The following is a 55913-nucleotide window of genomic DNA, read 5'->3' as shown; positions in this document are numbered from 1 at the left end:
CGCGCCACGGATGCTCGGACATCTGCTGCATGATGCCGGACCAGATCTCGGTCCGGCCGGTCAGGGTGGCGTCCTTGCCCAGGAGGGCGAAGAACGTGTCCGTCTCCGTCGCGATCAGCAGACCCGCCCCGATCACCACCACGACCGCCAGCCAGGTGGCGATGACGGCCCGCAGCGGGCCGGACTTCACGATCGCCACGAAGCCGATGGCGGCCATCGACAGGAACAGCACCACCAGGGCGGTTTTCGATGTCGACAGGAAGATGAGCAGGACAGGCAGGAGGGCCAAGCCGAACCAGAGCTTGCGTCGTTCCGGCGCCATCATGCCCGCGGCGATCATGAAGACGGTCGACTTCACCATGACGTTGCCGAGCGAGTTCTTTTCCAGCCACAGGCCGCGCCAGGCGCCGGGGAACAGTTCCTGCATCCGGCCCATGTCGGGCAGCAACATGCCCAACAGGAAGGAAATCACCGCCAGCACCGCCAGCGTCCCGGCGATGATCTCGGTCAGGCTTTTCCAGCTCCAGCGCGACGCCAGCGCCACCCCGGCCAGAGTGGTGAAGACCAGAGCCGGAATGCGCCGCGCCGTCAGGTACGGCATGATCGACCAGAAATAGGTCGCCGCCGTGAGCAGCAGCAGGGCGATCAGCAGCGGCGAGCGCAGCATCCCCTTCAACGCACGGCCGGGGCGCATGCAGACCAGCACCAAGGCCAGCAGATAGGCCGGATAGTAGAAGTTGCGCAGGAAGTCGGCCGAGCGCGCGCCATAGCCCGTCAGCGGGGCGCTCCAGAAGCCGACGTAGGTCAGGACCAGTCCGATCGAGGCGATGACCGCCACGATGTCGGCCAGAGGGGCGGCGCGCGCCAGCGGCAGCGCCGGGCGCTTCGCCGCCGAGGGCGGGATCACCTGTTCGTCTGCGCCCGCCTCCCTGAACATGGTGTCGTCAGATCAGCGCGTCCGCCGACAGACCCTGCTTCCATTCCTTGAAGCTGACGGTCAGGGGCGGGGTGAAGTCGGGGCGGGCCAGTTCGACGACCAGGGGGCCGATCTCCGAAGGATGAGGCAGGGTTTCGGGATCTTCGCCCGGAAAGGCCTGGGCGCGCAACTGGGTCCGCATCCGGCCCGGATCGACGATGCAGGCGCGAACCGGGGTGCTCTCGATCTCGTCCGCCCAGCATTTGACCAGGGCCTCGGCGCCTGCCTTGGTCGCGGCGTACATGCCCCAGAAGGCGCGCGGGTGGCTGGCGACGCTGGTGGTCAGGTGGATGGCGCGCCCCGCGTCCGAGGCGCGCAACAGAGGCTCCAGCGAGCGGATCAAGCGATAGACGCCGGTGAAGTTGATCTTCTCGACCTTGGCGAACTCGCGCGGCTCGGCGTGGGCGACCGGCGTCAGGCCCGACGGGCCCATGGTGGCGGCGGCCTGAACCCAGATGTCCAGTTTGCCGAACCGCTCGAACAGGGCGCCGCCGAGACGGTCGATGGCGCCGCCATCCACCAGGTCGAAGGGGACCAGGCTGGCGTGCTGGCCGGTGGCGGCGAAGATCTCGTCGTCCAGCTCCTCAAGCGCGCCCTGGGTGCGGGCGGCGGCGATGACGTGGGCGCCGGCCTTGGCCAGGGCTAGGGCGGCCTCGCGGCCGATGCCGCGCGAGGCGCCGACGACCAGGGCGACGCGATTGGCGAGGGGGAGGGAAGCGTTCTCGGACATGGCCCGCTGATAGCGCGGCAGGCCGTCCGGCGAAAGGCTCAGTAGCCTGGCGCGGGCTGCCACAGGCTGAAGCTGACGCCCTGGTCGTCGCTGACGACCGCGGACAGGCCGGACGGGCTTTCGGCCGGCACGGCGGCGCGGCCGCCCAGTTCGACCACCCGGGCGCAGGCCGCCTCTATGTCGTCGACGCGGAAATAGAGGTTGGGGAAGGCCTTGTGCTCGCCCTTGGTGAGGCCGAACGGCGGGGTCCCCTCCGCCACATGGGCGTAGGTCGGGCTGGACGAGGCGTCGTCGAAGCGCCAGCCGAACAGGCCCGCATAGAAGGCGCGGGCCTTGTCGACGTCAGGGGTGTCGAGCGTGAAGTAGCCGAGCTGGATCATCCAGCCTTAAGCGGTCACCAGCAGAGAAAGTTGCTTCCCGCGCGGATCGCGGCCGCCTTCCTCGATCTCACGGTCCAGCAGGCGGGTCGGATAGTCGCCGGTGAAGTAGTGGTCGGTGAACTGCGGGTTGGCGGGATCGCGCGGCCCGGCGCCCAGGGCGTCGTACAGGCCGTCGATGGACAGGAAGCCGAGGGAATCGACCTCCAGCACCGCGCGCATCTCTTCCATGCTGTGGGTGGCGGCCATCAGTTGCGACCGCTCGGGCATGTCGATGCCGTAGAAGTCGGGATAGAGGATCTGCGGGCTGGCGGAGCGCAGGTGCACCTCCTTGGCACCCGCCGCGCGCACGGCGCGGACCAGTTTCAGCGAGGTGGTGCCGCGCACGATGGAATCGTCGATCAGCACGACGCGCTTGCCTTCCAGGGCGGCGCGGTTGGGGCTGTGCTTCATCCGCACGCCCTTCTGACGGGCGCCCTGGCTGGGCTGGATGAAGGTGCGGCCCAGATAGTGGCTGCGGATGATGCCCATCTCATAGGGCAGGCCGCTTTCCTGGGCATAGCCGAGAGCGGCGGGAACGCCGGAATCGGGCACCGGCACCACGACGTCGGCCTCGACCACGTGTTCGCGGGCCAGGCGACGGCCCATCTCCTTGCGGACCTCATAGACGGCGCGGCCGTTCACGACCGAGTCGGGGCGGGCGAAATAGACGTATTCGAACAGGCAGGGACGGGCGGCGCGGGCGGCGAAGGGCTTGATCGAGGTCAGGCCGTCATCGTCGATGACCACGACCTCGCCGTGCTCAACGTCGCGCACGAAGGTGGCGCCGATCAGGTCCAGCGCGCAGGTTTCGGACGCCAGCACCCAGGCCTCGCCGACCTTGCCCAGCACCAGCGGGCGGATGCCAAGCGGGTCGCGCGCGCCGATCAGCTTCAGCCGCGTCTGAGCGATCAGGGCGTAACCGCCCTCGATGCGGCTGAGGGCGTCGATGAAGCGGTCGACAATCTTGGCCTTCCGGCTGCGGGCGATCAGGTGGAGGATGGCCTCGGAGTCCGAGGTCGACTGGAAGATCGCGCCTTCCTGCACAAGTTGCGCGTGCAAGTATTTGAAATTGGTCAGGTTGCCATTGTGGGCGATGGCGATGCCGCCCTGGTCCAGATCGGCGAACATCGGCTGGATGTTGCGCAGGAAGCTGCCGCCTGCGGTCGAGTAACGGGTGTGGCCGATGGCGGCCGTGCCGGGCAGGCGCTTGCTCAGCTCGGCGTTGCCAAAGGCTTCGCCAACCAGACCCTGATGCCGCTCGGTATAGAAGAGTTCGTCGTGGACGCTGGCGATGCCGCAGGCTTCCTGGCCGCGATGCTGCAGGGCGTGCAGGCCCAGGGCGACGATGGACGAGGCTTCGTTTTTCGGCGCCCCCCAGACCCCGCAGACGCCGCATTCCAGACGAAGCTGGTCGTCCTCCGGCTCACGCCAATGCTCACGGTGAACGACGGGTTCGGCGATATGGTGGCGCATCGTCAGGCTCCGATGACCGGGGGAAGATAACTCAATGGGCGGCGACGCGCACGTAGTCTGCGAATGCGTCGGGGGCAAGGCTTAAGGGGTGGAAAACCCTTCGCGGACGGAAGAACCGACCACGGGGGTGAGGGCGTCGGCGCCCTTTCCGAGGGTAGGCAAAACGATCTGGATGGCGCGCGCGGCGCCTTCGCTGACGGGGGCGGTCGCGGCCTCGGAGAGCCAGCGCGGCGGATTGTCCTGCATGGCGCCCATGATGATCAGGTGCACGGCGCCGATCAGTCCCAGGGCGCGAACCAGACCGACGCCTAGGCCCAGCGTCTGGTCCAGCACGCCCAGCGCATGGCCGCGCGCGCCTTGAGAAATGGCTGAACCGATAAAGCGCAGGCCGAAATAGAGGAGGACGAAGACCAGACCCACGGCCAGCACAGATCCGGCCCAGTCGGGATCGACCAGAGAACGTCCGACCGGCGCCGTCCACGGCAGGGTGATCAGCGCCAGCAGCGCCGCCAGCAGGAAGCTGAACAGAGACGTGATCTCGCGCATGCCGCCGCGGAACCATCCGGCGGCGCCCGAGGCCAGCAGGGCCAGGATCACGAAGACGTCGTAGCCGGTCACGCGCGCTGTGGGCCTCAAGGAGGATGGGGAACGCGCCTTAGTAGCGGTTCTGGGAGATTCGCTCGACCGCATCAGTCAGGCGGGTGACGACGGTCAGGGCGACATCGCCCTTCTTCACCTTGCCGTTGGCTTGTGGCGGGGCGAGGGCGCGCTCGAAGCCCAGCTTCTGGGCTTCGCGCAGGCGGGCCTCGGCGCGGCCGACGGCGCGAACCTCGCCGGACAGGCCGATCTCGCCGAAGACGACGCAGCCCTGCGGCAGGGGCATGTCGAGGGCGGAGGAGATCAGGGCGGCGGCGGCGGCCAGATCGGCGGCGGGTTCGTTGATCCGCATCCCCCCCGCGACGTTCAGATAGACGTCCTTGTCGCCGAACCCGAGGCCGCAGCGCGCCTCCAGCACCGCCAGCAGCATGGCCAGGCGGCCGGAGTCCCAGCCGACGACGGCGCGTCTTGGCGTGCCGTATGCAGAAGGGGCGACAAGGGCCTGTATTTCCACCAGAACAGGGCGCGACCCCTCGATGCCGGCGAAGACGGCGGCGCCGGGCGCCCGGTCCTTGCCTTCGCCCAGAAACAGGGCCGAGGGATTGGGCACTTCGCGCAGGCCGGCGTCGCCCATCTCGAACACGCCGATCTCGTCGGTGGCGCCGAAACGGTTCTTGCCCGCGCGCAGGATGCGGAACGGATAGCCGCGCTCGCCCTCGAAGCTGAGCACGGCGTCGACCATGTGCTCGACCACGCGCGGCCCGGCGATCTGGCCGTCCTTGGTGACGTGGCCGACCAGGACGATGGCCGGGCCGCCGTTCTTGGCCAGCCGCACCAGTTCGGCGGCGCAGGCGCGCACCTGGGTGATGGAGCCCGGCCCGGCGTCGTGCGCGTCGCTCCACAGCGTCTGGATGGAATCGATGATGACGATGTCGAACGGATCGCGCTTCAGCGTCGTCAGGATGTCGCGCAGCGCCGTGGCGGAGGCCAGCGACACCTCGGCGTCGGCCACGCCCATGCGCTTGGCGCGGGCGCGGATCTGCTCGATCGCTTCTTCGCCCGAGATATAGGCGACCTTGGCGCCGTTGCGGGCGGCCTTGGCCGTGACTTCCAGCAGCAGGGTCGACTTGCCGACGCCCGGGTCGCCGCCCAGCAGGATGGCCGAGCCGGGCACCACGCCGCCGCCGCAGACGCGGTCGAACTCGGTCACGCCGGTGACGATGCGCGGCGGCTCAGGCGTGTCGGATTGCAGCGTCTCGAACTGCACCCCGCGCCCGCGCGCGGTCGAGGCGGGCTTCATGGCGCCCGGCGGGGCGGCCTTGTTTTCCTCGACCAGCGCATTCCACTCGCCGCAGGCCGAGCATTGCCCCGCCCATTTGGAATGAACCGCCCCGCAGGATTTGCAGACGAAGAGAAGAGAGTCGCGCGCCATGTGTCAGACCTAGCAGATCAGACGGCCGAGGGCAGGCGGGTTGGACCACGCTGCGTCCCAATTTGTCATAGGGCGACGGCGGGGTTGCGCTGGCGTCCACAGGGCCGTCATTCTGCCATGATACGGCCGTGATCCGACTCAACGCCTGGAAGGCACATCGAATGACCCTGGAAAATCCCCCCGCCGTCGATCCGTCGCTTGTCGCGCGGGTCAAATACATCCTGACCCGGCCCAAGTTCGAATGGCCGGTGATCGACGCTGAGAGCGCCACCATCAAGGGGCTGTTCACGAACTACGCCGTCATCCTGGCGGCTATTCCGGCGGTGGCGACCGTCGTGGGCCAGATCGCCTTCGGTCATCGCGGTCTGGTCGGGCCGGCGCTGGCGGGCGCGCTCAGCTATGTGCTGAGCCTGATCAGCGTCTACATCCTGGGCATGATCATCGACGCCCTGGCGCCGACCTTCGGCGGGACCAAGAACCCGGTGAAGGCGATGCAGGTCGCTGTCTATTCCATGACGCCCATGTGGGTGGCGGGCGTGCTGAACATCATCCCGACGCTGGGCTGGCTGGCGCTCCTGATCGGCCTTTACGGCTTCTACCTGATGTATCTGGGCCTGCCGGTGCTGATGAAAACGACGGTCGAGAAAGCGCTGGGCTACACCATCGTCGTGGTCGTGGCGGCCATCATCCTGTGGGCGATCGTCTGGTCGCTGGTCGCGGCGGTGATCGCCAGCTTCGCCATCGTCGGCCTGGGCGCCGCCGCTTTCGCGCTGAGCTGAGTCAGAGAGAGGGCTGGGGCGGTGCGCCTCAGCCCTTGTAGACGCGCGGCACGCGCGGCGTGATCGAGGTCAGCAACTCATAGCTGATGGTCCCGGCCGTCGCGGCCGCGTCGTCGATCAGGCGGTTGGCGCCGTAGATCTCGACCGGATCGCCCGCCGTGACGTCCAGGCCGGTCACGTCGACGGCCAGCACGTCCATCGACACCCGGCCGATGATCGGCCGCATCTCGCCTGCGATGAAGACCTGTCCCTTGGGGCTGTAGGACCGCAGTACGCCGTCGGCGTAGCCGGCGCCGCAGGTCGCCACGCGCGTGGGCCTTTCCGCCTTGTAACCCTGCGAATAGCCGACCGTTTCGCCTGCCGGCACGTCGCGCACCTGCACCGCCTGGGCGATCAGGCTGGCGACGGGGGCGATCTTCTCGTGCGGGCGGCCTTCCGGCCCGCCGCCGTACAGGCAGATGCCCGGCCGCACCACGTCGAAGGCGAAGTCTGGGCCCAGGAAGCAGCCGCCCGAGTTGGCGAAGGAGCGCGTCACGCCGGGATAGCGCTGGACCGCCGCGGCGAAGGCGTCGCGCTGGTCGCGGTTCAGCGGGTTCGACGGCTCGTCGGCGCAGGCCAGGTGGGTCATCACCAGCTCCAGCCCCTGGAACGGTTCGGGCGCGTCCTCGACGCGGAAGCCCAGCCGGTTCATGCCGGTGTCCAGTTGCAGGGCGCAGGCGCCGCCGCCCGCCGCCTGCCAGGTCTGAAGCTGGGTCGGGTGGTTGATGACGGGCCGCAGGTTCGAGGCCTTGAGCAGGGCGGCCCCATCGCCGTGGCAGCCGTCCAGAATGTAGATGACCGGCTCGGGCCCGATGGCCTCGCGCAGACGCACGCCCTCGGCCGCGCGAGCGACGAAGAAGGTGCGCGCGCCCTCGGCCATTAGTCGACGCGCCACGGCGGCGGCGCCCAAGCCGTAGCCGTCGGCCTTCACGACCGGATTGACGGGACGGCCGGTCACGGTTTCGAGCGTGCGATAGTTGCGGGCGAGCGCGTCCAGATCGACGTTGAGGACGGCGGGAGCAAGGGCGGGGGAGGTCATGAAAAGGGTTATAGGCCGCTGCTCAGGCGGCGCTACCGGGTTTTGCTTCAAGGCTTTCACATCGTCATCCTCGGGCTTGACCCGAGGATCGGGCTGTCCGCCTGCGCGACATTGGAAAAGGCCGAGCGCGCCCTGCGCTCGATCCTCGGGTCAAGCCCGAGGATGACGGAGATTGGGGGGGCGAGATGGCGCGCGTAGGGGCGAGGGGCGACGCCTCGCCCTACTCCGGAATATCCGCATAGGCGCCGCCGTAGCGGCCGTCGTGGGCCAGGTTGCCGAAGCGGGTCGTGTTGGAATCGAACGCCAACTTGACGATGCCGATGGGGCCGTGGCGCTGCTTGCCGATGACCACCTCGGCCTGGTGCTGCAGGCGGTCCATGTCTTCCTGCCACTTCAGGTGTTCTTCGGTGCCCTCGCGCGGCTCGGCGCGGCCCAGGTAGTAGCTTTCGCGGTACACGAACATGACGCAGTCGGCGTCCTGCTCGATCGAGCCCGATTCCCGCAGGTCGGACAGTTGCGGGCGCTTGTCCTCGCGCTGTTCGACCTGACGCGATAGCTGCGACAGGGCGATGATGGGGACGTTCAACTCCTTGGCCAGCGCCTTCAGGCCGCCGGTGATCTCGGAAACTTCCTGCACCCGGTTCTTCTGGCCGCCGCTGTCGCCAGTGGTGACGAGCTGGAGGTAGTCGACCACGATCAGGTCCAGACCGTTTTCCATCCGCTTCAGCCGGCGCGCGCGCGCCGCCAGCTTGGAGATGGACAGGCCGCCGGTGGCGTCGATGTAGAGCGGGCTTTCGCCGATCTCGATGGCGGCGTCGCGAATCTTGCCGAAGTCCGAGGCGTCGATCTCGCCCTTACGCAGCTTGTCCGAGGACACGCCCGACGCATCGGCCAGGATACGCATGGCCAGCTGTTCGGCGCTCATTTCCAGCGAGTAGAAGGCGACGACGCCGCCGTCGACGGTCTTGCGCCCGCCGTCCGGCGTCGGCTCCCAGCGATAGTTGCGCGCCACGTTGAAGGCGATGTTGGTCGCCAGCGCCGTCTTGCCCATCGACGGACGGCCCGCGAGGATCAGAAGGTCGGAGGGGTGCAGGCCGCCCAGCTTCTGGTCCAGGTCGTCCAGACGGGTGGCCAGGCCCGCCAGCTTGCCCTCGCGCTGATAGGCCTCGCCCGCCATTTCGACGGCGCCCGACAGCGCCTGCGAGAAGGACACGAAGCCCGACGACGGCTTGCCCGTCTCGGCCAGGGAATAGAGAGTCTGTTCGGCCTGTTCGATCTGTTCGTCGGCGGGCGTCTCGGGGTTGGGCGCCTCCTTGATGATCTCGCCGCCGATGCGGATCAACTCGCGGCGCAAGGCCAGATCATAGACGACGCGAGCGTAGTCGGGGGCGTTGGCCGCGGGCGGGGCGCGGTCCACCAGGTCGGCGAGATAGCGCAGGCCGCCGAACTCCTGGAAAGCCGGGTCCTGCTTGAACCGCTCCATCAGGATGGTCGGCTCGGCCAGCAGGCCCTGCCGGATGTGGTCCTCGATCGCGTCGAACAGGCGCTGGTGGAAGGGCTCGTAGAAATGGCTGCCGCGCAGTCGGTCCGACACGCGCTCGAACACGGCGTTGTCGAACATCAGCGAGCCCAACAGGGCCTGCTCCGCCTCCAGGTTGTGGGGCATGGACGACACCTGCACGGGGTCGTGGGCGGAATCATAGGGCAGGGGAGCGAACGCGTTCATCGACATCATCAATAGCCATAGGCGCGCCCTGCGTCAGACACGGGCGCGGTCGTGGTCGTGGACAGTCGCCTGCGCCTGTGGACGGGCGCGGAAAACCGCTGTCGGATCAGTGAGGGGTCGTCAGTTGCGGCAGGGGTAGCGCTCGACCATCCAGTCGCGCACGGCCTGGGTCACGGTGACGCGACGCCGCGTCTCGGGCATGGTCTCGAAGCGGGCGACAAGCGTCTCAGGCGTGATGCCGGTGCCGGAGGCGGGGATGCAGTGGGCCGGGCGGCGCCCCGCCGAGACGGCCGAGGCCTGCTCGGCCTTCACCGTGCTGACGGCGCCGGTGACTTCGCGGATCAGCCGACGGGTGTCCGGCCGCATCATGGCCACGGCGCGGTTGCGCGGGATGTTCTGGCCGATGGTCAGAAACTGCTGGACCGTCATGTCGGACGACTGGGCCTGGGCCGTGGGAGCGGCGGCGAACAGCGCCGCCGAAGCCAGGGGCGCGGCGATGAGGGCGGGAACGAAACGCGACATGAGGCGATAAATGCGCTCGCCGACGCCGCTGTGCAAGTGCGGGCGCCTGTCAGGCCGGGCAGGGATAACGTTCGCCCATCCATTCGCGGACGGCCTGGTTGACGCTGATGTTGCGCCGCGGGGCGGGGATGGCGTTGAAGCGGGCCAGGATCTGCTCTGCCGACAGGCTGATCTTGCCTTCGGGGATGCAGGTCGCGGGGCGACGGCCGGCGGCCCTGGCGGCGGCCTGATCGTCGCGCACGGCCTTGAAGGCCCCGCCTATCTCATTCATCAGCCGCCGCGTGTCCGACCGCAGCAGGGCGGTCGGATTGCGCGGGATGCGGTTGGCCGAGGTCAGGAACTCCTGAACCGACATGGCGGCGGCGGCTCCCGGCAGGGCGGACAGAGCCAGGGCGGCGACGACGGCGAATGCAGCGGCTTTCATGGCTTTCCTCTCGAGGGACGGTGAAGCCTAACGTGCCGCTTGCGGCGGAACCATGCCCGTCGAACGCCGTCGTGCATTAAGTTTTTGTCAGGCGCGGCGGCCGCGATGCCCGCCGCGCCCGACGAGACGGGCAGGCTCAAAGGCTGGAGGGGAAGCCTTCGGGCGCGCGCTGTGCAGCGATCACCACTTCACCGCCAGTCGCCCGTAAACGAAGCGGCCGTTGAAGCCGTACGGCGAGAAGTTGGAGAAGGGGAAGGCGCCGGTGGTATTGTTCTCCCGCAGGCTCTGGCGCGGATACTGGTCCAGGATGTTGTCGGCGCCGATCGAGACGGTGACGCGATCATTGAAGCGGTAGCGGGCCTCGACATCGGCCACCAGGGCGTCGCCCAGTTGCAGGTCGGTGGCTTCGGTCGCACCGGCGGCCAGAACGTCGCCATAGCCGGTCAGGCGGAAGGTGCCGCCCAGACGTTGCGCCTCCCAGTCGGTCTGGAAGACGACCTTCCACGGCGGCGTGCCTTCTTCGAAGCGCGTGACCGCCTGACGCCCGAACAGGGAGGTCGGCGTCGGCAGGACGCCCGTCTGCGTCATCGGCGTCTTGGTCACCTTGAAGTCGTTGACGTTGCCCGCCAGCGTGAAGTCCAGGCGGTGGCCGACCGAGGTTTCGGCGCGATAACGGGCCACGACATCCAGGCCGGTCGTCTTGGTGTCGACCCCGTTGATGAAGAAGCGCGCCGCCGTGGCGCCATAGGGGGCCAACAGGTCGAAGATGGTCTTGGCGTTGCTGCCCGGCGCAGCGGTGTTGCTGCCGGTCAGGGTCTCGGACAGGATGATCCGGTCGTCGATGTCGATGCGGTAGGCGTCGGCCGTCAGCTCGAACGGGCCGTTGCGCACGACGAAGCCCAGCGAATAGTTGACCGAGGTTTCGGCCTCCAGCGCCGTGCCGCCCAGCGCCAGACCCACGTCGCTGACAGACGGATAGGTGCCGGTCTCATAGGGGACGTTGTTGATGTAGAGGACGGCGGTCTGGGTGTAATACTGCTGTTGCAGGCTGGGCGCGCGGAAGCCTGTCGACAGGGCACCCCGGATGGCGAAGTGCGGGTTGAAGTCGTAGCGGCCGGCGATCTTGCCCGAGACATTGTCGCCGAAGTCCGAATAGTTCTCGTAACGCAGGGCGCCGGACAGGGTCAGGTTTTCGACGACCTCGCCTTCCAGATCCAGATAGACGCCGACGTTGCTGCGGTCCTCGTCGATTTCATTGCTGGGTGTGAAGCCGGTGAAGCCGCGCGAGCCCCAGCTCAGGGCCGTGCCGCCTGCGCTCAGGACGGGGCCGCGGGCGTAGGAGGCTTCTTCGCCCGCGCCGATCTTGTAGGTTTCGCGGCGCGCTTCCAGACCGACAGCGACGTTCAGCGGACCGGCCCAGCCCAGGTCGAACTGGCGCGCGGCGTCGGCGCCGAACACCAGCTGGCCGTATTCCAGCGAACCGGCGTCGAACGAGGTCTGGCCGTTGATCCCATAGGTGGGGTTCATGGTGTTTTCGGCGCCGAACTCGATCTTGTTCGAGCCGTAGCCCAGGTTGACGTCGATGTCCCACCCGCCCGCTTCGCCGCGCAGGCCGCCTGCGGCGGTCCAGTCGGTGGTCTCGGTCAGGATGTAGGGCAGGTAGCCGTTCGGATATTTGCGCCCGGAGCCATAGTCCGGGTTCTGGGCGTTGTCGGTGGGGGTGCGGTAGAAGGCGGCCGCCGAGGCGTCGCGCTGTTGATAGCCGGCCCAGCCGTAGGCCTCCCAGCCATTGCACAGCGGCAGTCCTGCATTCAGGTAGGCCGAGAGATCCTCGACCGCCGCGTCGCCCTGGCCGCCGGTGACCCGACCCAGCGTGGGGTTGATGTCGGAGCGGTTCGTGCTGTCGCGGTCGCGGTATTCCACCGAGGCGGTCAGGAAGCCGTCCTGACCCAGGCCGAAGCCCTGCCAGGCCGAGACGGTGACGGTGTCGCCGTCGCGGATGTCCCCTTCGCGGCCATAGAAGCCGGTGAAGTCGGTGACATAGGAGCCGTAGGTCACGCTGGCGCCGCCGCCTTCGCGGGCCTCGCGCAGACGCAGGTTGATGACCCCGGCGATGGCGTCCGAGCCGTATTGGGCCGCAGCGCCGTCGCGCAGGACCTCGATCCGCTCGACAGCCGTGGACGGAATGGCGTTGAGATCGACGGCGGACGAGCCGCGCCCGACCGAGCCGTTCAGGTTGACCAGGGCGGTCTGGTGACGACGCAGGCCGTTGACCAGGACCAAGGTCTGGTCGGGACCCTGACCGCGCAGGGTGGCCGGGCGGATGGAGTCCGTCCCGTCGGTCGCCGACGGGCGGGGGAAGTTCAGGGCCGGAACCGTAGCCGCCAACTGGGCCGCCAGTTCGGTGGTGCCGCGCTGTTCCAGCGCCTCGGCGGTGACGACATCGACGGGAGCGACCGTGTCCAGGCGGGAGCGGTTGGCGACGCGGGTGCCGGTGACCACGATGTCGTCCACCGAGGTGGCGCTGCCGGGCGCGTTCTGGGCCTGGGCGGCGCCCGCGCCGGCGATCAGAAGGACAGCGCCGGACGCGGCGGCCAAAAGGGCGGGGCGGCGGAACGAGACGATGGGCATGGGAGAGATCAGCTTTTCTGGTTGGACGCGGGGAATGCGCCGCATACTGAAAGCGCGACGGTCCAAGCCTGCGTCGGTAAAACTAACGAGAAGTTTCCGGGGGGCGAAATCAGTCACATCGGCGACAGGGAGCGGCCTGCGAACGCGGCTCCCGGGTCGGGCGGGGCTGGACTGAAGGCATGGCGGCTCCGGCGCGTCGAATGTGGCGAGGCGCGGCGATACTGCGGCGCGAAGACGGCGTCGGGTATCGAGATTACTTCACGGCTTAGTTAGAAAAGCTAAAGGTAGGCGGCGGCCTCGTCCTGTCGGCAGGGCAGGGCCCGGGCAAAGAAAAAGGGGCGCTTCCTTGCGGAAGCGCCCCTGGATCATCTCGCCGAAGCGACAGGATCAGGCTTCGTCGCCGAAACCTTCCTGTTGGCCGGCGCCGCCTTCCAGCAACTCCTGAGCGGCCTGATCAGCAGCTTGACGCTCGTCGTCGAACTGGCTGCGGATCACGTCCTCGCCCTTGGCCTGACGCTCGGCTTCGTCGGCCGAACGGGCGATGTTGATCTTGACGGTGGCCGAGACCTCGGGGTGCAGGCGGACCAGCACCTCGTGGACGCCCAGCGTCTTGATCGCCGTGTTCAGCACGACCTGCGAACGCTCGACCTTGCCGCCTTCGGCGCGAACGGCCTCAGCGACGTCGCGGCCGGCAACCGAGCCGTACAGCTGGCCGGTTTCGCCAGCCTGACGGATCATGACGTAGCTCTGACCGTCGATCTTGTCGGCGATCTTCTGAGCGTCGGCCTTGTTCTTCTCGTTGCGCTGCTCGATGGCGACGCGCTCGATTTCGAAGGCCTTCAGGTTGGCTTCGGTGGCGCGACGAGCCTTGTCGCGCGGCAGAAGGTAGTTACGGGCGAAGCCGTCCTTGACGGTGACGACGTCGCCGATGGCGCCGAGGTTCTCGACGCGTTCCAGCAGAACGACCTTCATCTTACTTCACCACGTACGGCAGGAGGGCCAGGTAGCGGGCGCGCTTGATGGCCTTGGCCAGTTCGCGTTGCTTCTTGGCGGAAACGGCGGTGATGCGCGAGGGCACGATCTTGCCGCGTTCGGAGACGTAACGCTGCAGCAGCTTCACGTCCTTGTAGTCGATCTTCGGCGCGTTGGCGCCCGAGAACGGGCACACCTTGCGGCGACGATAGAAGGGGCGACGGGCCGGGCCGGAGCCGGCCGGAGCGCCCGGGATGGGGGCAGTCGTATCGGTCATGATCCGGTTCCTTATTCCGAAGCCGCGGCGTCTTCGCCGCGCGGGGCGCTGCGGTCACGCTCGCGCTCGCGGCGAGCCAGCAGGGGCGACAGCTCCAGGTCGAGTTCCTCGACGCGGATGGTCAGCCAGCGCAGCACGTCTTCGTTGATCGACAGCTGGCGCTCGACTTCGGCCATGGCGGCCGGCGGGCAGTCGACGGCCATCAGCGAATAGTGGGCCTTGCGGTTCTTCTTGACCCGGTAGGTCAGGTTGCGCAGACCCCAGTACTCGATCTTGGCGACGGAGCCGCCGCCTTCTTCGATCAGAGCCTTGATGGTGTCGTTCAGCGCTTCGGCCTGTTGCGCCGAGATATCCTGGCGCGTCATGACCGTGTGCTCGTAAAGAGCCATGCGGTATTCTCCCTTGGCGGACATCGGCGCGAGCGAACCGGGGAGTTCGTCCACGATGGCTCCTGATGCGGCGGACGGGAGTTTCCCGGCCCTTTGACGTTCCGCAGCAGGACCGAAGCCCTGGAAAGGGCGCGCCTATACGGGAAAACCTGTGAAAGGGCAAGGCGCGGGCGCGGCGAGCGGCGCGTCCGTCCGCCCTTCTTCTTGCCGTAGGGGAGGGATTCGCCTACCCCTCGCGGCTTGATTCAACGGATGACGGACGATCCCGGATGAGCCTCGCGCTTCTCTTTCCCGGTCAGGGCAGCCAGTCGGTGGGCATGGGCGTCGCCCTGTCGGAGGCCTTCGCCAGCGCGCGCGAGGTCTTCGCCGAGGTGGATGACGCCCTGAACCAGAAGCTGTTCGAGCTGATGCGCGAAGGGCCGGACGATCAGCTGACCCTGACCGAGAACGCCCAGCCGGCCCTGATGGCCGTGTCGGTCGCCACGGCGCGGGTGCTGAAGGTCGAGTTCGGCGTCGACGTGGCGCGCGCCGCCTTCGTCGCGGGTCACTCGCTGGGCGAATATTCGGCCCTGGCGGCGGCGGGCGCGATCAGCCTGTCGGACACCGCCCGCCTGCTGAAGCTGCGCGGCCAGGCCATGCAGCGCGCCGTGCCCGTCGGCAAGGGGGCGATGGCCTCGCTGATCGGCCCCAAGACCGACCTGGCGTTGGCTGAAGAAGCCGCCAAGGCCGGTTCGGCGGCGGGAGTCTGCGTCGTCGCCAACGACAACAACAAGGGCAATGTCGTCATTTCAGGCGACAAGGCCGCTGTCGATTTAGCCATCGAGAAAGCCAAGGAGCTGGGCGCGCGCGCCATTCCGCTGAACGTCTCGGCGCCCTTCCACTGCCCGCTGATGCAGCCCGCCGCCGACGAGATGGCCGCCGCTCTGGCCGACGCGAAGATCGTGGCGCCCGTCGTGCCGGTGGTCGCCAACGTCACCGCTCGCCCGGAAACCGACGCCGAGGTCATCCGCCGCCTGCTGGTCGAGCAGGTCACGGGCCGCGTACGCTGGCGCGAGAGCATGGAGTGGATGGCGACTGAAGGCGGCGTGACCCGCTTCGTCGAGGTCGGCTCGGGCAAGGTGCTGACCGGCATGGCTAAGCGCATCGCTCCCGACGCCGAGGCCTTGGCGCTGAACACGGCCGAAGAGCTGGAAGCCTTCGCGAAAACCCTCTGAAGCCGCTCATCCCCGCGGAGGCGGGGGCCCAGTTCTTTGGGAACGAGATGCGGCGCTTGAAGCTAAAGCCTAGGTCCCCGCCTCCGCGGGGATGAGCGGAGATTTCAATGTTCAATCTTTCGGGAAAGACCGCCCTCGTGACCGGCGCGACCGGCGGCATCGGCGGGGCCATCGCCCGCGCCCTGCACGCGCAAGGCGCGACCGTCGTCCTGTCCGGCACGCGCGAAGCCGTGCTGGCTGATCTGGCCAAGGAACTGGGCGAGCGGGCGCATTTCGCAGCCGCCAACCTGTCGGACGCGGAATCGGTCGACGGTCTGGTCGCGCGCGCCGAGGAAGCCGCCGGCGCGCCGCTGGACATCCTGGTCGCCAACGCGGGCATCACCAAGGACGGCCTGCTGATGCGGATGAAGGACGAGGACTTCCAGTCCGTCATCCAGATCAACCTCGAGAGCTATTTCCGCCTGACCCGCGCGGCGGTGAAGGGGATGATGAAGCGCCGTTCGGGCCGCATCATCGGCGTCACCTCGGTGGTCGGCGTCACCGGCAACCCCGGCCAGACCAACTACTGCGCCTCCAAGGCCGGGATGATCGGCTTCTCCAAGTCGCTGGCCCAGGAAGTCGGCTCGCGCGGGATCACGGTCAACTGCATCGCGCCGGGCTTCATCGCTTCGCCGATGACCGACGTGCTGAACGACCAGCAGCGCGAAGCCATCCTGACCAAGATTCCGGCCGGGCGCCTGGGCGAAGGCGACGAAATCGCCTCGGCCGCCGTCTATCTGGCGTCGGATGAAGCGGGCTATGTGACGGGCCAGACGCTGCACGTTAACGGCGGCATGGCGATGATTTGATCGCAGCGTGAAGTGTCATCACGACGCGCAACAGACTATTTCCACTTCCGCACCCTGTGCTAAAGGGCACGGACGTCTTTCGGGGGTGAGTCTCATTGAGGCTTGATCCCGGCAGGCAGCCGTGACACGGCGAAACCAACCAAGACCCGCCATCACGGCGATTTCAAACAGGCAAGAGAGACACTCATGTCCGACACCCTCGAACGCGTCCGCAAGATCGTGATCGACCACCTGGACGCCGATCCGGACAAGGTCACCGAGAAGGCTTCCTTCATCGACGACCTGGGCGCTGACTCGCTCGACAACGTCGAACTGGTCATGGCCTTCGAAGAAGAATTCGACGTCGAAATCCCGGATGACGCCGCTGAGCACATCCAGACCGTCGGCGACGCGGTGAAGTTCATCGACGAGAAGCTGGCCGCCTGATCCGGCTGCGATTCGTCGCACTTACCAGCTGATGGCCGCCGTGACGGACCCCTAGCGGGACCGTCCGGCGGCCATTAGTGTTTCTGGTTACGATTCTGACCAAGAAGGAGCGCGAACCATGCGCCGCGTCGTCATCACGGGCCTCGGCCTGGTTACGCCTCTGGGCACGGGCGTCGAGCACGTCTGGAAGGGCATTCTTGAAGGCCGCTCGGGCATCCGTCCGATCACCGCCTTCGACACCGAGGGCTACGGCTGCACCATCGCGGGCGAGGTGCCCAGCGTCGACGGGCGCGGCGGCGGCGAGGCGGGCCAGCCCGGCGTCTTTGATCCTGATCAGGTGATGTCCGCCAAGGACCGCAAGCGCGTCGACGACTTCATCCTGTACGCCATCGCCGCCGCCGACGAGGCGTTGGCCGATGCGAACTGGAAGCCGGAAACGGAAGACGACAAGGAAGCGACCGGCGTCATGGTCGGTTCGGGCATCGGCGGCCTGGGTCCCATCGCCGACACGGCCATCATCCTGAAGGAACAGGGCGTCCGCCGCGTCAGCCCCTTCTTCATCCCCTCGGCCCTGATCAACCTGGCCTCGGGCCAGATTTCGATCCGCCACGGCCTGAAGGGACCGAACCACTCGGTCGTCACCGCCTGCGCCACCGGCGCCCACGCCATCGGCGACGCGGCCCGGATGATCGCCCTGGGCGACGCGGACGTCATGGTGGCGGGCGGCGCTGAGAGCTCGGTCGTGCCGATCGGCATCGCCGGCTTCCTGGCCTGCAAGGCCCTGTGCACCGCCTATAACGACACGCCCGAGAAGGCCTCGCGCCCCTATGACCGCGGCCATGCGGGCTTCGTCATGGGCGAGGGGGCTGGCGTCATGGTTCTGGAAGAATACGAACACGCCAAGGCGCGCGGCGCCAATATCTACGCCGAGGTCGTCGGCTACGGCATGAGCGGCGACGCCTATCACATCACCGCCCCGTCGGAAGACGGCGACGGCGGCTTGCGGGCCATGAAGGCGGCGCTGAAGCGGGCCGGGATGCAGCCGTCCGACCTGGACTACGTCAACGCCCACGGCACCTCGACCATGGCCGACTGGATCGAGCTGAAGGCCGTCGAGCGGCTGGTCGGCGACCACGCCAAGGACCTGGCTGTGTCGTCCACCAAGTCGATGACGGGGCACCTGCTGGGCGCCGCCGGGGCCATCGAGAGCATCTTCTCGGTCCTGGCCATCCGCGATCAGATGGCGCCGCCGACCATCAACCTGGACGATCCGGAGATGGAGACGCCGATCGACCTGGTCCCGCACAAGGGCAAGGCCATGAAGATCGATGTCGCCATGTCCAACAGCTTCGGCTTCGGCGGCACCAACGCCTCTGTGATCTTCAAGAAGGTCGACTGACTTGGCCAAGGCTCCGTCCCGCCGCACCCCCAAGGTTCGCATTCCCAAGTCGCGCGTTCCGAAAAAGGGAAGCGGGGGCGGAGGCGGTCGTTCCGGCCCCAAGACAGGATTGGGCGTCGGCCTGATCACCGCCGCCGGGACGCTGGGCCTGTTCCTGGTCGCGGCGCTGGTGGCGCTGTGGGCCATCTACTGGGGGCCGGGGCCGAGAGCGGCGCAAGGGGAGGCGACCATCGTCACCCTGCCATCCGGGGCGGGCGTTCCGGCCATTGCGGCCAATCTGAAATCGGCGGGGGTGATCCGCTCGACCGACCTGTTTCGTGCGGCGATCAGCCTGACCGGCGCCGACCGCAAGATCCGCGCGGGCGAATATGAGGTGCCGTCGGGCGCCTCTCTGGCGACGGTGGTGGGCCTGCTGGTCGACGGCAAGTCGGTGCGCCACTACGTGACCCTGCCCGAAGGCTGGTCTAGCGCCCAGGCGGTCGACATCCTGATGAAGCAGCCGGTCCTGACCGGCGAGGTCGAGGTTCCGCCCGAGGGCAGCCTGTGGCCCGAGACCTATGAAGTCACGCGCGGCGAAACCCGCGCCGCCGTCGTCGCCCGCATGCAGCGCGCCGCCAAGACCAAGCTGGAGACCCTGTGGGCCGCCCGCTCGCCCGCCACGGTGGTGACGACGCCCGAAGAGGCGGTCATTCTGGCCTCCATCGTCGAGAAGGAGACGGGCATCGCCTCCGAACGGCCCCAGGTGGCGGCCGTCTTCACCAACCGGCTGCGGCTGGGGATGCGGCTGGAGAGCGACCCGACCATCGTTTACGGCGTGACCAAGGGGCGGCCGCTGGGGCGCGGCATCCTGCTGTCGGAGCTGCGCAAGCCGACGCCGTGGAACACCTATCTGATCGACGGCCTGCCGCCGACGCCGATCGCCAATCCGGGCGAAGAGGCGCTGAAGGCCGTGCTGAACCCGCCGCGTTCGGAATACATCTTCTTCGTCGCTGACGGCACGGGCGGACACGTCTTCGCCCGCACCTATCAGGAGCACCTGCTGAACGTGGCCCGCTGGCGCGAGATCGAGCGCCGCAAGGCCGGCCTGGCGCCGGGCCAAGGCGCGCCGGAAACCTCGCCCGCGCCGATGACGGATGAGGCCGTCCCGGCCATCGCCATCCCGCCCGGCGCCAAGGTCATTCGCGTGCCGACGGAGGCCGGGCGATGAGCGGAAGTCATATCTGCGGCATGACCGGCTTCGGCCGGGCCGACGGCGGGCTGGACGGCTGGACCTGGACGGTCGAGGCGCGTTCGGTCAACGGGCGGACGTTGGAGACGCGCTTTCGCGGGCCCGGCGGCTTCGACAATCTGGAGCGGCTGGCCAAGGCGGCGGCGCAGGCGCGCCTGAACCGGGGCCAGGTGACGCTGGGCCTGCAGGCCAAGCGCGCCGAGGGGTTCGAGCCCGCGCCGCGCGTCAATGAGGCGGTGCTGGCGACCTATCTGCGGCTGGCCAACCAGTTGGCGCAGGAGGGGGCCACTGCGCCCTCCGCTGACGGCCTGCTGGCCCTGCGCGGCGTCATCGAGGTCGCCGAAGAGGATGAGGACGCGGAAGGCCGCGCCGCCTTGGAAAGCGCCATGGCCGCCACGGTCGAGCAGGCGCTGGATGCGCTGAAAGCGTCGCGCCAGCGCGAGGGCGAGCAACTAACGCCGGTGATCCACGACTTCGTCGGAACCATCGAGGCCCTGGTCGCGCGCGCCGAGCTTGAGGCGTCGGCCCAGGTCGAGGCCATCCGCGACCGCTTCACCCGCCGGATCAGCGAACTGGCGCCCGATGCGCCCGGTCTGGACGAGCGGGTCTTCCTTGAGGCGGCCGCATTGGCGACCAAGGCCGACGTGCGCGAGGAGCTGGACCGGCTGACGGCCCACGTCGCCTCGGCCCGCGCACTGTTGCAGCAACCCCCCGCCGGTCGAAAACTCGACTTCCTGATGCAGGAATTCATGCGTGAGGCGAACACCCTCTGTTCGAAATCCGCTACGACCGCGCTCACCGGAATCGGCCTGGAGTTGAAGGCCGTCATCGAACAGCTTCGAGAACAAGTTCAGAATGTCGAATAACCGCACTCCCCGCCGTGGCGTCCTGTTGATCGTGGCCAGCCCGTCGGGGGCCGGAAAGACCTCGCTGTGCCGCCGCCTGATGGCTGACCACAAGGGGCTGGAACTGTCGGTCTCCATGACGACCCGCGACATCCGTCCGGGCGAGGTGGACGGGCGCGACTACAACTTCGTCTCCGCCGAGGAATTCCAGCGTCTGATCGACGCCGACGCCTTCCTGGAATGGGCCGATGTGCACGGCAACCGCTACGGCAGCCCCAGCGCCCCGGTCGAGCGCGCGCTGGCCGAGGGCCGCGACGTCCTGTTCGACATCGACTGGCAGGGCGCCCGCGACGTGGCCGCCAAATGCCCCGGCGACGCCGTGCGGGTCTTCATCCTGCCGCCCAGCCTTGAGGAACTGCGCCGCCGCCTGGTGACGCGTTCTCAGGACGCCGAGGACGTGATCGAGCGCCGCGTCGCCAACGCCAAGGGCGAGATCGAGCACTGCGACGAGTTCGACTATGTGCTGGTCAATGAGGACTTCGACCGATCCTACGCCGAGCTGGCCCACATCTACCACGCCGAGCGCAGCTGCCGGCGCCGCAACCTGTGGGTCGACGGCTATAAGGCGGCCCTGTTGAAGGAAGTGGTCTGACGCCCATGAACGAGGCCGAACACCGCCGCTGGCTGGCCCAGGCCGTCGATCTGGCGCTGGAGAACGTCCGGGCGGGCGGGCGGCCGTTCGGCGCGGTGCTGGTCAAGGACGGGGCGCTGGTCGCCAGCGGCGTCAACCGGATGCTGGCGACGAACGATCCCAGCTCACACGCCGAAATGGAGGCCCTGCGTCAGGCGGGACCGGCGCTGGGCGGCGTGGACCTGTCGGGCGCGGTCCTCTACGCCAGCGGCCACCCTTGCCCGATGTGCCTGGCGGCGGCAGTGATGACGCGGGTCAGCGCCGTCTACTACGCCTTCAGCAATGCGGACGCCGAGCCCTACGGCTTCTCCAGCGCGGCGACCTATCAGACGCTGGGGGTGAGGCTGGACCCGCCGCCGCTGCCGCTGACGCAACTGAACGTGCCGGGGCGGACGGCGGCGGAGCTTTACGGCGCCTAGCGGAAGGTCACGCGCACGCCCGGCTTGACCTTTGAGGCCAGTTGCTCGGCGTCCCAGTTGGTCAGGCGCACGCAGCCGCTGGAGAAGGTCTTGCCGACCTTGGACGGGTCTGGCGTGCCGTGGATGCCATAGGTGTCGCGCGACAGGTCGATCCACACCGATCCCACCGGATTGTTCGGCCCCGGCGGCACGATGACCTTGCGGTCGCCCCGGTCATAGCTGACCCGGTCGGGGTCGTAGGTGTAGTTCGGCTCGGGCGCGACGCCGACGACCGTCACTTCGCCCGAGGGCGCCGGGCGCGCCGAACTGCCGACGGTGGCGGGATAGAAGGCCAGCAGCTTGTCCGCCGCGTCATAGACCCGCACCGAGCGCTCGGCCTTGTCCACGACGATATGGGCCACCTCGGCCGCCAGATCGGTCTGGGCGACAGCGGCCACGACGATGGTCTGACCCGCTTTGGCGAAGTCGACGCCGGGGTTGAGCGCCTGCAGCAGGCCCTCGGTCATGTGGAACTTCTCGGCCAGCATCTCCAGCGGCGTCGCGTAGCCGACGGTCTTCAGCTTAGCCATGTCGGCCAGATTCGCCGGAACCTGTCCGATGAAGGAACCGCTGAGATCAGCGGCGGTGATGGTGTAGTCGGTCAGGACGCGGCCGTCGTCGCCTGCCGTCAGGCGGCGAAAGACCTCGGCGTCCAGCACCCCGTCCTGCGGCAGGCCGGCGGCTTTCTCGAAGGCGGCGATGGCCTGGCGGGTGTTGTCGCCGCCCAGACCGTCTATCACGCCTGGCGAGAAGTTGGCGCGGTCCAGCAGGATCTGCGCGCGCGCCGTCGCCGCGTCGGGACGGGCGGGCTGGCCCTCGACGGGAGCGGGGGCGGCCTCGAACACGGCGCTCTCGACGGCGTCGCGGGTCAGGGCGGCGGGCGCCGGGGGTTGGGCCGACGCCGGCGGCTGCTGCGGCTTGGGCGTTTCAGCCGGGGAGCCGCAGGCCGCCAGGGCGGCCGCGATGAAGGGCAGGGCAGAGGCGGCGAGGCGCAATTTCGACATGAAAGCTCCGAAGGGTCCGGGGCTTGTCGAACGTCCTTACGCTGTGTGCTGTTCCTGCGCCTCTTCGGTGCGGGCGGCGAAGAAGGGCTTCAGGCGGCTGAGCGCGTCCTCGATCTCGGGCGTGGAGACGGCGAAGCTGAAGCGGATGAAGCGGTGGCCGTTGACCGGGTCGAAGTCGACGCCCGGCGCCGTGGCCACGCCGGTTTCGCGAACCAGCTTCTCGCAGAAGGCCATGCTGTCGTTGGTCAGGTGGCCGATGTCCGCATAGATGTAGAAGGCGCCGTCGGGCGGCGCGATCGAGCGCAGGCCCATGGCGGGCAGGGCTTCGAGCATCAGCTCGCGGTTGGCGCGATAGACGTCGATATTGGCTTCCAGCTCGTCTTCGCAGTCCATGGCGGCGAGCCCTGCGAACTGGCTGAGCGTCGGCGGCGTCAGGAACATGTTGCCCATGCGCGCGCGGGCCTGCTGGACCTCTTCTTCCGGCAGGATCAGCCATCCCAGGCGCCAGCCCGCCATGCTCCAGTATTTGGAGAAGCTGTTCACGATCATGGCCTTGTCGTCGAACTGCAGCATGCAGGGCGTGTCGTGGCCGTAGGTGATGCCGTGATAGATCTCGTCCGAGATGATGCTGATGTTGCGCTCGCGGCAGACCTCGACGATGGCCTTCAGCTCGTCCTCGGCGATGACGGTGCCGGTCGGGTTGGCGGGGCTGGCGATGATGACGCCCTGGGGCGCCGGGTCCAGGTCGCGCAGGGCCTTGGCCGTCAGCTGGAAGCGCACGTCGGCGCCGCAGTCGATCTCCTGCGGGATGATGTGCAGGGCCTTCATCGTATTGCGATAAGCGACATAGCCGGGGCGGGCGATGGCGACGCGGTCGCCGGGGGCGAAGCGCATGTTCAGCGCCACCACCAGGGCGGGCGAGGCGCCGGCCGTCATGATGACGCGCTCGGGATCGATCTCGACGCCGTAGCGATCCTTGTACAGCTTGGCCACGCGGGCGCGCAGCAGGGGGCTTTCCCAATAGCCGCCCGCTTCGGCGTCGATCACGCGGTGCGCTTCGGCCAGGGCGGGCGCAGGCGCCCCGGTCGAGGGCTGGCCGAACTCCATGTGGATGACCGACTGGCCCTGCGCCTTCATCTCATGGGCGATGCGGCTGATGGCGATGGCGCGGAAGGGTTGGATTTCTACTGTCATGTCAAAGCGTCGGCCAATCTGAGGAAGCCCGCCACGTCGATGGTCTCGGCGCGGGCGTCGGGTTCGATTCCAGCGGCTTCGCACAGGGCGGCGCCGCCGAGTTGTTTCAGGCTGGAGCGCAGCATCTTGCGACGCTGGCCAAAGGCGGCCGCCGTGACCCGTTCCAGCCGCTTCAGGCGGTCGGGGGCGGGGCGCTCGGCCAAGGGTATCAGATGCACCACGGCCGAGGCCACCTTGGGCGGCGGGGTGAAGGCGGCGGCGGGCAGGTGCATGACGATGCGCGCCTCGGCCACGGCCTGGGTGATGACGGCCAGACGGCCATAGGCGTCCTCGCCGGGCTGGGCCACCACGCGCTCGGCGACTTCCTTCTGGAACATCAGGGTGAGGGCGCACGGCGTCCACGGCCCCGTCAGCCATTTGATCAGCAGCGGGGTGCCGACGTTGTAAGGCAGGTTGGAGACCAGATGCGCCGGCCCCTCGACCAGTTCGGCTTCCTTCACCTTCAGCGCGTCGGCCTCGACGATGGTCAGGCGGCCCGAGCCGTCGTCCAGTTCGGACAGCAGGGGGATGAAGCGAGGGTCCTTCTCGACCAGCACCACCTTGCCCGCGTCGCTTTCCAGCAGGGCGCGGGTCAGGCCGCCAGGGCCGGGGCCGACCTCGATGACGGCGCGGCCGTCGAACGGTCCGGCGTAGCGGACGATCTTGCGCGTGACGTTGAGGTCCAGCAGGAAGTGCTGGCCGAAGCTCTTCTTGGCCGACAGGCCGTGGGCGTCGAGCGTTTCACGCAGGGAGGGCAAGGTCATTCGCCCTTCTCCCCTCGGGGGAGAAGGTGGCTCGCGGAGCGAGACGGATGAGGGGGCTGGGTCCGCATCTGGTCGGCCCGAAGGCGGATCGCGCCCAACAGGACGTTAGGGTCGGACAGGAAGGCCTCGTTGCCCGATCTCAGCACCATGAATCCCGCCTGCTCCAGTCTGGCGTCACGTTCCACATCCTGCGCCTCATGAAGCTTATGGACGCCGCCGTCCAGTTCTACGACGAGTCGAATTTCCGTGCAGGCGAAGTCGCAGATCGCGCCGGCGACGGGCGTCTGGCGGCGAAACTTGAGATTATCGAAGCGACGGTCGCGGACAAGACGCCAAAAAAATTTCCTCGGCATGGGTGAGGGTTCGGCGTTGCCGACGGGCGCGCTTCGTCCGGTCTGGCGTTTGCCACATGGTTGACCGCCCCCTCATCCGAGCGCCTTCGGCGCCCACCTTCTCCCCCCAGGGGAGAAGGCTATCGGCTGGCGCGGGCGGACGCCATCTCCGAAGCCAGGCGGACGGCGGCGATGAAGCTGTCGGCGCGAGCCACGCCCTTGCCGGCGATGTCGAAGCCGGTGCCGTGGTCGGGCGAGGTGCGGACGATGGGCAGGCCCAGGGTGGCGTTCACTCCGCCCCAGAAGTCCAGCGTCTTAACCGGGATCAGCGCCTGATCGTGATAGAGGCAGACCACGGCGTCGTAGCGCGCCCGCGCCTCTTCGTGAAACAGGGTGTCGGCGGGCAGGGGATCGGTGATGTTCAGACCCTCGGCGCGCAGGGCCTCGGCGGCGGGGCGCAGCACAGTCGCCTCCTGCAGGCCTATGGCGCCGCCTTCGCCCGCGTGGGGGTTGAGGGCGGCCATGGCCAGACGCGGGGCGGCGATGCCGAAATCGCGCTTCATCGATTCGTGGACGACGCGGGCGACCCGGGCGACGCGCTCGCCGGTCACCAGCTCGGGCAGCTGGTCGATCGGCACATGGATGGTGACGAGGCAGGCGCGCAGGTCTTTCGCCGTCAGCATCATCACCGGGCCGCGCGTGCCGCTGAACGGAACGTCGGCGGTCAGTTCGGCGATGAACTCGGTGTGGCCCGGAAAGCGGAAGCCGGAGGCGTACATGGGCGCCTTGGCGATGGGCGCCGTCACCAGGCCGGAGCCTTCTCCCGACAGCACCAGATCGACGCCGCGCTCGATCCAGTCCGCCACGGCGACGGCGTTGGCGGGTTCGGGCTGGCCGGGCGTCACGGGCGCGGGCGCCGGATGGTGCAGGACAGGGACGGCGCGGCCGAAGACGGACGCGGCGTCCGACGGGCTGAGCACCGCCTCGACCGGCTGGCCCTGGGCCTTCAGCACCTGCGCGTCGCCGACCACGACGAAGGGCGTGATCGGGGCCACAGGGCCGGGCGGCGACGACAGCGCCGACCAGGCGCGGGCGATGATCTCCGGCCCGACCCCGGCGGGGTCGCCCATCGTGACGATGAGCGGCCGGAGCATCGTCATTGCTTGATTTCGATCAGGGCGTCTTCACGCAGGTCGCGCAGATAGCGGCGGCCCAGCATGGCGTAGTTCTGATTCTGCAGACGCGCTTCGACCTGTTGCGGCGAGGGGGCTTCGGGGCCGCCCAGGCGGCGGTCGCAGACAGCCAGCAGGTGGACGCCCAGAGGCGTACGCACCGCCGTGCTGACCGAGCCGATCTCGGCCGAGCGGGCGACCTGCTGGAACTGCGGCGCCAAATCGTCGACGTCGCTTTCGCCCAGGTCGGCGCCGAGCAGGCCCGTCTCAGAGCGAGCGCGGGTCAGGATATTGTCGCACGTCAGTTGGCCGCGCAGGGCCTCGAGACGCTGGGTCGCGGCGGCGACCTGAGCCTCGTCGGCGGTCTCGGGCAGTTCGATCATGACCTGCTTCATCTTGACCATGCTGGTCGAGGCGCCCGAGCGCTTGTCGCGCATGTACAGGATGTAGACGCCGCCATCGACGGGGATCGGGTTGGACAGCTGACCGACTTCCAGGGTCTCCATGACCGTTTCCAGGGCGGGCTGGGCGGCGCCCTTGACGATCCACCCGGCGTCGCCGCCGCGCGCGGCTGAAGGAGCGGCCGAGAACTGGCGCGCCACGGCCATGAAGGGGGCGCCCTGGATCATCTGCTGCACCAACTGGCGCGCGCCGTTCATGGCTTCCTGCATCCCGCCGACGCGGGCCGCTTCGAGGTAAATCTCCCCGACCAGATACTGGGGCTTGGTGGCTGATTCCGTCAGCTGGCGCACGGCCTGGTCGACCTGGCTCTTGCTGACGCGGGCGCGGTCGCGGAAACGGCCGCCGACCAGTTCGCGCCAGCCCACCTCGGTCCGGATCTGTTCGCGGAAGGCGGGAAGGGCGATGCCGCCCTGTTGCAGGAAGGCGAGGAAGGATTCGGGGCTGGCGCCGGCCTGGCGGGCCATGTCGGCGATTTCGCGATCAACCTCGTCGTCGGTGATCTTCAACTGGTCGAACTTGGCGATTTCCTGCGCCTGGAGATGCTGTTCGATCAGGTCGTTGAGCGCCTGCTGCTGGATGGCGGCGATGTTTTCTTCGGTCGGCTGCAACTGGGACATGGCCATGACGACCAGCATCCTCTGGCGCAGGTCGAAGCCCGTGATGATGCGGTCGTTGACCGTAGCGATGATGCCGTCGGCCATGCGGAACTGAGGCGCCGGCGTCGCGCGCTGAGGCGCTTCTTCCGCCGCCGGATTCAGGGCGCCGGCTGCGGGCGGGGCGGCGGGCTGAGCCTGAGCCTGAGCCGCCGGCGCCGTCTGGGCCCATGAAGGCTCCACGGCCGCCACGACCATGAGGGCGGCCAGGGCGGCTCCCGTAGAGTAACGCTTCAAACGCATCGTCAGTCCTGATTCCCTAAAGCGGTCCCAATCCGGCCCAATCCGGTAAGCGACGCTGTCCGCGCCGCCGCGCCAGGGCGCACGTCCCCGTGAGCCGCAATCCACGCCATGCCTACCGCATATTGCCGCGATCATAGCCTGAACCTCCAAAAGTGGCGAGGTTAAGACGGATATAGACGCCCTCGGCCGGGCCGGTGGGGCGCACGCGGGTGTTGTCGCGACGCCAGCCCAGCTCGATGCGGAAACAGTCGTCGTCAAACAACAGGCCGACCTCCGAGCGGGTGATGATGTCGCGCTCCAGATCGGCGATGCCGGTCACCGCCACGCCCCAGTTGCCATAGACGAACTGGTTGGCCGACAGCTGGACGAATTCGTAGTTGCGGTTCTCGGGTCCGTCCAGCGGATTGGAGCGGTCGACGATGTAGCTGACGCTGGCCAGGTTGCGGCGACCCCAGCGGCCGTCGACCGTCGCTTCGGCGCGGCGAATCTCGCCATTGCCGTCGACGGTGGCGTGGAACCAGCCGCGCATCCGGTCCGACGGATTGAACGTCCCTTGAACCACCCAGTCCGAGGTCCGGCTGGCTAGACCCGACGGGTCATAGAGGCGGGCCGGATCGTCCGGGATCGGTGTCAGATATTCGTCCTGGTCGTCGGCGCGCATGCTGCGGCCGATGAACAGGCTGGCCGAGCGCACCTCGTCCCAGCGCAAGGTGGCGCGGGCGCCCGCCGTGAAGCGCAGGCCGCCCTCCAGCAGGTCGTAGCCGGGGAACCGGTCCATGCGGAACAGGGACAGGTGGTCCAGCTCCGTGATCTGGCTGTCTTCGTTCGGGATGCGCGGGTCCAGGTCGGCCTTGTTGGAAATCGACAGCTGGGCCATCGGCTCAAGGATCAGGTCGGACGAGGCGCTGAGGCGGCGATACAGCGGATAGCTGACATCGACCCCGGCGCTGGTCCGCGCGCGGAAATGGGTCTTGTCCTCGACGCCGAGGGCGGGCGGCAGATCATCGACCGAATAGACGTCGGCGCGCAGGTCCACGAAAGGCTCCCACCGCACGCCGATGGGCGAGGTCAGCACCCGGCGCCACTCGGCCTGGCCGGTAACGCGGCGGCTGTCGACGCCGGGCAGGCCGTCGGTCGGCCCGTCGGGAATCAGTTCGGGCGCCAGGGTCGGGAAGCCGACATAAGCGTCGCGCGTCAGCGCCACGGCCGAGCCGCGCAGGCGCAGGCGACCGCCCAGCACGGGGCCTTCAGGCTCCCACCGCGCCTCGATCAGCGGCGCGACCAGCGGCAGGGTGTTGTCGTCTTCAAAGACGTTCAGGGCCGGGGTGATCGGGTTGAACTCGGCCACCCGCAGGCTCTGTAAGGTGAAGGCCGCGACCGACAGATAGGACCGCTCGGTCTGGCGCTCGGCGTAGATCTGGCTGATCAGGCGGCGGCTGTCGCCGTAGTAGAGGCCGTTGTCCTGATAGGCGTCGCGGATGTCGTAGCGGTCGAACAGGGTCTTGTCCGAAACCCGCTCGGCGGTGAAGCCCCAGCGCCACGGGCCGTCGGGATCGAATTTGCCGTGAGCCAGCAGATAGCTGCGCGTCGTCGTGTCGCCGAAACGGACGTTGCTTTCCGCCTGGCCGTCGCCGTCCAGGTCGAAGTCGCCGAAGCTGCGGCCGTAGGTGGCGCCGCCGCGCGCGACGATCATCCCGTCGGTGAATCGCTTGCGCCACTGCAGGTTCAGCAGCGGGGCGACCTTGGTGTTGAACTGGGGGCTGACCAGCACGTCTTCAGAGGGCGAGATGACGTGCAGATAGGGAATCTCCAGCGAGACCCCGCGTCCCGCCTGATAGTCGCCCCACGGCACCAGGAAACCCGACGCGCGATCCACGGTCGGATCAGGATGCGAGAAGACCGGCAGATAGAAGATGGGCACCCCGCCCAGCCGGAACACCACGTCGCGATACAGGATTGCGCGCAGCTCTTCGTTCTGCACCGCCTTGGACGCCTGGATGGAGACGCTGGGCGTCTTGGCCGCGCCGTCCACGGTGCAGATCGGGCAGGGGGTGAAGATGACGTTGTTCAGCTCGCTAACCGTCTCGGAGCGGCGCACGGCGGTGGCGGCCATCAGGCTGGAGCCGTTGGATAGGCGCGTGGCCAGGTCGACGGCGACGCCCGCCTTGAGGTCGGAATCCAGTTCGATCCGTTGGGCGTGGACGACCGAACCGTCCGGCGCCGTCAGTTCGGCGTCGCCCGAGGCCGTGGCCACGCGGTTCTGGAGGTCATAGGTGAGGTCCTGAGCGCGCAGGCTGTGGTCCTGAAAGCGGGCCATGACCCGATCCTCGGCCGAGCCCTGGGCCGAGATGACGTCGCCCTGACGCTGAGCGGAATCGGCGTCCACGAAGACGGCGTCGGGCGTCAGGCCGTCGGCGCCGGGGGCGGCCTCGGTCGTGGTCTGGGGCGCGGTCTGCGCCGGGGCCTGAACGGGGACGGGCGCCGTCTGGGCCTGTGCGGCCGAGGCGAACGCCAGCGATGAGAGGGGCGCGCCTATGACCAACGCCGCGCCGGTCAACAGCCGAAGGCGCAGGGCTCCCATACGGGGGAGGCGGCGATGGGTCATGCGGAGTCCACTCATTACCGGCCGGGCGGAAACCGCCCGATTAGCCGTCTTCGGTATAGAACAGCAAGGTAAAGGCGGCGAGAGCCGTCAATATGGGCGGCAGCCAGGCGGCGATGACCGGCGGCACGACCTCAGCCGAACCCATGGCCGAGGAGAACTGATTCAGGAAGAAGAAGGCGAAGCCCAGCACCACGGCCGCCACCGTCATCCGCGCCAGATCGCCCAGACGCATCAGCCGCAGCGAGAAGGCCGCCGCCAGGATCGACATGGCGCCGAAGACCAGCGGCGTGGCCAGCAGCTGCTGCAACCGCAAGCGATAGGCGGTGGAGGCGAAGCCGGCGTCTTCAATGCGGCGAATCTGGTTGGGCAGGGACCAGAAGGGCGTGGACTGGGGCCGGGCGAAGCGCTGGAAGGCTTCCTTGTCGGCCAGGTTGGACGGCAGATCCAGGGTGGCGTAGCGGACCGCGCGCTGGCCCGTCTGCGCGCCCGAGGCGTCGGTCAGGCGCCAGCGCCCGGCGTTCAGGGTGGCCGTGGCCGCATCGACCCGCTCGGTGAAGACGCGATGGCCGCCGGAGGTGGTGGTGTAGATGAAGAAGGTCGCGTCCAGCAGGCGGCCGGTGGCCGGGTCTTGCCGGCCGCCGCGAATGATCATCTGGCGGTTCTCGTCGCCTTCGCGCAGCCAGACAGATTCGCGCGAGTCGCCGCCGGGCGTCGAGCCGGAGATGCGGCCGCGCTCGCGCTGCCAGACCCCGTCGCCTGCGGCGGCCATAGGGCCCAGAACGGTGACGGTCAGGGCGCCCAGCAGCACGGCGGCGCCCGCCGCGGGCAGGACGAAGCGCCAGGCCGACACGCCCGCCGCCCGCATGGCGATCAGCTCGCTGCGCCGGTTCAGGCTGACAAAGGCGCCCAGGGTCCCGAACAGGAAGACGAAGGGCAGGAGCTGGAGGATGACCGAGGGCGACTTGACCAGCACCAGGCCGAAAATCCGCGCGCTGGACAGCTCGCCTGAAGAGTTCAGCCCGCGCGAGACCTCGACGAAGTCGATCAGCATGACCAGGGCGGCGATGACGGCGAAGGCTACGCCCAGCGACTTCATCTGCTGGATCAGGACATAGCGTTCGATGCGGCCGAGACGGAATTTCATGCGAGCTTCGCCTTCACCCGGGCCAGCGGCGATCCGGCGCGGCGACGGCGCGGCTTGAGCGCGCGGAACAGGACGCGCAGGGCCAGGGCCGTGGCGGCCAGCGGCACGACATATTGCAGGATGTTCAGGGTGCCGTTCCAGGCGCTGGCCGCGACCAGGCCGTAGCCGATGACGCGCAGCAGCAGGAAGGCGCCCGCCGCCTTGGCGATGCGCCCGGTGTAGCCTGTCCGGCTGAAGGCGCCGCCCAGAATGGCCGCCAAGGCAAAGGCCATCGCCGCCAGGGCGTAGAAGGGCGAAGCGAGGCGCGAATGGCCCTCGGCCGCCAGCTCGCCGCGCGTTCCAGCGCTCTCAAGCAGGGCGGGCGTAGGGTCGAACAGGTCGGTCAGCCACAGGTCCGAGGGCTTGAAGCGGATGCGCTCGGTGGTCTTGGCGTAGGGCGACAGGTCGAACACCTGCTGGTCGAACGACAGCTGGTTCAACACCTCGCGCGAGGAATAGCGCTGCATCGACCCGTTCTGCATGGTCAGCACCGGCAGGCCGTCGACGCGACCGAATCGGGCGGTTTCGGCGTCCCAGGTGGTGACCGTCTTGCCGTTGTCCAGGTAGACGAAGAGGTTCTTCATCAGCCCGTTCTGCTCGATCTGCTGGACGTAGACGGTCAGGCCGTCGGGCCCCTGGACGAACTGCCCTTCCTCGACCAGCAGGGCGGCCAGGTCGGTGCGGATGGCGAAGGCCTGACGACGCCCTTCGCGCTGGGCCCACGGCTGGACAAAGACGTTCACCAGAAGGGCGATGACGGTGACGATCAGGGCGATCTGCAGGGCCGGCCGGATCAGGGCCCAGCGGCTGACCCCGGCGGCGTAGGCGGCGGTCAGCTCCTGCTCGCGCTGCAACCGCGTCAGGGCGATCAGGGCGCCGACGAACAGGCCGATGGGCAGGATGACGGCGATCAACTGCGGCAGGGCCAGCAGGGTCAGCTTGACCATGACCCAGACGCTCTGTCCGCGCTCGACTATGACTTCCAGCTGATCCAGGCTCTGGCTCAGCAGGCCGATGCCGGCCAGCGCCGCGACCGCCGCCACGACGGGCAGGCCGATCTGGCGGAAAAGATACCTCTGGATCAGGGTCATAAGGCCGGAAAGGTCGTATAATCGGCTGCGAACGTGTTGCAGCCCGGGGCGATGCGAGCCATGTAATACACATCCGGCCGCCCCGACGAAACCGTCGCCGCGACCATGGCAAATTCAAGCGTGATCGGGACAGGTTCTTCCGGTCTGGAGTCAGTTTCATGAAAATCGAATTCGTCGCTTCGCCCGGCGCCGCAGAAATTCTCGCCGTGCTGGTGCATGAAGGACGAGCCCTCGCCGGCGCCGGTTCGGCGCTGGATCAGGCGGCCTCGGGCGCCCTGACCAAGGCGATGAAGAACAGCCGTTTCAACGGCGCCGCCAACAGCAGCCTGAACGTCGCGGCTCCCGCTGGGATCGATGCGAACGCCGTGCTGCTGGTCGGCGCGGGCGCCGCGGACAAGCAGGCCGATCTGGCGGTCGAAACGGCCGCCGCCGCCGCCTATCAGGCGACCAAGATGTCGGGCGCCGAAGTCCTGACCATCGAGGCGTCGCACCTGTCGCCGGAGCTCGCCGCCCGCGCCGGTTTCGCCGTTCGCCTGGCCGCCTATCGCTTCGCCAAATATCTGACCAAGCAGAAGGCCGACAAGATTCCGTCGGTGACGACGGTGCGCGTCGTGACCTCGGACGTGAAGGCCGCCGAGGCCGCCTTCGGCCCGCTGTCGGCCGTGGCCGACGCCGTGCTGTTCGCGCGCGATCTGGTGTCGGAGCCCGCCAACATCCTGCACCCGGTCGAGTTCGCGCGCCGCGTGAAGGAGCTGGAGGCCCTGGGCGCCAAGGTCGAGATCCTGGGCGAGGCCGAGATGGAGAAGCTGGGCATGGGCTCGCTGCTCGGCGTCGGCATGGGCTCCGTGCGTGAAAGCCAGCTGGCCGTCATCCAGTGGAACGGCGGCAAGGAGGGCGAGGCCCCCATCGCCTTCGTCGGCAAGGGCGTCTGCTTCGACACCGGCGGCATCAGCCTGAAGCCCGCCGAGGGCATGGAAGAGATGAAGTGGGACATGGGCGGCGCCGCCGCCGTGGCCGGCTTGATGCACGCCCTGGCGGGCCGCAAGGCCAAGGTGAACGCCGTCGGCGTCCTGGGCCTGGTCGAGAACATGCCGGACGGAAATGCCCAGCGTCCTGGCGACGTCGTCACCTCCATGTCGGGCCAGACCATCGAAGTGCTGAACACCGACGCCGAGGGCCGCCTCGTTCTGGCCGACGCCCTCTGGTACACGCAGGACCGCTTCAAGCCGAAGTTCATGATCGACCTGGCCACTCTGACGGGCGCCATCATCATCTCGCTGGGCCTGGAATATGCGGGCGTCTTCACCAACAGCGACGAACTGGCGGCCAACATCGCCGACGCTGGTCCGAAGGTGGGCGAGAAGTCGTGGCGCATGCCGATCCCGGCCGAATACGACCGCCACATCGACAGCCCGATCGCCGATGTGAAGAACATGGGCAACGGCCGCGCCGGCGGCTCTATCACCGCCGCCCTGTTCCTGCAACGCTTCACCAACGGCGTGCCGTGGGCGCACATCGACATCGCCTCGACCGCCTGGGTGAAGGACTCCAAGAACCCGACCGTGCCGGACGGCGCGGTCGGCTATGGCGTGCGTCTGCTCGACCGCATGGTCGCCGATCACTACGAAGGCTAAGTTCTGTTCAGGAGGGTAGGGCCGGGTGTCTGACGCCAAGCCGGAAATCTGGTTCTACCACCTGGAGCGGTCCACGCTGGAACAGGTGCTGCCGACCCTGCTGGAGCGCACGCTTCAGCGGGGCTGGCGCGCCCTGATCCGGGGGGCGACCTCGCATCGGCTCGACGATATCGACGAGCTGTTGTGGACCTATCGCGACGACAGCTTCCTGCCTCACGGACGGGCCGATGGCGACCACGCCGCGCGCCAGCCTGTGCTTCTGTCCGAATCGGGCGAAAATCTGAATGGCGCTCAGGCCCTGTTCATCGTCGATGATTCAGAGCTTGGGGCCACGCAGGAGTTCGCACGTTGCTTCATCATCTTCGACGGTCGGGACGAGCAGGCGCTGAACCATGCGCGCGGGCGCTGGCGGACGCTGAAGGCGGACGGCGCCGACCTGGCCTATTGGAAACAGTCGGACGAAGGGCGCTGGGAAAAGGCGGCCTGATCCTGACGCTTGGCGCGCTGGCTGTCGCGGCCTGCGCTGCGCCGCCCCCAAACGCCACGACTACGACGCGGACGGCGGCCCATTCGAACTATCCGCCGGTCACGCCGGCCGCGCCCGCATCGCCGACCGAGCGCCCCTATCTCTCCGAGCCGGGCATCCGCAACGCTTCGGGCGTCGCCATGTGCAAGGCGGATGAGTTTCAGTGGCTGATTGGGAAACCTCGGACTGAAATCCCCGTTCCGGTGGATGTGGTGAACCGTCGGGTCGCCTGCACGACCTGCCCGATCACCGAGGACTATTCGCCCTATCGGCTCAACATCTTCTACAACCAGCGCACAGGCCTGATCGAACAGGTCCGCTGCGGATGATCATGAGGGACGACGTTATGAAGTCATTTCTGACGCTGAGCGCCGCCGCAGGCTTCCTGGTCCTGGCGGCCTGTGCGCCGACGCAAGGGGGCGGGACGACGACCGCGCCCGGCGGCGAGGCGACGCCCGTGGCCTGCAAGGCCAGCGACTATCAGGAGTATGTCGGCCGCAATCGCTCGACCATTCCGGCTGCACCGGAAGGCCGCATCTTCCGCGTACTGTGCAGCAGCTGCGCGGCGACGATGGACTATCGCGACAACCGCGTGACCTTCACCTACGACGACAAGACGGACATCGTGACGCGCGTCAGCTGCGGCTGATCGGGATCAGGGGGGCGGGACTTATCGTTCCAGGCCGTAGAGGGCGTCGGCGACGTCCTCGACCTTCTGGCGCACCACGGTTTCGGCGTCGCGCAGGCCCCGGTTGTAGAACAGGCGGCCGATGTCCCGGCCAATGAATTCGACCAGCATTTCGGCGGGCAGGCGGCCGACCTCGACCTCCATCTCGTCACGGAGGTAGGCCTGCAGGCGGGCGGCCGCCTCCTGCATCTCGTCTTTGGACAGCAGGGGCGGCGGCGCCTTGCTCATCACGACACCTCGGCCAGGGCTTCCTCGGCGGCGATCCAGTCGGCCTCGGCCTGATCCAGATCGGCCTGGGCCTTGGCGCGGGCGCGGGTCAGGCCTTCCAGCTTCTTGGGGTCACTGACGGCGGCGTTGGCCAAATCGTCGTCCAGACGCGCCAGATCGGCGGTCAGCTGGGCCATTCGGTCCTCGGCCTTCTTCACCGCATGGCGAAGGGTCGAAGGCGAGGGGCCCTTCTTCTTGTCGGCCTTGGGCGCGGCGGAGGGCGCGGGGGCCTCGGCCACGGCTTCCTCGTGCTTGACCTGGCTCGGCTTCATGCCGGCCTGCTTGGCGCGGTCCAGGACGAACTTCTGATAGTCGTCCATGTCGCCGTCGAACGGCTTCACCGTGCCGTCGGCGGCCAGCCACAGGCGGTCCGCGACCAGTTCCATCAGCGAGCGGTCGTGGGTGATCAGGATGACCGCGCCGGTATATTCGTTCAGCGCGTCCAGCAGGGCCCGGCGGCTGTCGATGTCCAGGTGGTTGGTCGGTTCGTCCAGGATCAGGATGTGCGGCGCATCCATCGCCACCAGGTTCAGCAGCAGGCGCGCACGCTCGCCGCCCGACAGGGAGCCGACGGTGGTCTCCTGCTTCTCGAAGGGCAGGCCGAACTGGGCCAGACGGCTGCGGCGGCTGCTTTCCGAGGCGTCCGGCATGGCGCGGCGGATGATCTCCAGCGGCGTGTCGGTCGGGTCCATCGCCTCGATCTGGTGCTGGTGGAACCAGCCCACGCGCATCTTGCCGTCGCGGTGGAACTCGCCCGTCTCGATGGTCAGGGCCTTGGCGATCAGTTTGGCGAAGGTCGACTTGCCCGCGCCGTTGACCCCCAGCAGACCGATGCGGTCGTCCAGGTCCATCCGCAGGTTCAGGTTCTTCAGGATCGGCTTGCCCGGCTCATAACCGACGTTGGCCTTTTCCAGCCGGATCAGCGGCGGGGGCAGGGGGCGTTCGGGCGAGGGCAGGGTGAAGGGGGCGACGCGCTCTTCGGGCGGCAGTTCGATGCGCTGCATCTTCTCCAGCCGCTTGACGCGCGACTGGGCCTGCGTCGCCTTCGACGCCTTGGCCTTGAAGCGGTCGATGAACTTCTGCAGGTGGGCGCGCTCGGCGTCCTGCTTGGACTTGTTGGCCTCCATCAGGCGCAGTTTCTCGGCCCGCGTCTTTTCGAAGGTGTCGTAGTTGCCGGTGTAGAGGTCCAGCTTGCGGTTCGACAGCTGCAGGATGTGGGTGCAGACGCCGTTCAGCAGCTCGCGGTCGTGGCTGATGATCAGGGCCGTGTGGGGATAGCGCTTCAGCCGCTGCTCGAGCCACAGGGCGCCTTCCAGGTCGAGGTAGTTGGTCGGTTCGTCCAGCAGCAGCATGTCCGGCTCGGCGAACAGGGCGGCGGCCAAGGCGACGCGCATCCGCCAGCCGCCAGAGAACTCGGCCATCGGGCGAAGCATGTCGTCCTGGCTGAAGCCCAGGCCGACTAGGATTTCCGAGGCGCGCGAGGGGGCGCTGTCGGCGTCGATCTCGATCAGGCGGCCCCAGATCTCGCCCATTTCTTCGGGTTCGGCGGTCTCCAGCCGGGTCAGCAGGTCGTGGCGCTCGACGTCGGCTTCCAGGATGGTGTCCAGAACGCTGACGGGCGTGGCGGGGTGTTCCTGATCGACCGAGCCGATGCGGGCGGTCTTGGGCAGGGAGATTTCGTCGCCGTTGGCGGCCAGCTCGCCCAGGATCAGCTTGAACAGGGTGGACTTGCCGATGCCGTTGCGGCCGACCAGGCCGACCTTGGAGCCCGGCGGCAAACTGACGGAGGCGTCGTCCAGGAACTCGCGGCCCCAAGCGTTGTAGGTCAGGTTTTTGATCTGCAGCATGGGATCCGGAACGAAAAAGGCTTACAAGCGGGGATATTGGAAAGATGTGCGGCGCTCGCTATAAGCCGCCGACCCTCAAACACCCAAACAAGAAGTCACTCCCATGACCGAACGCACGTTCTCGATCATCAAGCCCGACGCCACGCGCCGCAACCTGACGGGCGCCATCAACGCCGTCATCGAAGGCGCCGGCCTGCGCATCGTCGGCCAGCGCCGCATCAAGCTGACCGAAGCCCAAGCCAAGAAATTTTATGAAGTGCACGCCGAGCGTCCGTTCTACGGCGAACTGGTGTCGCAGATGATCGCCGAGCCGGTCGTCGTGCAGGTGCTGGAAGGCGACAACGCCGTCGCCAAATACCGCGAAGTCATGGGCGCCACCAACCCGAACGACGCCGCTGAAGGCACCATCCGCAAGCTGTTCGCCCTGTCGATCGGCGAGAACTCGGTCCACGGTTCGGACTCGCTGGAGAACGCCAAGATCGAGATCGAGCAGTTCTTCACGGACGCCGACATCGTCGGCTAATCTTGAAGGGCCGCGGTCGTCGGCCCTTCGGGACCTCCCGACCCGACGCGGCCTGTTTCTGAGCCGCAGTCAAAAGGCTTCGCCTTTTCGACCCGACGCGGCTTGATCGTTTGCGGTCAAGCTGTGTGACAATTCGGCCCGCTCCCGGAACCGGGGGCGGGCCGTTTCGTTTTCACGGTCTCGTTACGCTCGCTCGCAACAACAAGGATGACCGCCATGAAGACGATGCTGAAGCTTGCCCCTGTGCTGGGCCTGACGGCTCTGCTGGCCGCCTGCGGCACCACCACGGAACAACGCGCCGCCACGGGCGCCCTGGGCGGCGCGGTCGCTGGTCAGGCGATCGGCGGCAACACCGGCGCGACGGTCGCCGGGGGCGTCATCGGCGCCGTCGCCGGCGCGGCCACCACGCCGAAGAAGCCCAACGAGTAACCGCTTTCCTTCCCACAAGGTGGGGAGGGGGACCACGAAGTGGTGGAGGGGCGAACTGGGGCGGGCGATTAATCCCAGCTCAGCGGAAACAAGCGGCCCCTCCGTCTCGCCGCCTTCGGCGCCGATCCACCTCCCCATGGAATGGGGAGGAGAAAAAAGGGGCGTCGGCTTTGCGGCCGACGCCCTTTCCTTTGTCCGTCGCCGGGCGCGCCGCCTACCAGATCCGGGCGCGCTTTTCGGGGGCGATGTATTGCGCCTGATCCGGGGTGACGCCGAAGGCGGCGTACCAGGCGTCGATGTTGCGCGGAGGAGTGGCGGCCCGCGCCATGCCGGGCGAGTGCGGGTCGGTGGTCAGCTGCTCTTTCAGAGCCTCTTCACGCGACTTCTCGCGCCACACCTGGGCCCAGCCCAGGAAGACGCGCTGTTCGCCCGTCAGTCCGTCGATCACCGGCGCCGGTTGACCGTTCAGGCTGCGCTTATAGGCGTCCAGCGCCATCAGCAGACCGCCGAGGTCGGCGATGTTCTCGCCCATGGTCAGGTCGCCGTTGATGGGCGTGCCCGGTACCGGCTCCTGGGCGGCGTAGATGGCGCCCAGGGTCTTGGCGCGCTCCTCGAAGCGGGCGGCGTCCTCGGGCGTCCACCAGTCGCGCAGCACGCCGTTGGCGTCGGTCTTGCGGCCCTGATCGTCGAAGCCGTGGGTGATCTCGTGGCCGATCACGGCGCCGATGCCGCCGTAGTTGACCGCCGGATCGGCGTTCGGGTCGAAGAAGGGCGCCTGCAGGATGGCGGCCGGGAAGACGATCTCGTTACGCGGCGGGTTGTAATAGGCGTTCACCGTCTGGGGCGTCATGCCCCACTCCAGCGGATCGACCGGCTGGCCGATCTTGCCGCGGTTCCAGGCCCAGTCGAAGGCGGCAGCGCGCTCGACGTTGCCGTAGAGGTCGTCGGCCTTCAGCTCCAGCCCGTCATAGTCGCGCCACTTCTCGGGATAGCCGATCTTCACGCCGAACTTGGACATCTTCAGCAGGGCCTGCTCGCGCGTGGCCTCGCTCATCCAGTCCAGCGCCTTCAGGCGCTCGGTCATGGCGTCCCTGAGGTTGGCGACCAGCGTCTCCATCTGCGTCTTGGACGACGCGGGGAAGTGCAGGCGGACGTATTCCTGGCCCAGAACCTCGCCCAACTGGCCGTCGACCAGGACCACGCCGCGGTTCCAGCGCGGACGGTTTTCGGGTTGGCCGCGCAGGGTCTTGCCGCGGAACTCGAAGCGCGAATCCACGAAGGCGTCGGACAGATAGGGGCTGGCCTGATCGACGGTCTGGAAGGCCTGCCAGGCCTTCAGCGTCTCGATCGGCGCATCGGCGAACACCTGGGCGATGCCGGGGATGGCTGTGTTTTCCATCAGCACCAGGGTCGGCACGCTCTCGACCTTGGACGCCTGCAGGAAGGCGGCCCAGTCGAAGCCCGGCGCGAAGGTCGCCAGTTGCGCGGCCGGGGTCGGGTTGTAGATCTTGTCGATCTGACGACGCTCGACCGTGGTCCAGTGCTTCTCGGCGACCTTGGTCTCGAAGGCCAGGATGTCGGCGGCGGCCTGCGCCGGGTTGTCCCAGCCTGCGGCCGTCAGAGCGCGCGTGACATAGGCGACGTAGGCTTCACGCTGGGGGGCGAAGTCCGGCTTCAGGTAGTAGTCGCGGTCCGGCAGGCCCAGGCCGCCCTGACCCAGATAGGCCGAGTTGACGTTCGGGTCCTGCAGGTCCTCGAACACCGCCAGGCCGAACAGGGAGCCGCCGAAGCCTTCGTGGCTGGCGCCCATCAGGCGGGCCATGTCGCTGTGGTTCGCCACGGCGCGGATGGCGGCCAGATCAGCGGCCAGCGGCTGGGCGCCCAGCTGGTTCACACGGGCCTCGTCCATGAAGCTGGCGTACAGGGCGCCGACCTTCTGCGCGTTGGCGTTGGCCGGGTTGGCGGCGCTGGCCTCGATGATGGCGCGCAGCTGGGCCTGCGAGTTCTCATACAGGACGTCGAACGGGCCGAAGCGGGCCTTGTCGGACGGAATTTCCGTGTTCTTCAGGTAGACGCCGTTGGCGTAGGCGTTGAAGTCGTCGCCCGGCTTCACCGTCAGGTCGCGACCGTCCAGGTCGAAGCCCCAGGGCTTGATCTCGGGCGCGGTGGAGGCCGCCGTCGAGGCGTGGGCGTGTTGAGCGAGGGTCGGTTGAGCGGTGAAGGCGAGGGCGAGCGCCGTGGCGGCGGCGCCCATCAGGCGGGTTTTCATCATCGGGTCTTTCCCAGTGGTGCAGACGTGCGCGATAGCGCCGTCAGGAAGGCGCGTTCGTGCTTGCGGGCAACCTGCGCCTGCGTGCGACCGGCTGTCGCATTAAAAATCGTTAAGGTTTCGGAGCGTCCAGAAAATCCATCAGAATTCGGGGATAAAGCTGATGTTCCGCCGCCTTAACCCGCTCCGACAGAATTTCAGCCGTGTCGCCGGGCAGGATGGGCACGCGCGCCTGGCCCAGGGCGGGGCCTTCGTCCACGCCCTCGGTGACGATGTGAACGGTGCATCCCGCCTCATGGTCCCCCGCTTCTATGGCGCGGGCGTGGGTGTTCAGGCCGGGATAGAGCGGCAGCAGCGACGGGTGGATGTTGAGCATCCGGCCCGCCCACCCGCGCACCAGCCACGGCGTCAGCAGGCGCATATAACCGGCCAGGGCCACGACCTGAACGCCATGTTCGCGCAGCAGGGCGTCCACGGCGCGTTCGTGCGCCTCTCTATCCTTGCCGAAGGTGGCGTGTTCGACGGCGACCGCCTGAACGCCCAGCGCCCGCGCCTTGTCGAGGCCGGCGGCGCTCGCGATGTTGGAGACCACCAGCACGACTTCATACGGCGCATCCGGCGCCTGTCCCGCCTCGATCAGGCTGACCATGTTCGAGCCGGTCCCGGAGATCAGGACGGCGACACGGGTTTTGGCGACGGACATGGGCGGCTCACGCGTGGAAGATGGCGTGACTGCCATGCGGCCCCGAAGGCGACTTAGCAAGAGGGGCGGCAGGGTCGAGGGGAAGGGCGCAGCGCCGCCGAACCATTGTTGCTGAACCGACGTAAACTCCGTTGCTTCTTCGGAAACAGCGGCGTTAGCGTCCATGCGCCGGGGGAGTCCGGCATCCAAGGGGGGAGTATCCTATATGCGTCGTCTGTTGACCGCCGCCTGCGCAGCGGCCCTGTTGGCCGCGCCGGCCGTTTCCATGGCTCAGGAAGCCGCGTCCAGCGGCGGCTCGGGGCCTGTCCGCTCGGCCTCTGATCGCCTGCGCAACGTCACCGCCGAACAGATCGAAAAGAACTGGGCGCGCGCCACGGCCGATGAATCGGAAGTGACCACCAGCCACTCGATCAACGCCCACGGCCGCACCCTGCGCTACAAGGCGACGGCGGGGACGCTGACGGTCCGCAACGACGCGGGCATGCCGACGGCCAGCCTCTTCTATGTGGCCTATACGCTGGACGGACAGCCGGTCGGTCGTCGTCCGATCACCTATATGTTCAACGGCGGGCCGGGTTCGCCGACGGTGTGGCTGCACATGGGCGCCTTCGGCCCGATGCGGGTCCAGACCGATGAGCCAGTGGTCGAGCGCCCGGCGCCGTTCAACCTGGCGCCCAACGACATGACCCTGCTGGACAAGACCGACCTGGTCTTCATCGACATGGTCGGCGCCGGTTATTCGCGTCCGCTGGGCGAGACGCCGGGTTCGGCCTTCTGGGGCGTGGATCAGGATGCGGACACCTTCGCCCGCGCCATCATGCGTTACACGACCAAGTTCGACCGCTGGTCCAGCCCGAAATACGTTCTGGGCGAAAGCTACGGCACCCTGCGCGCCGGCGCCCTGGTGCACCAGTTGGAAGATCGCGGCATGTCGCTGAACGGCGTGGTGCTGCTGTCGTCGATCATGAACTACGGCGTGCGCCAGCCGGGCTATCCGCAGAACTTCGTCACCCTGCTGCCGACCTATGCGGCGACGGCCTGGTATCACAACAAGATCCCGAACAAGCCCAGCCTGGAAGAACACGTCCAGCGCGCCCGCGAATTCGCCATCGGCCCCTATGCGGCGGCCCTGTCGAAGGGACACCTGATCTCGGACGCCGAGCGCGCTCAGATCGGCCAGCAGATGAGCGCCCTGATCGGCATTTCGCCGACGGTGCTGGATCAGGCCAACCTGCGCCTTGAGCTCAGCCCCTTCCGCAAGGAACTGCTGCGCGACCGTCGCCAGACGATCGGCCGTCTGGACACGCGTTACCTGGGCATGGACGCCAGTGCTGTGGGCGGCTCGCCCGAGGAAGACCCGTCCAGCAGCGCCATCACCGGGGCCTATTTCAGCATCTTCCGCGACTACATCGCCACGACGCTGAACTATCGCACCGATGTGGATTACCGCCAGTCGGCGCGTGGCCTGCCGGGCTTCAACTGGGACTGGAGCCACCGCCCGCCGGTCGGCGGTCCGCAGACCACGCCGAACACGGCCGTCGACCTGGCCACCGCCATCCGCCGCAATCCGCACATGAAGGTGCTGGCGCTGAACGGCTATTACGACGCCGCCACGCCCTTCTTCAGCACGGAGTACGACCTGGCCCAGATGATGCTGGAGCCGCACCTGCGCCGGAACCTGGAGTTCACCTACTATGAAGGCGGCCACATGATGTACACGGCCCGCCCGGCGCTCGAGCAACTCTACACCGACATGGCGAAATTCTACGACGAGACGGTCAACGGCGGTCTGCGCTGATCCTCGCGACAGTCTGAAATGAAGAAGGCCCCGGTCAGCGCGACCGGGGCCTTTTTCGATGGGGTTTGGGTTTTCGCCGTCATCCCCGGCTCCACGCCGTCATCCTCGGGCTTGACCCGAGGATCGGGTTGTCCGTCTGCGCGGGGTTGGCAGGGAAGGGCGCGCCCCCGCCCTCGATCCTCGGGTCAAGCCCGAGGATGACGGAGGATGAAAGACCGGCGACCGCGTGTGGATCAGGCCGCCTGAAGCTGCCCGCAGACGAAGGCCGTCTCGCCCGCGTTCAGCAGGGCGGCCAGCACCGGCTCGACGTTCTCGGGCGCGACGATCAGGATGAAGCCGACGCCGCAGTTGAAGGTGCGGCGCATCTCGTGGTCCGAAATACCGCCCGTCTCGGCCAGCCATTGGAAGACGTCGGGCATGGGCCAGGCGTCCCAGTCGAAGCTGGCCTCAAGGCCATCGGCGATGCAGCGCGGCGGGTTTTCGATCAGGCCGCCGCCCGTGATGTGGGCCGCGCCCTTGATGAGGTCGGCCTTCATCAGCGGCAGGACCGGCTTCACATAGATGCGGGTCGGCTCCATCAGCGCCTGGGCTAGGGACAGGTCCTTGGCGAAGGGAGCGTCGTCGCCCCAGGCCAGACCGGACTTCTCGACCACCTTGCGGATCAGGGAATAGCCGTTCGAGTGCGGCCCCGAGGAGGCCAGGCCGATGATGACGTCGCCGGCCTTCTGCTGGTCCAGATAGGGCAGGACCTTGCCGCGCTCGACCGCGCCGACCGAGAAACCGGCCAGATCATAGTCGCCGCCCGAATACATGCCCGGCATTTCGGCCGTCTCGCCGCCGACCAAGGCGCTGCCCGACTGGCGGCAGCCCTCGGCGATGCCGGCCACGACGCGGCGCGCGGCGTCCACGTCCAGCCTGCCCGTGGCGTAGTAGTCCAGGAACATCAGCGGCTCGGCGCCCTGCGCCAGCAGGTCGTTGACGCACATGGCGACCAGATCGACGCCCACGCCGTCGTGACGGCCGGTCTCGATGGCGATCTTCAGCTTGGTGCCCACGCCGTCCGTCGTCGTGACGATCAGCGGATCTTCGAAACCGGCGGCCTTCAGGTCGAACAAGGCGCCGAAACCGCCCAGAGAGGCCTCCGCGCCGGGACGACGGGTGGACTTGGCCAGCGGCTTGATGGCGTCAACCAGCTGCTCGCCGGCGTCGATGTCCACACCTGCGTCGGCGTAGGTCAGACCGCTTCTTTGGGCCTCAGGGGTGTCGCTCATCGGTCACGGCTCGAAATCGGGGGCGAAAATATGTCGCGGCGCTCTTGCCACGACGGCGTCGCGCGGGGCTATAGCATCGGAATGACGCTAATCACCACCAATGACGCGCTGATCGCCTTCTGCGATCGTCTGGCCAAGGCCCCGTACATCACCGTCGATACGGAATTCATGCGGGAAACCACCTACTGGCCCAAGCTGTGCCTGATTCAGGCGGCGGTCTCGCCGTCCGACGCCGCCATCATCGACCCGATGGCCGAGGGGCTGGATCTTGAGCCCTTCCTCGACATCCTGCGCGACGAATCGATTCTGAAGGTCTTCCACGCCGCCCGGCAGGACGTGGAGATCTTCAACAAGCTGGGCGCCATGCCCCGTCCGCTGTTCGACACCCAGGTCGCCGCCATGGCCGCCGGGTTCGGCGATCAGGTCAGCTATGAACAGCTGGTCCGCCAGATGCTGCGCCAGGAACTGGACAAGGGCAGCCGCTTCACCGACTGGGCGCGCCGCCCGCTGTCGGACGCGCAACTGACCTATGCGCTGGGCGACGTGACGCACCTGTCGGCGCTGTATCCCAAACTGCGCGACCGGTTGCAGAAGGAAGGCCGTCTGGACTGGGTCATGTCGGAAATGGGCGCGGTCACCGACCCGGCGCTGTACGACACCTCGCCCGAGAACGCCTGGAAGCGTCTGAAGCCGAAGAAGTTCAACGCCAAATACCTGGCCGGTTTCGTCGCCACGGCCGTGTGGCGCGAGCGCGCGGCGCAGGAGCGCGATCAGCCGCGCGGCCGCATCCTGAAGGACGAGGCCATCGACGAGATCGCCGTCCAGACGCCGACCGACCCGGACGCCTTCAATCGTCTGCGTTCGGTGCCCAAGGGCTTCGGCGGCTCGCGTCTGGGGCTGGAGCTGGCGGCGGAACTGAAGCGCGTCCTGGCCGACCCGGAAGCTCATGCGCCCAAGCTGGAGCGCCCGGCCAACAGCCAGCCCGCGCCGCCCTCGGTGGTGGAGCTGCTGAAGGTGCTGCTGAAGGCCAAGAGCGACAACGCCGGCGTGGCCGCCAAGCTGATCGCCACGGTGTCGGACCTCGAAAAGATCGCCCTGAACGACAATGCGGACATCGAGGCCATGAAGGGCTGGCGCCGCGAACTGTTCGGCGAAGACGCTCTGAAGCTGAAAAAGGGCGAGATCGCCCTGGTGCTGAACGGCGCCCGCGTCGAAGTGGTCGAGATCGAGGGGTAGCCCTTTCTCACTCCCCTTCAAGGGGAGGGTGGTCGCGAAGCGACCGGGTGGGGAGGGCTGGGTGATCGGCCCTCAGCGCTTGAATAGCCTTGCCGCCCCCACCCGGCTTCGCCTTTCAGGCTCAGCCACCCTCCCCTTCAAGGGGAGGGAGATGCGTTGCGCTAGATTTTCAGCGTCAGATCCATCGCTTCCGCCAGCGCCTTGGCGCGCCGTTTCGTCTGTTCGCCCAGCAGCATGTCGGCGTAGCCGTTGGCGGCGGTGACGCGCAGGGCGCCTTTCTCGACCGTGGCCGCGGCGTTGGCCAGCAACTGCGGCGAGCGGCCCGACAGGTCGCAGGCCAGCCGCATGGCCAATCCCAGGGCTCGCGCGCGCTTCTGGCCCTTTTCCGACAGCAGGCGCTCGACCGTTTCGGGCGCAGGCGTGCGCGCCTCGCCGCCGTAGCGGGCGTTCATCGCCACGGCCATGAAGGCGCGTTCGGCGTGGGTCTGGCCGGGAATGGGCGACCATAGAACCTGATCGAACACCAGGCTGACGCGGTGGTCGGGGTGCAGGCGCGCGCCCAGGTCCGCCAGACGGCATACCGAGGAGGTCAGCAGGGCGTCGCGCTCCTCTCCGAACACTTCGGGCAGGGCGGAGACCACGGACTGCAGCCAGCCGTCCAGGGCGCGGGGCAGGGCCGGGTCCACGCCCTGACGGCCGCCCCATGCCGAACACCCGGCCAGCAGGGGATCGACCACGCGCATGGCAGGGTCCATGCCGTGATACAGCAGTCCCTCGCGAACGCCCCAGGCCGAGAAGCTGACCGAGGTCAGCCCCAGGCGGTCGATCAGCCCCTCCAGCACCAAGGCGGCGTAGGGCAGGGTCTCGGCGCGGCGCTTGGACAGGCCGGGCAGCTTCTCCAGCGAGGCGCGAGACTGGCGCGCGACCAGCCGGGCCATGTCGCGGGCGTCGGCTGCGCTCATGGCGTACTGGTGGACGATGCGGATCGGATGCTCGACCATCGCCATATGCATCTGGGCCAGGCTGCGCCAGGCGCCGCCGACGGCGTAGAGCGTCGGCGTGGCGTAATGGTCCTCGATCGGCTCCAGCCGCTTGGCGATGCGGCCGCGCAGGCGGTCGGCGTCGAAGCCCCTGTCGTCCAGCAGGGCGAAGGGCCCCAGCGGCAGGGTCACGCCCTTGCCGCGCGGACCGTCGCCGATCCGCGTCAGCTCCAGACTGGCGCCGCCCATGTCGGCGGCCACGCCGCGCGCGCCGGGGTCGCCTGCCAGCACGCCCAGCGCGGAATATTTCGCTTCTTCCTCGCCGCTGAGGACGCGGATGCGCAAGCCCGTCTCGGCGGCTACGCGCTCGCAGAATCCGGGGCCGTCTTCGGCCTGACGCACGGCAGCGGTGGCGGCGACCAGCACCTGATCGGGCTGGACCCCTTCGATCACGGCGGCGAAGCGGCGCAGCGCCGTCATGGCCATGACGACGCCCGGTTCGGACAGGCGCCGCGTGGCGGCCAGGTCACGACCCAGACCCGCCAGCACCTTTTCGTTGAACATGGTCCAGACGGCCCGCCCTTCCAGTCGGTACAGCACCAGACGCACCGAGTTGGAGCCGATGTCGATGACGGCGATTTGCTTCGATTCGTATTCGCGCTCGGGACTCATCAGCGGCGCTTCCGCGGCTTGAGACCCGGATAGGACAGGGCGCCGGGCAGGGTCTTCACCTTGCGGCCGCGCCCCGACAGGCTGGGGTTGGTCATGAAGTATTTGTGCGCCGAGAAGGGCCGTTCGGACCCGCTGGGGATCACCCGTCGATAGGAGCCGTCAGGCTCCAGCACCCAGCTCTGGGCGTCGTCTTTCAGGTTGGCGACCATGATCTGGTCGAGCACCTGGTCGTGAACGGTGGCGTTCAGGATCGGCGTCATCACCTCGACGCGGCGTTCCAGGTTGCGCGGCATCCAATCGGCCGAGGAGATGTAGACCCGCGCCCGGTTGCTGGGCAGGTCGTGGCCGTTGGCGAAAGCGACGATGCGGCTGTGCTCCAGGAAGCGGCCGACGATCGACTTGACCCGGATGTTCTCCGACAGGCCCGGCACCCCGGGGCGCAGGCAACAGATGCCGCGGATGACCAGTTCGATGCGCACGCCCCATTGGCTGGCGCGATAAAGGGCGTCGATGATCTCGGGATCGACCAGGGCGTTCATCTTGGCCCAGATGGCGGCGGGCTTGCCCTTGGCGGCGGCCGACATCTCCTTGCCGATCATCTCGATCAGGCTGGTCTTCATGTTCAGCGGGGAGACGACCAGAGCCTCCAACTCGTCCGGCGCGGCATAGCCGGTGATGTAGTTGAACACCCGCGTGGCGTCGCGGCCCAAGGCCGGATCGCAGGTGAACAGGCTGAGGTCGGTGTAAATCTTGGCCGTGACCGGGTGATAGTTGCCGGTGCCGAAGTGGCAGTAGGTGCGCAAGGATTCGCCCTCGCGCCTCACGACGACGCTCATCTTGGCGTGGGTCTTGTACTCGACGAAGCCGAAGACGACGTGGACGCCCGCCCGCTCCATCTGGCGCGCCCAGCGCAGGTTGGCTTCTTCGTCAAAGCGGGCCTTCAGCTCCACCAGAGCGGTGACGTTCTTGCCGTTCTCGGCCGCCTCGATCAGGGCGGCGACGATGGGGCTGTCCTTGGAGGTGCGATACAGGGTCTGCTTGATGGCGATGACGTGCGGATCGCGCGCCGCCTGACGCAGGAACTGCACCACCACGTCGAAGCTCTCGAACGGGTGGTGGATCAGCATGTCCTTTTCGCGCACGGCCGCGAAGATGTCGCCGCCGTTGTCGCGCACACGCTCGGGATAGCGCGGCTCATAGCCCTTGAACTTCAGGTCGGGGTGGCCGCCTGGGATCAGTTCGGACAACTGGGCCAGGCCCAGCATGCCGTCGACCAGCACCACGTCCTGCGGCTGGGCGTGCAACTGGGCGATGATGAAGTCGCGCAGGTCGTCGGGCATGTCCGCCTGAATCTTGATGCGGACGACCGAGCCCATGCGGCGCTGCTTCAGCGCCTCCTCGAACTCCATGACCAGGTCTTCGGCTTCTTCCTCGATCTCGATGTCGGAATCGCGGATCAGGCGGAACAGGCCCTTTTCCAGGATCTCGCAGCCCGGGAACATGTGGTCGATGAACAGCAACAGCAGGTTCTCCAGCGAGACGTAGCGCGTCCGTCCCGGCGTCGAACGCCCGTCCGTCGCCAGCGCCCAGAAGCGCCGCACCTGCGTCGGCACCGGCACCAGGGCGTAGAGGACGCGGTTGTCGCTGTTGCGGCGCAGCTTCAGCGCCAGGGAGAAGCCCAGGTTCGGCAGGAAGGGGAAGGGGTGCGCCGGGTCGATCGCCATGGGCGTCAAGACGGCGAAGAGCTGGTTCAGGAACTCCGGCTCAAGCCGCTCGCGCTCGGTCTTTGTGATGCGGGCGCGCTCGACGATCTCGATGCCGGCGGCGGCCATCTCCTTGCGCAGGACGCGCCACTGGCGCTGCTGTTCGGCCATCAGGCCGCCCGCCGCCGCATTGACCTGTTCCAACTGCTCGGCCGGCGTCAGGCCGTCGGGCGAGACGACGCGGATGCGCTCACGGACCTGTCCCTTCAGACCGGCGACGCGGGTCATGAAGAACTCGTCCAGGTTGTTGGCCGAGATGGACAGGAAGCGCACGCGCTCCAGCAGGGGATGGCCTTCGTTGGCGGCCTCTTCCAGCACCCGGCCGTTGAAGGCCAGCCACGACAGCTCGCGGTTGATGAACCGCTCGGGCGAGGCCATCAGCGCCTCGGACAGCTTGAGTTGCGGCGCGCGCGAGGAGGGGACTTCCTCACCGGTGGTGTCGACGGCGATGGGCGCGATATCGGTCATGATTCCGTTGTCGCGCGCGCCTGTGACGGCTGCAACCGCGATTGTGTCGCGGCGGGCGGGACTTTGGAACGCTACCTGCAATTCCGCTCATCCCGGCGGACGCCGGGACCCAGTGCTGTGGCTACAAACTCACGCGTGTATTGGTGAGCAGGTTTTTTAGTGGGGCGTCTGAGGCTCTCACTGGATCCCGGCGTCCGCCGGGATGAGCGGTGGTGTAGGGGCGCTTATTCCCCGTCCAGCACCTGGCGAGCCAAAACGCGCGTCACGGGACGGTGCAGGGCGTCCAGGCGGTCGACCACGGCCTCGGCGGCGTCGGCCGAGCGGTCGATGCGGCGGACCAGATACTCGATCAGTTCATCGGCTGGGGTGATGTTCCGGCTGGCGAAGGCGCGGCGCAGCATGGCGGCGAAGACGACGTCGTCGGGCGCCTCGATCCCCACGGTGCGGATGGCGTTCAGGCGCGAGCGCAGGTCGGGCAGGTCCGTCGCCCAGACGCCTGGCGGATCGCGCGACACCAGCAGCAGGGCGCCGCCGCCCGACTGGGTCAGGTTGATAAGGTGGAACAGGCTCTCGTCGTCGGCGTCCTGGGCGTCGTCCAGCAGGACGGGGCGGCCTTCCAGCTCCAGCGGGTCGACCAGGGCCGCCTCGGCGCCGTGCAGGGCGATGGCGCCGGTGCGCTCGACCCAGGCGGCGGCCAGGTGGCTCTTGCCGCAGCCCGCCGGCCCGAACAGGGCCAGCATGGCGCCGGGCGCTTCGGGCCAGACGGCCAGCGTCGCCACGCCCCCAGCGTTGGCTTCCGAGATCGCCAGGTCGGAGGCGCGCTGGGGCGTCTCCTGCTGCAGCGGCAGGCGCAGTTGACGGATCTCGGCGGCTGGGGCGTTCATGACGATGAACCCTAGCCGGGCGGGGATGCGGGCGTCTCTGTTGATAGGGCGGGATCTCGGGGACAACCGGCCTCGCCCTGTGGATGGCGTATCAGGGGCGTTTGAGGCGTCAGCCTTGACTTTCGGGGGCGATGATGGGCCTTTCCCCGCTCCTAATTCACGCTGTTCGACAGCCGTTTTCAGACGAAATCCGATCATGCACGCCTATCGCACCCACACCTGCGGCGCCCTCCGTTCGACGGATGCCGGCGCGAATGTTCGTCTGTCGGGCTGGATCCACCGCAAGCGCGACCACGGCGGCCTGCTGTTCATCGACCTGCGCGACCACTACGGCCTGACCCAGCTGGTCCTGCACCCCGAAACGCCGGGCTTTGACGTGGTCGAGCGCCTGCGCGCCGAGAGCGTCATCAAGATCGACGGCGAAGTGGTCCTGCGCGAAGGCTCGACTGTCAACGCCAACCTGCCGACCGGCGAGGTCGAGGTGCGCGTCCTGTCTCTGGAAGTCCTGTCGGAAGCGGCCGAACTGCCGATGCCGGTCTTCGGAGAGCAGGAGTATCCGGAAGAGATCCGCCTGAGCAACCGTTTCCTGGACCTGCGTCGCGAGCGTCTGCACAAGAACATCGTCCTGCGTTCGCGCGTCATCCAGTCGATCCGCACCCGCATGGTGGCCCAGGGCTTCCTTGAATATCAGACGCCGATCCTGACGGCCTCGTCGCCCGAAGGCGCGCGCGACTTCCTGGTGCCGAGCCGGATGCACCCGGGCAAGTTCTACGCCCTGCCGCAGGCCCCGCAGCAGTTCAAGCAACTGCTGATGGTGTCGGGCTTCGACCGCTACTTCCAGATCGCGCCCTGCTTCCGCGACGAGGATCTGCGCGCTGACCGTTCGCTGGAGTTCTACCAGCTGGACGTGGAAATGAGCTTCGTCACCCAGGAAGACGTCTTCCAGGCGATCGAGCCGCTGATGCACGGCCTGTTCACCGAGTTCGGCGAGGGCAAGCCGGTCTCTCCGATCGACGACGTGAAGACCTTCACCAACGACTTCGGTCAGACGATGGAGCACAAGGGCTTCGAGCGCCTGACGTTCGCCCAGTCGATGAAGTGGTACGGCAGCGACAAGCCGGACCTGCGCAACCCGATCAAGATGCAGGACGTGTCGGACCATTTCCGCGATGGCGGTTTCGGCCTGTTCGCCAAGATCCTGGGCGCGGACGTCAAGAACGCCGTCTGGGCCATCCCGGCGCCCACGGGCGGTTCGCGCGCCTTCTGCGACCGCATGAACTCCTGGGCGCAGGGCGAGGGCCAGCCGGGCCTGGGCTACATCTTCTGGTCGGACGATCAGCAGTCGTGGGGCGGCCCGATCGCCAAGAACCTGGGTCAGGAGCCGACGCAGGCCCTGATGACCTCGCTGGGCCTGGGCCAGGGCGACGCCGCCTTCTTCACCGCCGGCGACCCGGCCGTCTTTGCCAAGTTCGCCGGTCTGGCGCGCACCCGCGTCGGCACCGAGCTGAAGCTGGTCGATGAGGATCAGTTCAAATTCTGCTGGATCGTCGACTTCCCGATGTTCGAATGGTCGGAAGAAGAGAAGAAGGTCGACTTCAGCCACAACCCCTTCTCGATGCCGCAGGGCGGCATGGAGGCGCTGGAGACTCAGGATCCGCTGACCATCCGCGCCTATCAGTACGACATCGTCTGTAACGGCTATGAGCTGTGCTCGGGCGCGATCCGGAACCACAAGGCCGAGATCATGCTGAAGGCCTTCGAGATCGCCGGCTACGACGCCTCGGTGGTCGAGGAGCAGTTCGGCGGCATGCTGAACGCCTTCCGCTACGGCGCGCCGCCGCACGGCGGCCTAGCGCCGGGCATCGACCGCATCGTCATGCTGCTGGCGGGCGAACAGGCGATCCGCGAGGTCATCGCCTTCCCGCTGAACCAGCAGGGTCAGGACCTGATGATGAACGCTCCGGCCGAAGTCGAGGAGCGTCAGCTGAAGGAGCTGTCGATCCGCACCCAGCTGCCGATCAAGGTCTGATCCAGGCGAGCGCCGAATTGGAAAAGGGAGGGGGCGACCCCTCCCTTTTTTTGCATCCCGGCTTCAGTTGCCGGAAACGATCACCAGGTTGCGCTGGCGCGGCGGAATAGGGGGCGATGGCGGAGCCGGAGGGGCCGCTGGCGTGCGGATGACGCGCACGCCGCCGATGCGGCAGTTGCGGGCCGTCATGTCGCCGGGCAAGCGGGTGGCGGCGTCGCCGCAGGCTTCGGACACCTGATCGGCGCTGAGCCCGCGCGCCCGGGTCAGGTCCAGACCGCGAATGTCCGTGCGGCGCATGGAGGCGCCGCGAAAATCGGCGCGGGTGAAGTCGCCGCCGGACAGGCGGGCGCTGTCCAGATCGGCACCCCGGAAGGAGGCCCCGCTGAAGTTGCCGCCGGTCAGGTTCGAGGCCTTGATGTCGGCGTTTCCGAAGTCGGCGCCGCTGGCGTTGACGTTGGCCAGGGTGGCGCCGAAAATCTCGGCGTCGTTGAGGCGGGCGCGGGTCAGGTTGGCGCTGTTCATGTTCACGCCCTGAAGCTCGGCCCCGCTCAGATTGGCGCCGCTCAGGTCGACGCGGATCAGCACGGCGCCCGTCGCTTCGGCGCCCATCAACTGGACGCCGGTCATCTTTGCGTTGGTGAAATTCGAGCCGACCATTTCAATGCCGCGCATGTCGGCCCGGCTGAAGTCCGCCCCTGTGAAGTTGGAGCCGACGAGTTCGGCGCCGCGCAGATTGGCGCCCACCAGGGTGGCCTGGGCGAAGTTGGCGCCGGTCAGGGTGGCGCCCGACAGGTCGCGGCCCGACAGTTCGCAACGCGTGCAGCTTCCGCCCAGCGACACCATGCGGGCCACGTCGCGATCCTGGGCCCAGGTCATCTCCACGGCGCCGGCCAAGGCGGGGGCGGCCGCCATCAGTCCCGTGAGGACTGAGGCGGCGAGGGCCAGACGGCGCAGGGGAGAAATCGAGCGTTTCATCACCCTTATTGAATGCGCCTTAGTCCGTAAAAACCCTACTTAAATCGCGGTAACGAAGGCGACGCCCAACAGGCGGGAATGCGTAGGCCAGAAGGCAGAACCGTGTTCTGGTCGCCGCAGGCCTGATTGAGCTGCGACTGGGTCAGGCCGCGCGCGCGCGCCATTTCGGCGCCCGACAGATTGGTCCCGTTCAGCTTGGCCCCGGTGAAGGAGGCGCCTTCCAGGAAGGTCCCCACGAAGCTGGCGTTGGTCAGGTCGGCGCCGTTGAAGTTCGAGCTGGACAGGACGGCGCCATAGGCCTCGACATCGCGCAGGTCAGAGCGGCTGAAGTTGGTGCGGTTCATCACCGACAGGCTGATGTCGGCCTGACGGATGCGGGCGCCGGACAGGTTCAGGCCGGTGCGCTCCATGCCGGAAAAGTCGCCCTGAAACAGGTTGCAGCCGGGGCAGGAGGCGCCGCGACGCACCTGGGCGATCTGCGAGGCGTTCTGCGCGGCGGCGGGCAGGGCCGTTAGCGTCAGGCCGACGGCGGCGAGAAGGGCGATTGCGGGACGGATCATGCGAATGGCTCCAGGCTTTGCGCCTGTTGCAGCAAGAAGCGGGCCGCCGTTTCGGGACAGTGCGTCCCGTTTCAACCCTGAACCTTGGGCGCCGCGCCGCAGGAACCGCACGCGGGCGTCCCGCTCCGATCCGTCAGCATCAGGTCGCCGCACTCAGGGCAGGGGCCGGCCTGAACCTGCGGCGTGGCGCGCGGCGACGGCTCCTTGCGGCCGAACGGGGCGACGATCAGGTTGTCGGGCGCTGCGCCCCGCGCGAAACCCTTGGAGATGAAGCGGGCGGCGGGCACGGGCTGGGGCGTCTCAGCCGGAACGCCGTCCATGCCGTCCAGATTGGCAGCCTCGGGCGTTACTTGCGCCAGTTCGCGCCGGTCCAGATAGGAGACGCCCAGTTCGCGGAACACATAGTCGAGGATGGAGGTCGCCGAGCGTATGGAGTCGTTGCCTGTGACCCGCCCCGACGGCTCGAACCGGGTGAAGACGAAGGCGTCGACGAACTCGTCCAGCGGCACGCCGTATTGCAGGCCGATCGAGATGGCGATGGCGAAGTTGTTCATCATCGAGCGGAAGGCGGCGCCTTCCTTGTGCATGTCGATGAAGATCTCGCCCAGTTCGCCGTCTTCGTATTCGCCGGTGTGGATATAGACCTTGTGGCCGCCCACCGAGGCCTTCTGGATATAACCCTTGCGGCGATCGGGCAGGCGGCGGCGGGTGCGGTCGCGCTCGATCACCTTTTCGACCACGCGCTCGACGGTGCGGGGCGCGGCCTCGGGGGCGGGAGCCGCTTCGGCGCGGCGTGGAGCCTCGACCTCGGCCAGGCGCAGGCGGAAATCGGCAGGGGCCTGGGCGCGGCGCAGGGCGGCGGCGCGACGACCGTCCAGCGCCGCATCGGCCAGGGCGCGGGCCAGATCCAGACGATTAGCGCGCCAGTCCAGCGTGATGGGCGCCAGATCGGGCGCGTCGCTGAACGGCTCGACGGCGCGGCGCAGGCCGGCTTCCAGCGCCTTGCCGGGTTGCGAAAGCAGCTGCCGCAGAGCCTCGGGCGCTTCGGCCCAGTCGGACAGGTCGGGGCGGCCGAAGACATAGTCCGCCGCAGCCCTGATCGCCGCCTCGTCAAAGCCCAGGCGCGGCAGCAGGGCTTCGCCCGGCGCCAAAGTCAGGCCCAGCACGTCGCCGATGAACCCCTCGTCCAGCACAGGCGGAGCGAAGGCGGCGGCGAAATCCTCGACCGAGGACAGGGCGCGCTCGATCCCTTCAAGCTCCAGGTCGGTGAAGCCCAGTTCGCGCAGGCGGGCGTGGTTGACGCCGGGCGCCTCGGCCAGGGTGCGGCGGCCGAACAGGTGGTGCTCCGCGGCCTCGACATCAGCGCCGGCGCGGGTCAGGGCGAGGGCCAGCGCCGGGCGGAGGCGACGTTCGACCTCGCCGTCCGCCGTCTGCCAGACATCCGTCGCCGCGAAGCGCGAAACGCCGAGACGCAAGGTCAGTTCGGCGTCGTCGGCGAACAGGCTGATGGCCGCATGGCGGCGGCCGTGAGCGCGCAGGGCGTCGGCCGGCTCGCCGCGTTCGGCCAGGGCGGCGAGGGCGTCGTCCTTCACCGCCTCCCACTCGGCGCAGGGGCCGAGGCGCGCGGCCAGTTCGGCGGAGGCGGCGTTGGCGCAGCGCGCGACCTGAGCGGCCAGGGCGGCGGCGGGCCGGGCGGGCGCGGCGGCGTCCTGCGCCACGACCCAGTCGGCTAGACCGCCCAGACCAAGGGCGATGGGGCGCGCGGCGGCGCGGCGCTCCTGGGCGTCCAGCGTCAGGTCCAGCGCGGTGACCAGCAGTTCGGTCAGGGCGGCCAGCGCCGAGTCGAACGCTTGCGGGAAGGCGGCGGCCAGCGCGGGCAGGTTGATCGCCGCGCGTGCGGCCAGAGGCGTATCGGCGGCAGCGTCGGCGTCAGCGGGCGTGAAGACGGCGGCGACGGGGCCTTCCAGGGCCGCCTCGGCCACGGCGAGCGCCAGAGGTCCGCCGGCGGCGGCCGTGTCTGGCTGGACCAGCACGATCAGGGGCGCCGGCGGGGCGTCAGCCAGCGGCGCGGCGGTCGCTGAAAGACCCTCGCCCTTGATGGCGCGAAGGATGTCC

General features: G+C 68.1%; 52 protein-coding genes (2 of these 52 cut by a window edge). 18 read left to right on the top strand and 34 right to left on the bottom strand.

Annotation, left to right across the window (positions count from 1 at the left end):
* From ACLBV5_RS03175 to radA, 6 genes are all read right to left on the bottom strand, one after another.
* A protein-coding gene (locus ACLBV5_RS03175; RefSeq protein WP_447604782.1) for an O-antigen ligase family protein crosses the window boundary here: on the bottom strand, positions 1-937 show its 5' portion. Its footprint begins 374 nt before the window's first position; only the first 937 of its 1311 coding nucleotides appear in the window; the start codon lies at positions 935-937; the stop codon falls past the left edge of the window.
* Between the two features lie 7 nt (positions 938-944).
* The gene (locus tag ACLBV5_RS03170; protein WP_253120204.1) at positions 945-1706 is read right to left on the bottom strand and encodes an SDR family NAD(P)-dependent oxidoreductase; all 762 of its coding nucleotides are present in this window, start codon (positions 1704-1706) and stop codon (positions 945-947) included.
* 38 nt (positions 1707-1744) lie between these two features.
* On the bottom strand, positions 1745-2086 hold the full coding sequence (locus ACLBV5_RS03165) for a VOC family protein (protein WP_025976695.1): 342 nt from the start codon (positions 2084-2086) through the stop codon (positions 1745-1747).
* A 6-nt stretch (positions 2087-2092) separates the two neighbouring features.
* Complete coding sequence (gene purF, locus ACLBV5_RS03160) at positions 2093-3598, bottom strand: amidophosphoribosyltransferase (RefSeq protein WP_025976696.1); 1506 nt, start codon at positions 3596-3598, stop codon at positions 2093-2095.
* A gap of 81 nt (positions 3599-3679) precedes the next feature.
* Entirely contained in the window at positions 3680-4216 is a 537-nt protein-coding gene (locus ACLBV5_RS03155) for a CvpA family protein (RefSeq protein ID WP_447604781.1), read from the bottom strand.
* 37 nt (positions 4217-4253) lie between these two features.
* Entirely contained in the window at positions 4254-5627 is a 1374-nt protein-coding gene (gene radA, locus ACLBV5_RS03150; protein ID WP_447604780.1) for a DNA repair protein RadA, read from the bottom strand.
* A 161-nt stretch (positions 5628-5788) separates the two neighbouring features.
* Here radA and ACLBV5_RS03145 point away from each other — a divergent pair, with 161 nt between their 5' ends.
* A complete protein-coding gene (locus tag ACLBV5_RS03145; RefSeq protein WP_447604779.1) occupies positions 5789-6406 on the top strand; it encodes a Yip1 family protein in 618 nt (205 codons plus the stop codon).
* A 28-nt stretch (positions 6407-6434) separates the two neighbouring features.
* On the opposite strand, the gene alr is transcribed toward ACLBV5_RS03145, so the two are convergent.
* From alr to rpsF, 8 genes are all read right to left on the bottom strand, one after another.
* The gene (gene alr, locus ACLBV5_RS03140) at positions 6435-7484 is read right to left on the bottom strand and encodes an alanine racemase (RefSeq protein WP_447604778.1); all 1050 of its coding nucleotides are present in this window, start codon (positions 7482-7484) and stop codon (positions 6435-6437) included.
* A 220-nt stretch (positions 7485-7704) separates the two neighbouring features.
* Positions 7705-9210, bottom strand: coding sequence for a replicative DNA helicase (locus ACLBV5_RS03135; RefSeq protein ID WP_447604777.1), 1506 nt, complete (start codon positions 9208-9210; stop codon positions 7705-7707).
* A gap of 120 nt (positions 9211-9330) precedes the next feature.
* Entirely contained in the window at positions 9331-9732 is a 402-nt protein-coding gene (locus ACLBV5_RS03130) for a hypothetical protein (protein WP_134580438.1), read from the bottom strand.
* Between the two features lie 49 nt (positions 9733-9781).
* Positions 9782-10156, bottom strand: coding sequence for a hypothetical protein (locus tag ACLBV5_RS03125; protein WP_447604776.1), 375 nt, complete (start codon positions 10154-10156; stop codon positions 9782-9784).
* Positions 10157-10336: 180 nt separating this feature from the next.
* Positions 10337-12787, bottom strand: coding sequence for a TonB-dependent receptor plug domain-containing protein (locus ACLBV5_RS03120; RefSeq protein ID WP_447604775.1), 2451 nt, complete (start codon positions 12785-12787; stop codon positions 10337-10339).
* Between the two features lie 387 nt (positions 12788-13174).
* Positions 13175-13759 carry a 50S ribosomal protein L9 gene (gene rplI / locus ACLBV5_RS03115; protein ID WP_025976705.1) on the bottom strand — a complete coding sequence of 195 codons (585 nt, stop codon included), beginning with the start codon at positions 13757-13759 and terminating at the stop codon, positions 13175-13177.
* A gap of 1 nt (position 13760) precedes the next feature.
* Positions 13761-14036 (bottom strand): 30S ribosomal protein S18, encoded by a 276-nt coding sequence (rpsR, locus tag ACLBV5_RS03110; RefSeq protein WP_003167100.1) that lies wholly within the window; start codon positions 14034-14036, stop codon positions 13761-13763.
* An 11-nt stretch (positions 14037-14047) separates the two neighbouring features.
* On the bottom strand, positions 14048-14425 hold the full coding sequence (gene rpsF, locus ACLBV5_RS03105; RefSeq protein ID WP_024353035.1) for a 30S ribosomal protein S6: 378 nt from the start codon (positions 14423-14425) through the stop codon (positions 14048-14050).
* Positions 14426-14694: 269 nt separating this feature from the next.
* Here rpsF and fabD point away from each other — a divergent pair, with 269 nt between their 5' ends.
* The 8 genes from fabD to ACLBV5_RS03065 all read left to right on the top strand — a co-directional run bounded on the left by fabD (position 14695) and on the right by ACLBV5_RS03065 (position 21495).
* Positions 14695-15639, top strand: coding sequence for an ACP S-malonyltransferase (gene fabD / locus ACLBV5_RS03100; RefSeq protein ID WP_447604774.1), 945 nt, complete (start codon positions 14695-14697; stop codon positions 15637-15639).
* A 107-nt stretch (positions 15640-15746) separates the two neighbouring features.
* Positions 15747-16487, top strand: coding sequence for a 3-oxoacyl-[acyl-carrier-protein] reductase (fabG, locus tag ACLBV5_RS03095; protein ID WP_447604773.1), 741 nt, complete (start codon positions 15747-15749; stop codon positions 16485-16487).
* A 186-nt stretch (positions 16488-16673) separates the two neighbouring features.
* Positions 16674-16913, top strand: coding sequence for an acyl carrier protein (locus tag ACLBV5_RS03090; protein WP_003165440.1), 240 nt, complete (start codon positions 16674-16676; stop codon positions 16911-16913).
* A 118-nt stretch (positions 16914-17031) separates the two neighbouring features.
* Positions 17032-18312, top strand: coding sequence for a beta-ketoacyl-ACP synthase II (fabF, locus tag ACLBV5_RS03085; RefSeq protein ID WP_447604772.1), 1281 nt, complete (start codon positions 17032-17034; stop codon positions 18310-18312).
* 1 nt (position 18313) lies between these two features.
* Positions 18314-19519: an endolytic transglycosylase MltG gene (gene mltG, locus ACLBV5_RS03080; RefSeq protein ID WP_447604771.1), complete on the top strand. Its 1206-nt coding sequence runs from the start codon at positions 18314-18316 to the stop codon at positions 19517-19519.
* Complete coding sequence (locus ACLBV5_RS03075) at positions 19516-20406, top strand: YicC/YloC family endoribonuclease (RefSeq protein ID WP_134580450.1); 891 nt, start codon at positions 19516-19518, stop codon at positions 20404-20406. Before mltG ends, ACLBV5_RS03075 begins: the two co-directional genes overlap by 4 nt.
* Positions 20396-21037, top strand: coding sequence for a guanylate kinase (gmk, locus tag ACLBV5_RS03070; RefSeq protein WP_025976711.1), 642 nt, complete (start codon positions 20396-20398; stop codon positions 21035-21037). The genes ACLBV5_RS03075 and gmk overlap by 11 nt, the downstream gene beginning before the upstream one ends.
* A gap of 5 nt (positions 21038-21042) precedes the next feature.
* Positions 21043-21495, top strand: coding sequence for a nucleoside deaminase (locus tag ACLBV5_RS03065; RefSeq protein ID WP_392353231.1), 453 nt, complete (start codon positions 21043-21045; stop codon positions 21493-21495).
* On the opposite strand, the gene ACLBV5_RS03060 is transcribed toward ACLBV5_RS03065, so the two are convergent.
* The 9 genes from ACLBV5_RS03060 to ACLBV5_RS03020 all read right to left on the bottom strand — a co-directional run bounded on the left by ACLBV5_RS03060 (position 21492) and on the right by ACLBV5_RS03020 (position 32276).
* Positions 21492-22538 (bottom strand): L,D-transpeptidase family protein, encoded by a 1047-nt coding sequence (locus ACLBV5_RS03060; protein ID WP_447604770.1) that lies wholly within the window; start codon positions 22536-22538, stop codon positions 21492-21494. The genes ACLBV5_RS03065 and ACLBV5_RS03060 overlap by 4 nt on opposite strands.
* A 36-nt stretch (positions 22539-22574) precedes the next feature.
* On the bottom strand, positions 22575-23732 hold the full coding sequence (locus ACLBV5_RS03055; protein WP_447604769.1) for a pyridoxal phosphate-dependent aminotransferase: 1158 nt from the start codon (positions 23730-23732) through the stop codon (positions 22575-22577).
* Positions 23729-24535 carry a 16S rRNA (adenine(1518)-N(6)/adenine(1519)-N(6))-dimethyltransferase RsmA gene (gene rsmA / locus ACLBV5_RS03050; protein WP_134580456.1) on the bottom strand — a complete coding sequence of 269 codons (807 nt, stop codon included), beginning with the start codon at positions 24533-24535 and terminating at the stop codon, positions 23729-23731. Before rsmA ends, ACLBV5_RS03055 begins: the two co-directional genes overlap by 4 nt.
* Positions 24532-24888: a DUF559 domain-containing protein gene (locus ACLBV5_RS03045; RefSeq protein ID WP_313632330.1), complete on the bottom strand. Its 357-nt coding sequence runs from the start codon at positions 24886-24888 to the stop codon at positions 24532-24534. The genes rsmA and ACLBV5_RS03045 overlap by 4 nt, the downstream gene beginning before the upstream one ends.
* A gap of 119 nt (positions 24889-25007) precedes the next feature.
* The gene (gene pdxA / locus ACLBV5_RS03040) at positions 25008-26027 is read right to left on the bottom strand and encodes a 4-hydroxythreonine-4-phosphate dehydrogenase PdxA (protein ID WP_313632331.1); all 1020 of its coding nucleotides are present in this window, start codon (positions 26025-26027) and stop codon (positions 25008-25010) included.
* The gene (locus ACLBV5_RS03035) at positions 26024-27397 is read right to left on the bottom strand and encodes a peptidylprolyl isomerase (protein WP_025976717.1); all 1374 of its coding nucleotides are present in this window, start codon (positions 27395-27397) and stop codon (positions 26024-26026) included. The genes pdxA and ACLBV5_RS03035 overlap by 4 nt, the downstream gene beginning before the upstream one ends.
* Positions 27398-27509: 112 nt before the next feature.
* Positions 27510-30002 (bottom strand): LPS-assembly protein LptD, encoded by a 2493-nt coding sequence (locus tag ACLBV5_RS03030; protein WP_447604768.1) that lies wholly within the window; start codon positions 30000-30002, stop codon positions 27510-27512.
* 40 nt (positions 30003-30042) lie between these two features.
* Complete coding sequence (lptG, locus tag ACLBV5_RS03025; protein WP_025976719.1) at positions 30043-31146, bottom strand: LPS export ABC transporter permease LptG; 1104 nt, start codon at positions 31144-31146, stop codon at positions 30043-30045.
* A complete protein-coding gene (locus tag ACLBV5_RS03020) occupies positions 31143-32276 on the bottom strand; it encodes an LptF/LptG family permease (RefSeq protein ID WP_447604767.1) in 1134 nt (377 codons plus the stop codon). Before ACLBV5_RS03020 ends, lptG begins: the two co-directional genes overlap by 4 nt.
* 158 nt (positions 32277-32434) lie before the next feature.
* Between ACLBV5_RS03020 and ACLBV5_RS03015 the strand changes: the two genes are divergently transcribed.
* From ACLBV5_RS03015 to ACLBV5_RS03000, 4 genes are read left to right on the top strand one after another with little or no spacing between them, the layout of a single operon-like run.
* On the top strand, positions 32435-33910 hold the full coding sequence (locus ACLBV5_RS03015; protein ID WP_025976721.1) for a leucyl aminopeptidase: 1476 nt from the start codon (positions 32435-32437) through the stop codon (positions 33908-33910).
* 25 nt (positions 33911-33935) lie between these two features.
* Entirely contained in the window at positions 33936-34397 is a 462-nt protein-coding gene (locus ACLBV5_RS03010; protein WP_003167123.1) for a DNA polymerase III subunit chi, read from the top strand.
* Positions 34355-34765: a hypothetical protein gene (locus ACLBV5_RS03005; protein ID WP_235599232.1), complete on the top strand. Its 411-nt coding sequence runs from the start codon at positions 34355-34357 to the stop codon at positions 34763-34765. Before ACLBV5_RS03010 ends, ACLBV5_RS03005 begins: the two co-directional genes overlap by 43 nt.
* Before the next feature lie 17 nt (positions 34766-34782).
* On the top strand, positions 34783-35085 hold the full coding sequence (locus ACLBV5_RS03000) for a hemolysin (RefSeq protein WP_025976723.1): 303 nt from the start codon (positions 34783-34785) through the stop codon (positions 35083-35085).
* Positions 35086-35106: 21 nt separating this feature from the next.
* On the opposite strand, the gene ACLBV5_RS02995 is transcribed toward ACLBV5_RS03000, so the two are convergent.
* Complete coding sequence (locus ACLBV5_RS02995) at positions 35107-35352, bottom strand: DUF2164 family protein (protein WP_134580469.1); 246 nt, start codon at positions 35350-35352, stop codon at positions 35107-35109.
* The gene (locus tag ACLBV5_RS02990) at positions 35352-37238 is read right to left on the bottom strand and encodes an ATP-binding cassette domain-containing protein (protein WP_447604766.1); all 1887 of its coding nucleotides are present in this window, start codon (positions 37236-37238) and stop codon (positions 35352-35354) included. The genes ACLBV5_RS02995 and ACLBV5_RS02990 overlap by 1 nt, the downstream gene beginning before the upstream one ends.
* A 103-nt stretch (positions 37239-37341) precedes the next feature.
* Between ACLBV5_RS02990 and ndk the strand changes: the two genes are divergently transcribed.
* Positions 37342-37761 (top strand): nucleoside-diphosphate kinase, encoded by a 420-nt coding sequence (ndk, locus tag ACLBV5_RS02985; RefSeq protein ID WP_025976727.1) that lies wholly within the window; start codon positions 37342-37344, stop codon positions 37759-37761.
* A 216-nt stretch (positions 37762-37977) separates the two neighbouring features.
* Positions 37978-38190 carry a hypothetical protein gene (locus tag ACLBV5_RS02980; RefSeq protein WP_025976728.1) on the top strand — a complete coding sequence of 71 codons (213 nt, stop codon included), beginning with the start codon at positions 37978-37980 and terminating at the stop codon, positions 38188-38190.
* 214 nt (positions 38191-38404) lie between these two features.
* Here the strand turns inward: ACLBV5_RS02980 and ACLBV5_RS02975 are convergent, their stop codons facing one another.
* Both ACLBV5_RS02975 and purN read right to left on the bottom strand, forming a co-directional pair.
* A complete protein-coding gene (locus ACLBV5_RS02975; protein ID WP_447604765.1) occupies positions 38405-40462 on the bottom strand; it encodes a M13 family metallopeptidase in 2058 nt (685 codons plus the stop codon).
* Between the two features lie 109 nt (positions 40463-40571).
* Positions 40572-41162 carry a phosphoribosylglycinamide formyltransferase gene (gene purN, locus ACLBV5_RS02970; protein WP_447604764.1) on the bottom strand — a complete coding sequence of 197 codons (591 nt, stop codon included), beginning with the start codon at positions 41160-41162 and terminating at the stop codon, positions 40572-40574.
* 205 nt (positions 41163-41367) lie between these two features.
* On the opposite strand from purN, the gene ACLBV5_RS02965 reads away from it, so the two are divergent.
* On the top strand, positions 41368-42960 hold the full coding sequence (locus ACLBV5_RS02965) for a S10 family peptidase (RefSeq protein ID WP_447604763.1): 1593 nt from the start codon (positions 41368-41370) through the stop codon (positions 42958-42960).
* A gap of 233 nt (positions 42961-43193) precedes the next feature.
* On the opposite strand, the gene purM is transcribed toward ACLBV5_RS02965, so the two are convergent.
* On the bottom strand, positions 43194-44231 hold the full coding sequence (gene purM / locus ACLBV5_RS02960; RefSeq protein ID WP_447604762.1) for a phosphoribosylformylglycinamidine cyclo-ligase: 1038 nt from the start codon (positions 44229-44231) through the stop codon (positions 43194-43196).
* Positions 44232-44312: 81 nt separating this feature from the next.
* Here purM and rnd point away from each other — a divergent pair, with 81 nt between their 5' ends.
* Positions 44313-45467, top strand: a complete 1155-nt coding sequence (gene rnd, locus ACLBV5_RS02955; RefSeq protein ID WP_447604761.1) for a ribonuclease D — start codon at positions 44313-44315, stop codon at positions 45465-45467.
* Between the two features lie 161 nt (positions 45468-45628).
* Here rnd and ACLBV5_RS02950 read toward each other — a convergent pair whose 3' ends face one another.
* The 3 genes from ACLBV5_RS02950 to ACLBV5_RS02940 form a co-directional block, all read right to left on the bottom strand.
* On the bottom strand, positions 45629-47119 hold the full coding sequence (locus tag ACLBV5_RS02950) for a Ppx/GppA phosphatase family protein (protein ID WP_447604760.1): 1491 nt from the start codon (positions 47117-47119) through the stop codon (positions 45629-45631).
* Positions 47119-49350, bottom strand: coding sequence for an RNA degradosome polyphosphate kinase (locus ACLBV5_RS02945; RefSeq protein ID WP_303683098.1), 2232 nt, complete (start codon positions 49348-49350; stop codon positions 47119-47121). Before ACLBV5_RS02945 ends, ACLBV5_RS02950 begins: the two co-directional genes overlap by 1 nt.
* A gap of 224 nt (positions 49351-49574) precedes the next feature.
* Positions 49575-50234 (bottom strand): chromosomal replication initiator DnaA, encoded by a 660-nt coding sequence (locus ACLBV5_RS02940; protein WP_447604759.1) that lies wholly within the window; start codon positions 50232-50234, stop codon positions 49575-49577.
* Between the two features lie 196 nt (positions 50235-50430).
* On the opposite strand from ACLBV5_RS02940, the gene aspS reads away from it, so the two are divergent.
* Entirely contained in the window at positions 50431-52263 is a 1833-nt protein-coding gene (aspS, locus tag ACLBV5_RS02935) for an aspartate--tRNA ligase (protein ID WP_447604758.1), read from the top strand.
* 63 nt (positions 52264-52326) lie between these two features.
* Here the strand turns inward: aspS and ACLBV5_RS02930 are convergent, their stop codons facing one another.
* The 3 genes from ACLBV5_RS02930 to ACLBV5_RS02920 all read right to left on the bottom strand — a co-directional run.
* Complete coding sequence (locus ACLBV5_RS02930) at positions 52327-53238, bottom strand: pentapeptide repeat-containing protein (protein ID WP_447604757.1); 912 nt, start codon at positions 53236-53238, stop codon at positions 52327-52329.
* A gap of 35 nt (positions 53239-53273) precedes the next feature.
* Positions 53274-53798: a pentapeptide repeat-containing protein gene (locus ACLBV5_RS02925; RefSeq protein ID WP_447604756.1), complete on the bottom strand. Its 525-nt coding sequence runs from the start codon at positions 53796-53798 to the stop codon at positions 53274-53276.
* 71 nt (positions 53799-53869) lie between these two features.
* Positions 53870-55913: the 3' portion of a TSCPD domain-containing protein gene (locus ACLBV5_RS02920; protein ID WP_447604755.1), read on the bottom strand. It continues 581 nt past the right edge of the window; 2044 of the gene's 2625 nt are visible here — the last part of the coding sequence; the start codon falls outside the window, past its right edge; it ends in the stop codon at positions 53870-53872.

It is taken from the genome of Brevundimonas sp. M1A4_2e (assembly GCF_053345555.1).
The sequence above is the reverse complement of the archived record's forward strand: the minus strand, read 5'-3'. Positions and strand labels throughout refer to the sequence as shown.

Excerpts from the sequence above, each read along its gene's own strand:
- ACLBV5_RS03065 (WP_392353231.1), top strand. The coding sequence starts at position 21,043 with ATGAACGAGGCCGAACACCGCCGCTGGCTGGCCCAGGCCGTCGATCTG.
- pdxA (WP_313632331.1), bottom strand. The coding sequence starts at position 26,027 with ATGACGATGCTCCGGCCGCTCATCGTCACGATGGGCGACCCCGCCGGG.
- fabF (WP_447604772.1), top strand. The coding sequence starts at position 17,032 with ATGCGCCGCGTCGTCATCACGGGCCTCGGCCTGGTTACGCCTCTGGGC.
- ACLBV5_RS03055 (WP_447604769.1), bottom strand. The coding sequence starts at position 23,732 with ATGACAGTAGAAATCCAACCCTTCCGCGCCATCGCCATCAGCCGCATC.
- ACLBV5_RS03075 (WP_134580450.1), top strand. The coding sequence starts at position 19,516 with ATGAGCGGAAGTCATATCTGCGGCATGACCGGCTTCGGCCGGGCCGAC.
- ACLBV5_RS03170 (WP_253120204.1), bottom strand. The coding sequence starts at position 1,706 with ATGTCCGAGAACGCTTCCCTCCCCCTCGCCAATCGCGTCGCCCTGGTC.
- ACLBV5_RS02975 (WP_447604765.1), bottom strand. The coding sequence starts at position 40,462 with ATGATGAAAACCCGCCTGATGGGCGCCGCCGCCACGGCGCTCGCCCTC.
- gmk (WP_025976711.1), top strand. The coding sequence starts at position 20,396 with ATGTCGAATAACCGCACTCCCCGCCGTGGCGTCCTGTTGATCGTGGCC.
- rsmA (WP_134580456.1), bottom strand. The coding sequence starts at position 24,535 with ATGACCTTGCCCTCCCTGCGTGAAACGCTCGACGCCCACGGCCTGTCG.
- ACLBV5_RS02930 (WP_447604757.1), bottom strand. The coding sequence starts at position 53,238 with ATGAAACGCTCGATTTCTCCCCTGCGCCGTCTGGCCCTCGCCGCCTCA.
- radA (WP_447604780.1), bottom strand. The coding sequence starts at position 5,627 with ATGGCGCGCGACTCTCTTCTCTTCGTCTGCAAATCCTGCGGGGCGGTT.
- rpsR (WP_003167100.1), bottom strand. The coding sequence starts at position 14,036 with ATGACCGATACGACTGCCCCCATCCCGGGCGCTCCGGCCGGCTCCGGC.
- aspS (WP_447604758.1), top strand. The coding sequence starts at position 50,431 with ATGCACGCCTATCGCACCCACACCTGCGGCGCCCTCCGTTCGACGGAT.
- rplI (WP_025976705.1), bottom strand. The coding sequence starts at position 13,759 with ATGAAGGTCGTTCTGCTGGAACGCGTCGAGAACCTCGGCGCCATCGGC.
- rpsF (WP_024353035.1), bottom strand. The coding sequence starts at position 14,425 with ATGGCTCTTTACGAGCACACGGTCATGACGCGCCAGGATATCTCGGCG.
- purN (WP_447604764.1), bottom strand. The coding sequence starts at position 41,162 with ATGTCCGTCGCCAAAACCCGTGTCGCCGTCCTGATCTCCGGGACCGGC.
- ACLBV5_RS03125 (WP_447604776.1), bottom strand. The coding sequence starts at position 10,156 with ATGAAAGCCGCTGCATTCGCCGTCGTCGCCGCCCTGGCTCTGTCCGCC.
- fabD (WP_447604774.1), top strand. The coding sequence starts at position 14,695 with ATGAGCCTCGCGCTTCTCTTTCCCGGTCAGGGCAGCCAGTCGGTGGGC.
- ACLBV5_RS02925 (WP_447604756.1), bottom strand. The coding sequence starts at position 53,798 with ATGATCCGTCCCGCAATCGCCCTTCTCGCCGCCGTCGGCCTGACGCTA.
- ACLBV5_RS02990 (WP_447604766.1), bottom strand. The coding sequence starts at position 37,238 with ATGCTGCAGATCAAAAACCTGACCTACAACGCTTGGGGCCGCGAGTTC.
- ACLBV5_RS03015 (WP_025976721.1), top strand. The coding sequence starts at position 32,435 with ATGAAAATCGAATTCGTCGCTTCGCCCGGCGCCGCAGAAATTCTCGCC.
- purF (WP_025976696.1), bottom strand. The coding sequence starts at position 3,598 with ATGCGCCACCATATCGCCGAACCCGTCGTTCACCGTGAGCATTGGCGT.
- lptG (WP_025976719.1), bottom strand. The coding sequence starts at position 31,146 with ATGAAATTCCGTCTCGGCCGCATCGAACGCTATGTCCTGATCCAGCAG.
- ACLBV5_RS03120 (WP_447604775.1), bottom strand. The coding sequence starts at position 12,787 with ATGCCCATCGTCTCGTTCCGCCGCCCCGCCCTTTTGGCCGCCGCGTCC.
- ACLBV5_RS02980 (WP_025976728.1), top strand. The coding sequence starts at position 37,978 with ATGAAGACGATGCTGAAGCTTGCCCCTGTGCTGGGCCTGACGGCTCTG.
- ACLBV5_RS03135 (WP_447604777.1), bottom strand. The coding sequence starts at position 9,210 with ATGAACGCGTTCGCTCCCCTGCCCTATGATTCCGCCCACGACCCCGTG.
- ACLBV5_RS03000 (WP_025976723.1), top strand. The coding sequence starts at position 34,783 with ATGAAGTCATTTCTGACGCTGAGCGCCGCCGCAGGCTTCCTGGTCCTG.
- ACLBV5_RS03030 (WP_447604768.1), bottom strand. The coding sequence starts at position 30,002 with ATGACCCATCGCCGCCTCCCCCGTATGGGAGCCCTGCGCCTTCGGCTG.
- ACLBV5_RS03165 (WP_025976695.1), bottom strand. The coding sequence starts at position 2,086 with ATGATCCAGCTCGGCTACTTCACGCTCGACACCCCTGACGTCGACAAG.
- ACLBV5_RS03020 (WP_447604767.1), bottom strand. The coding sequence starts at position 32,276 with ATGACCCTGATCCAGAGGTATCTTTTCCGCCAGATCGGCCTGCCCGTC.
- ACLBV5_RS03090 (WP_003165440.1), top strand. The coding sequence starts at position 16,674 with ATGTCCGACACCCTCGAACGCGTCCGCAAGATCGTGATCGACCACCTG.
- rnd (WP_447604761.1), top strand. The coding sequence starts at position 44,313 with ATGACGCTAATCACCACCAATGACGCGCTGATCGCCTTCTGCGATCGT.
- alr (WP_447604778.1), bottom strand. The coding sequence starts at position 7,484 with ATGACCTCCCCCGCCCTTGCTCCCGCCGTCCTCAACGTCGATCTGGAC.
- ACLBV5_RS03035 (WP_025976717.1), bottom strand. The coding sequence starts at position 27,397 with ATGCGTTTGAAGCGTTACTCTACGGGAGCCGCCCTGGCCGCCCTCATG.
- ACLBV5_RS03060 (WP_447604770.1), bottom strand. The coding sequence starts at position 22,538 with ATGTCGAAATTGCGCCTCGCCGCCTCTGCCCTGCCCTTCATCGCGGCC.
- ACLBV5_RS02940 (WP_447604759.1), bottom strand. The coding sequence starts at position 50,234 with ATGAACGCCCCAGCCGCCGAGATCCGTCAACTGCGCCTGCCGCTGCAG.
- ACLBV5_RS02965 (WP_447604763.1), top strand. The coding sequence starts at position 41,368 with ATGCGTCGTCTGTTGACCGCCGCCTGCGCAGCGGCCCTGTTGGCCGCG.
- ACLBV5_RS03045 (WP_313632330.1), bottom strand. The coding sequence starts at position 24,888 with ATGCCGAGGAAATTTTTTTGGCGTCTTGTCCGCGACCGTCGCTTCGAT.
- ACLBV5_RS03145 (WP_447604779.1), top strand. The coding sequence starts at position 5,789 with ATGACCCTGGAAAATCCCCCCGCCGTCGATCCGTCGCTTGTCGCGCGG.
- ACLBV5_RS02950 (WP_447604760.1), bottom strand. The coding sequence starts at position 47,119 with ATGAGTCCCGAGCGCGAATACGAATCGAAGCAAATCGCCGTCATCGAC.
- ACLBV5_RS02945 (WP_303683098.1), bottom strand. The coding sequence starts at position 49,350 with ATGACCGATATCGCGCCCATCGCCGTCGACACCACCGGTGAGGAAGTC.
- fabG (WP_447604773.1), top strand. The coding sequence starts at position 15,747 with ATGTTCAATCTTTCGGGAAAGACCGCCCTCGTGACCGGCGCGACCGGC.
- purM (WP_447604762.1), bottom strand. The coding sequence starts at position 44,231 with ATGAGCGACACCCCTGAGGCCCAAAGAAGCGGTCTGACCTACGCCGAC.
- ACLBV5_RS02995 (WP_134580469.1), bottom strand. The coding sequence starts at position 35,352 with ATGAGCAAGGCGCCGCCGCCCCTGCTGTCCAAAGACGAGATGCAGGAG.
- ACLBV5_RS03130 (WP_134580438.1), bottom strand. The coding sequence starts at position 9,732 with ATGTCGCGTTTCGTTCCCGCCCTCATCGCCGCGCCCCTGGCTTCGGCG.
- ndk (WP_025976727.1), top strand. The coding sequence starts at position 37,342 with ATGACCGAACGCACGTTCTCGATCATCAAGCCCGACGCCACGCGCCGC.